Source organism: Rhodococcus sp. P4_F3_2 (genome assembly GCF_056401335.1).
This window is the reverse complement of the sequence record NZ_JBFUJN010000019.1, coordinates 115,344-170,924: the sequence shown is the minus strand read 5'-3', so window position 1 is coordinate 170,924 and position 55,581 is coordinate 115,344. Positions and strand designations below refer to the sequence as shown.

58 protein-coding genes, 1 other RNA gene and 1 pseudogene (2 of these 60 running past the window's edge) are annotated in these 55,581 nt (G+C 63.5%); 30 read left to right on the top strand and 30 right to left on the bottom strand.

Features of this window, described 5'->3' with window-relative positions; all coding sequences use genetic code 11:
• Positions 1-413 carry the 5' portion of a low molecular weight protein-tyrosine-phosphatase gene (locus AC1DWA_RS20740; protein ID WP_021334191.1) on the bottom strand. The gene continues 79 nt to the left of window position 1, outside the view, so only the first 413 of its 492 coding nucleotides appear in the window; its start codon is at positions 411-413; its stop codon lies beyond the left edge, outside the window.
• Positions 400-1,095: an HAD hydrolase-like protein gene (locus tag AC1DWA_RS20735; protein WP_019748958.1), complete on the bottom strand. Its 696-nt coding sequence runs from the start codon at positions 1,093-1,095 to the stop codon at positions 400-402. The genes AC1DWA_RS20740 and AC1DWA_RS20735 overlap by 14 nt, the downstream gene beginning before the upstream one ends.
• A gap of 56 nt (positions 1,096-1,151) precedes the next feature.
• On the opposite strand from AC1DWA_RS20735, the gene cobC reads away from it, so the two are divergent.
• From cobC to AC1DWA_RS20715, 4 genes are all read left to right on the top strand, one after another.
• Positions 1,152-2,186 carry an Rv2231c family pyridoxal phosphate-dependent protein CobC gene (cobC, locus tag AC1DWA_RS20730; protein ID WP_477846936.1) on the top strand — a complete coding sequence of 345 codons (1,035 nt, stop codon included), beginning with the start codon at positions 1,152-1,154 and terminating at the stop codon, positions 2,184-2,186.
• Positions 2,183-3,316 (top strand): Nif3-like dinuclear metal center hexameric protein, encoded by a 1,134-nt coding sequence (locus tag AC1DWA_RS20725; RefSeq protein ID WP_019748956.1) that lies wholly within the window; start codon positions 2,183-2,185, stop codon positions 3,314-3,316. Before cobC ends, AC1DWA_RS20725 begins: the two co-directional genes overlap by 4 nt.
• 108 nt (positions 3,317-3,424) lie before the next feature.
• Positions 3,425-4,162, top strand: coding sequence for a zinc ribbon domain-containing protein (locus tag AC1DWA_RS20720; RefSeq protein ID WP_020908144.1), 738 nt, complete (start codon positions 3,425-3,427; stop codon positions 4,160-4,162).
• Positions 4,159-5,283 (top strand): bifunctional RNase H/acid phosphatase, encoded by a 1,125-nt coding sequence (locus AC1DWA_RS20715; protein ID WP_019748954.1) that lies wholly within the window; start codon positions 4,159-4,161, stop codon positions 5,281-5,283. Before AC1DWA_RS20720 ends, AC1DWA_RS20715 begins: the two co-directional genes overlap by 4 nt.
• A gap of 29 nt (positions 5,284-5,312) precedes the next feature.
• On the opposite strand, the gene AC1DWA_RS20710 is transcribed toward AC1DWA_RS20715, so the two are convergent.
• The gene (locus AC1DWA_RS20710; protein ID WP_477916967.1) at positions 5,313-6,548 is read right to left on the bottom strand and encodes an SLC13 family permease; all 1,236 of its coding nucleotides are present in this window, start codon (positions 6,546-6,548) and stop codon (positions 5,313-5,315) included.
• A gap of 28 nt (positions 6,549-6,576) precedes the next feature.
• A complete protein-coding gene (locus tag AC1DWA_RS20705; protein ID WP_019748952.1) occupies positions 6,577-7,104 on the bottom strand; it encodes a DUF1697 domain-containing protein in 528 nt (175 codons plus the stop codon).
• A 54-nt stretch (positions 7,105-7,158) separates the two neighbouring features.
• Between AC1DWA_RS20705 and rnpB the strand changes: the two genes are divergently transcribed.
• The 3 genes from rnpB to AC1DWA_RS20690 all read left to right on the top strand — a co-directional run bounded on the left by rnpB (position 7,159) and on the right by AC1DWA_RS20690 (position 9,580).
• Positions 7,159-7,573: RNase P RNA component class A (rnpB, locus tag AC1DWA_RS20700), an RNA gene on the top strand.
• Between the two features lie 319 nt (positions 7,574-7,892).
• Positions 7,893-8,078, top strand: a complete 186-nt coding sequence (locus AC1DWA_RS20695; RefSeq protein ID WP_007735457.1) for a hypothetical protein — start codon at positions 7,893-7,895, stop codon at positions 8,076-8,078.
• 92 nt (positions 8,079-8,170) lie between these two features.
• Positions 8,171-9,580 carry an RNB domain-containing ribonuclease gene (locus tag AC1DWA_RS20690; protein WP_019748950.1) on the top strand — a complete coding sequence of 470 codons (1,410 nt, stop codon included), beginning with the start codon at positions 8,171-8,173 and terminating at the stop codon, positions 9,578-9,580.
• A 4-nt stretch (positions 9,581-9,584) separates the two neighbouring features.
• On the opposite strand, the gene pip is transcribed toward AC1DWA_RS20690, so the two are convergent.
• From pip to panB, 3 genes are read right to left on the bottom strand one after another with little or no spacing between them, the layout of a single operon-like run.
• Positions 9,585-10,568, bottom strand: coding sequence for a prolyl aminopeptidase (gene pip, locus AC1DWA_RS20685; protein WP_477846935.1), 984 nt, complete (start codon positions 10,566-10,568; stop codon positions 9,585-9,587).
• The gene (locus AC1DWA_RS20680) at positions 10,568-11,008 is read right to left on the bottom strand and encodes a hypothetical protein (protein ID WP_020969914.1); all 441 of its coding nucleotides are present in this window, start codon (positions 11,006-11,008) and stop codon (positions 10,568-10,570) included. Before AC1DWA_RS20680 ends, pip begins: the two co-directional genes overlap by 1 nt.
• Before the next feature lie 51 nt (positions 11,009-11,059).
• Positions 11,060-11,911, bottom strand: coding sequence for a 3-methyl-2-oxobutanoate hydroxymethyltransferase (gene panB, locus AC1DWA_RS20675; protein WP_003941624.1), 852 nt, complete (start codon positions 11,909-11,911; stop codon positions 11,060-11,062).
• Between the two features lie 207 nt (positions 11,912-12,118).
• On the opposite strand from panB, the gene AC1DWA_RS20670 reads away from it, so the two are divergent.
• From AC1DWA_RS20670 to AC1DWA_RS20660, 3 genes are all read left to right on the top strand, one after another.
• Positions 12,119-13,690: an alpha/beta hydrolase gene (locus tag AC1DWA_RS20670; protein ID WP_477846934.1), complete on the top strand. Its 1,572-nt coding sequence runs from the start codon at positions 12,119-12,121 to the stop codon at positions 13,688-13,690.
• A 107-nt stretch (positions 13,691-13,797) separates the two neighbouring features.
• Entirely contained in the window at positions 13,798-15,138 is a 1,341-nt protein-coding gene (locus AC1DWA_RS20665; RefSeq protein ID WP_003941637.1) for a glutamine synthetase family protein, read from the top strand.
• Positions 15,135-18,149: a bifunctional [glutamine synthetase] adenylyltransferase/[glutamine synthetase]-adenylyl-L-tyrosine phosphorylase gene (locus AC1DWA_RS20660; protein ID WP_019748946.1), complete on the top strand. Its 3,015-nt coding sequence runs from the start codon at positions 15,135-15,137 to the stop codon at positions 18,147-18,149. Before AC1DWA_RS20665 ends, AC1DWA_RS20660 begins: the two co-directional genes overlap by 4 nt.
• A 9-nt stretch (positions 18,150-18,158) precedes the next feature.
• Here the strand turns inward: AC1DWA_RS20660 and AC1DWA_RS20655 are convergent, their stop codons facing one another.
• Positions 18,159-19,010 carry a spermidine synthase gene (locus AC1DWA_RS20655; protein WP_477916965.1) on the bottom strand — a complete coding sequence of 284 codons (852 nt, stop codon included), beginning with the start codon at positions 19,008-19,010 and terminating at the stop codon, positions 18,159-18,161.
• 175 nt (positions 19,011-19,185) lie between these two features.
• On the opposite strand from AC1DWA_RS20655, the gene AC1DWA_RS20650 reads away from it, so the two are divergent.
• From AC1DWA_RS20650 to AC1DWA_RS20635, 4 genes are all read left to right on the top strand, one after another.
• Positions 19,186-20,313 (top strand): NDMA-dependent alcohol dehydrogenase, encoded by a 1,128-nt coding sequence (locus tag AC1DWA_RS20650; protein ID WP_020908136.1) that lies wholly within the window; start codon positions 19,186-19,188, stop codon positions 20,311-20,313.
• Between the two features lie 187 nt (positions 20,314-20,500).
• Complete coding sequence (locus AC1DWA_RS20645; RefSeq protein ID WP_477846932.1) at positions 20,501-21,322, top strand: alpha/beta fold hydrolase; 822 nt, start codon at positions 20,501-20,503, stop codon at positions 21,320-21,322.
• A 43-nt stretch (positions 21,323-21,365) separates the two neighbouring features.
• Positions 21,366-22,397: a cupin domain-containing protein gene (locus AC1DWA_RS20640; RefSeq protein ID WP_477846931.1), complete on the top strand. Its 1,032-nt coding sequence runs from the start codon at positions 21,366-21,368 to the stop codon at positions 22,395-22,397.
• An 18-nt stretch (positions 22,398-22,415) separates the two neighbouring features.
• Positions 22,416-22,937 (top strand): hypothetical protein, encoded by a 522-nt coding sequence (locus AC1DWA_RS20635; RefSeq protein ID WP_477846930.1) that lies wholly within the window; start codon positions 22,416-22,418, stop codon positions 22,935-22,937.
• Positions 22,938-22,985: 48 nt separating this feature from the next.
• Here the strand turns inward: AC1DWA_RS20635 and AC1DWA_RS20630 are convergent, their stop codons facing one another.
• Positions 22,986-23,672 carry a GntR family transcriptional regulator gene (locus AC1DWA_RS20630; protein ID WP_020969908.1) on the bottom strand — a complete coding sequence of 229 codons (687 nt, stop codon included), beginning with the start codon at positions 23,670-23,672 and terminating at the stop codon, positions 22,986-22,988.
• Between the two features lie 128 nt (positions 23,673-23,800).
• On the opposite strand from AC1DWA_RS20630, the gene AC1DWA_RS20625 reads away from it, so the two are divergent.
• The 3 genes from AC1DWA_RS20625 to AC1DWA_RS20615 are packed head-to-tail and all read left to right on the top strand — an operon-like array spanning position 23,801 to position 26,719.
• Positions 23,801-24,721, top strand: coding sequence for a sulfurtransferase (locus AC1DWA_RS20625; RefSeq protein ID WP_477916963.1), 921 nt, complete (start codon positions 23,801-23,803; stop codon positions 24,719-24,721).
• 43 nt (positions 24,722-24,764) lie between these two features.
• On the top strand, positions 24,765-25,610 hold the full coding sequence (gene thiM / locus AC1DWA_RS20620) for a hydroxyethylthiazole kinase (RefSeq protein WP_092763398.1): 846 nt from the start codon (positions 24,765-24,767) through the stop codon (positions 25,608-25,610).
• A complete protein-coding gene (locus tag AC1DWA_RS20615) occupies positions 25,610-26,719 on the top strand; it encodes an LLM class flavin-dependent oxidoreductase (protein ID WP_477846929.1) in 1,110 nt (369 codons plus the stop codon). The genes thiM and AC1DWA_RS20615 overlap by 1 nt, the downstream gene beginning before the upstream one ends.
• Here the strand turns inward: AC1DWA_RS20615 and AC1DWA_RS20610 are convergent.
• Both AC1DWA_RS20610 and AC1DWA_RS20605 read right to left on the bottom strand, forming a co-directional pair.
• Positions 26,712-27,062 (bottom strand): inorganic pyrophosphatase, encoded by a 351-nt coding sequence (locus tag AC1DWA_RS20610; protein ID WP_256064313.1) that lies wholly within the window; start codon positions 27,060-27,062, stop codon positions 26,712-26,714. The two genes, AC1DWA_RS20615 and AC1DWA_RS20610, sit on opposite strands and share 8 nt — an antisense overlap.
• A 2-nt stretch (positions 27,063-27,064) precedes the next feature.
• Entirely contained in the window at positions 27,065-27,844 is a 780-nt protein-coding gene (locus tag AC1DWA_RS20605; protein ID WP_244891358.1) for a helix-turn-helix domain-containing protein, read from the bottom strand.
• A gap of 56 nt (positions 27,845-27,900) precedes the next feature.
• On the opposite strand from AC1DWA_RS20605, the gene AC1DWA_RS20600 reads away from it, so the two are divergent.
• Entirely contained in the window at positions 27,901-28,293 is a 393-nt protein-coding gene (locus AC1DWA_RS20600) for a VOC family protein (RefSeq protein WP_020908126.1), read from the top strand.
• Positions 28,294-28,365: 72 nt separating this feature from the next.
• Here AC1DWA_RS20600 and AC1DWA_RS20595 read toward each other — a convergent pair whose 3' ends face one another.
• The 5 genes from AC1DWA_RS20595 to AC1DWA_RS20575 all read right to left on the bottom strand — a co-directional run bounded on the left by AC1DWA_RS20595 (position 28,366) and on the right by AC1DWA_RS20575 (position 31,754).
• Entirely contained in the window at positions 28,366-29,409 is a 1,044-nt protein-coding gene (locus tag AC1DWA_RS20595; RefSeq protein WP_019748933.1) for an alpha/beta hydrolase, read from the bottom strand.
• A gap of 150 nt (positions 29,410-29,559) precedes the next feature.
• On the bottom strand, positions 29,560-29,898 hold the full coding sequence (locus AC1DWA_RS20590; protein ID WP_070797519.1) for a DUF3349 domain-containing protein: 339 nt from the start codon (positions 29,896-29,898) through the stop codon (positions 29,560-29,562).
• Between the two features lie 11 nt (positions 29,899-29,909).
• On the bottom strand, positions 29,910-30,236 hold the full coding sequence (locus AC1DWA_RS20585) for a DUF3349 domain-containing protein (RefSeq protein ID WP_020908123.1): 327 nt from the start codon (positions 30,234-30,236) through the stop codon (positions 29,910-29,912).
• Positions 30,237-30,270: 34 nt separating this feature from the next.
• Positions 30,271-30,552, bottom strand: coding sequence for a hypothetical protein (locus AC1DWA_RS20580; RefSeq protein ID WP_003941641.1), 282 nt, complete (start codon positions 30,550-30,552; stop codon positions 30,271-30,273).
• A gap of 14 nt (positions 30,553-30,566) precedes the next feature.
• Complete coding sequence (locus AC1DWA_RS20575) at positions 30,567-31,754, bottom strand: inorganic phosphate transporter (RefSeq protein ID WP_003941590.1); 1,188 nt, start codon at positions 31,752-31,754, stop codon at positions 30,567-30,569.
• 183 nt (positions 31,755-31,937) lie between these two features.
• Between AC1DWA_RS20575 and AC1DWA_RS20570 the strand changes: the two genes are divergently transcribed.
• The 4 genes and pseudogenes from AC1DWA_RS20570 to AC1DWA_RS20555 form a co-directional block, all read left to right on the top strand.
• Positions 31,938-32,246: a PNPOx family protein gene (locus AC1DWA_RS20570; RefSeq protein ID WP_477846928.1), complete on the top strand. Its 309-nt coding sequence runs from the start codon at positions 31,938-31,940 to the stop codon at positions 32,244-32,246.
• Between the two features lie 96 nt (positions 32,247-32,342).
• Positions 32,343-32,801, top strand: a complete 459-nt coding sequence (locus AC1DWA_RS20565) for a DUF5994 family protein (protein ID WP_003941615.1) — start codon at positions 32,343-32,345, stop codon at positions 32,799-32,801.
• A gap of 320 nt (positions 32,802-33,121) precedes the next feature.
• The gene (locus AC1DWA_RS20560) at positions 33,122-33,394 is read left to right on the top strand and encodes a hypothetical protein (RefSeq protein ID WP_477846927.1); all 273 of its coding nucleotides are present in this window, start codon (positions 33,122-33,124) and stop codon (positions 33,392-33,394) included.
• Positions 33,395-33,570: 176 nt separating this feature from the next.
• Positions 33,571-33,853, top strand: a pseudogene (locus tag AC1DWA_RS20555) (ATP-binding protein); the annotation flags it as partial.
• 86 nt (positions 33,854-33,939) lie between these two features.
• On the opposite strand, the gene AC1DWA_RS20550 reads toward AC1DWA_RS20555, so the two are convergent.
• Positions 33,940-34,881, bottom strand: coding sequence for an alpha/beta fold hydrolase (locus tag AC1DWA_RS20550; protein WP_477846926.1), 942 nt, complete (start codon positions 34,879-34,881; stop codon positions 33,940-33,942).
• A 110-nt stretch (positions 34,882-34,991) separates the two neighbouring features.
• On the opposite strand from AC1DWA_RS20550, the gene AC1DWA_RS20545 reads away from it, so the two are divergent.
• Both AC1DWA_RS20545 and AC1DWA_RS20540 read left to right on the top strand, forming a co-directional pair.
• Complete coding sequence (locus AC1DWA_RS20545; RefSeq protein WP_477846925.1) at positions 34,992-35,957, top strand: helix-turn-helix transcriptional regulator; 966 nt, start codon at positions 34,992-34,994, stop codon at positions 35,955-35,957.
• Between the two features lie 122 nt (positions 35,958-36,079).
• Positions 36,080-36,697, top strand: coding sequence for a YdeI/OmpD-associated family protein (locus tag AC1DWA_RS20540; protein WP_080910093.1), 618 nt, complete (start codon positions 36,080-36,082; stop codon positions 36,695-36,697).
• 91 nt (positions 36,698-36,788) lie between these two features.
• On the opposite strand, the gene glnA is transcribed toward AC1DWA_RS20540, so the two are convergent.
• Positions 36,789-38,225 (bottom strand): type I glutamate--ammonia ligase, encoded by a 1,437-nt coding sequence (glnA, locus tag AC1DWA_RS20535; RefSeq protein WP_003941609.1) that lies wholly within the window; start codon positions 38,223-38,225, stop codon positions 36,789-36,791.
• Positions 38,226-38,438: 213 nt separating this feature from the next.
• Here glnA and AC1DWA_RS20530 point away from each other — a divergent pair, with 213 nt between their 5' ends.
• The gene (locus tag AC1DWA_RS20530) at positions 38,439-38,912 is read left to right on the top strand and encodes an RDD family protein (protein WP_019748923.1); all 474 of its coding nucleotides are present in this window, start codon (positions 38,439-38,441) and stop codon (positions 38,910-38,912) included.
• A gap of 71 nt (positions 38,913-38,983) precedes the next feature.
• Here the strand turns inward: AC1DWA_RS20530 and AC1DWA_RS20525 are convergent, their stop codons facing one another.
• From AC1DWA_RS20525 to sucB, 5 genes are all read right to left on the bottom strand, one after another.
• Positions 38,984-39,739, bottom strand: a complete 756-nt coding sequence (locus AC1DWA_RS20525; RefSeq protein ID WP_477846924.1) for a DUF4191 domain-containing protein — start codon at positions 39,737-39,739, stop codon at positions 38,984-38,986.
• 76 nt (positions 39,740-39,815) lie between these two features.
• On the bottom strand, positions 39,816-40,826 hold the full coding sequence (gene lipA / locus AC1DWA_RS20520) for a lipoyl synthase (protein WP_003941610.1): 1,011 nt from the start codon (positions 40,824-40,826) through the stop codon (positions 39,816-39,818).
• A 51-nt stretch (positions 40,827-40,877) separates the two neighbouring features.
• A complete protein-coding gene (gene lipB, locus AC1DWA_RS20515; RefSeq protein ID WP_020969894.1) occupies positions 40,878-41,639 on the bottom strand; it encodes a lipoyl(octanoyl) transferase LipB in 762 nt (253 codons plus the stop codon).
• Between the two features lie 29 nt (positions 41,640-41,668).
• Positions 41,669-42,556: a TIGR01777 family oxidoreductase gene (locus AC1DWA_RS20510; RefSeq protein ID WP_477846923.1), complete on the bottom strand. Its 888-nt coding sequence runs from the start codon at positions 42,554-42,556 to the stop codon at positions 41,669-41,671.
• A gap of 119 nt (positions 42,557-42,675) precedes the next feature.
• The gene (sucB, locus tag AC1DWA_RS20505) at positions 42,676-44,439 is read right to left on the bottom strand and encodes a 2-oxoglutarate dehydrogenase, E2 component, dihydrolipoamide succinyltransferase (protein WP_477846922.1); all 1,764 of its coding nucleotides are present in this window, start codon (positions 44,437-44,439) and stop codon (positions 42,676-42,678) included.
• 364 nt (positions 44,440-44,803) lie between these two features.
• Here sucB and AC1DWA_RS20500 point away from each other — a divergent pair, with 364 nt between their 5' ends.
• On the top strand, positions 44,804-45,097 hold the full coding sequence (locus AC1DWA_RS20500) for an oxidoreductase (RefSeq protein WP_477916961.1): 294 nt from the start codon (positions 44,804-44,806) through the stop codon (positions 45,095-45,097).
• 20 nt (positions 45,098-45,117) lie between these two features.
• Here the strand turns inward: AC1DWA_RS20500 and AC1DWA_RS20495 are convergent, their stop codons facing one another.
• Positions 45,118-46,635: a leucyl aminopeptidase gene (locus AC1DWA_RS20495; protein ID WP_020908114.1), complete on the bottom strand. Its 1,518-nt coding sequence runs from the start codon at positions 46,633-46,635 to the stop codon at positions 45,118-45,120.
• 159 nt (positions 46,636-46,794) lie between these two features.
• Here AC1DWA_RS20495 and gcvT point away from each other — a divergent pair, with 159 nt between their 5' ends.
• Both gcvT and AC1DWA_RS20485 read left to right on the top strand, forming a co-directional pair.
• Complete coding sequence (gene gcvT / locus AC1DWA_RS20490; RefSeq protein ID WP_477846921.1) at positions 46,795-47,895, top strand: glycine cleavage system aminomethyltransferase GcvT; 1,101 nt, start codon at positions 46,795-46,797, stop codon at positions 47,893-47,895.
• Between the two features lie 32 nt (positions 47,896-47,927).
• Entirely contained in the window at positions 47,928-49,031 is a 1,104-nt protein-coding gene (locus AC1DWA_RS20485; protein ID WP_477846920.1) for a branched-chain amino acid aminotransferase, read from the top strand.
• On the opposite strand, the gene AC1DWA_RS20480 is transcribed toward AC1DWA_RS20485, so the two are convergent.
• From AC1DWA_RS20480 to AC1DWA_RS20455, 6 genes are all read right to left on the bottom strand, one after another.
• The gene (locus AC1DWA_RS20480) at positions 49,025-49,846 is read right to left on the bottom strand and encodes a dienelactone hydrolase family protein (protein WP_477847091.1); all 822 of its coding nucleotides are present in this window, start codon (positions 49,844-49,846) and stop codon (positions 49,025-49,027) included. The genes AC1DWA_RS20485 and AC1DWA_RS20480 overlap by 7 nt on opposite strands.
• 127 nt (positions 49,847-49,973) lie before the next feature.
• Positions 49,974-50,948, bottom strand: coding sequence for a GlxA family transcriptional regulator (locus tag AC1DWA_RS20475; RefSeq protein ID WP_269577804.1), 975 nt, complete (start codon positions 50,946-50,948; stop codon positions 49,974-49,976).
• Between the two features lie 9 nt (positions 50,949-50,957).
• Positions 50,958-51,725: an adenosylcobinamide-GDP ribazoletransferase gene (locus tag AC1DWA_RS20470; RefSeq protein WP_081098374.1), complete on the bottom strand. Its 768-nt coding sequence runs from the start codon at positions 51,723-51,725 to the stop codon at positions 50,958-50,960.
• Positions 51,726-51,727: 2 nt separating this feature from the next.
• Positions 51,728-52,873 carry a nicotinate-nucleotide--dimethylbenzimidazole phosphoribosyltransferase gene (gene cobT / locus AC1DWA_RS20465; RefSeq protein ID WP_477847089.1) on the bottom strand — a complete coding sequence of 382 codons (1,146 nt, stop codon included), beginning with the start codon at positions 52,871-52,873 and terminating at the stop codon, positions 51,728-51,730.
• A 23-nt stretch (positions 52,874-52,896) separates the two neighbouring features.
• Positions 52,897-53,484, bottom strand: coding sequence for a bifunctional adenosylcobinamide kinase/adenosylcobinamide-phosphate guanylyltransferase (cobU, locus tag AC1DWA_RS20460; protein WP_060938899.1), 588 nt, complete (start codon positions 53,482-53,484; stop codon positions 52,897-52,899).
• 2 nt (positions 53,485-53,486) lie between these two features.
• The gene (locus AC1DWA_RS20455) at positions 53,487-54,143 is read right to left on the bottom strand and encodes a DUF3043 domain-containing protein (RefSeq protein WP_007730051.1); all 657 of its coding nucleotides are present in this window, start codon (positions 54,141-54,143) and stop codon (positions 53,487-53,489) included.
• A 134-nt stretch (positions 54,144-54,277) separates the two neighbouring features.
• Here AC1DWA_RS20455 and AC1DWA_RS20450 point away from each other — a divergent pair, with 134 nt between their 5' ends.
• Both AC1DWA_RS20450 and AC1DWA_RS20445 read left to right on the top strand, forming a co-directional pair.
• Positions 54,278-55,345 (top strand): glycerate kinase family protein, encoded by a 1,068-nt coding sequence (locus AC1DWA_RS20450; RefSeq protein ID WP_477846919.1) that lies wholly within the window; start codon positions 54,278-54,280, stop codon positions 55,343-55,345.
• Positions 55,346-55,494: 149 nt separating this feature from the next.
• A protein-coding gene (locus AC1DWA_RS20445) for a HesB/IscA family protein (RefSeq protein ID WP_007730053.1) crosses the window boundary here: on the top strand, positions 55,495-55,581 show its beginning. 264 nt of this gene lie beyond the right edge of the window; 87 of the gene's 351 nt are visible here — the first part of the coding sequence; the start codon lies at positions 55,495-55,497; the stop codon falls past the right edge of the window.

Here is a 55,581-nt window from a genome sequence, read left to right as displayed (position 1 = left end):
TGATCCCCGTAGTACGGGTCCGGAACCGATTCTCCGTCCGCCTCGGGGTCGAACGATCGCAGTAGGCGCCGACGCTCGGTGGGCACGCCGAGATGAGCAAGCTCACGTTCGTGCCCGGTGTCGAGGGCGACGACAAGATCGGCGGCGAGATGATCTGCATTGACCTGCGCGGCGCTGTGGCCCGTCGGATATCCGGCCGCTCGGAGCACGACGTTGGTCCGCTCGTCGGCCTCGCTACCGGTGTGAAACCCCTCGGTACCGGCGCTGCTGACACGCACGCGGTCGGCGAGGCCTTCACGGCCCAGATGCGCGAGCAAGATCTTTTCGGCCATCGGTGACCGGCAGATATTGCCGGTGCACACAAACGTCACGTGGAGTGGTTCAGTCACGTGGAGTGGTTCAGAGGCGGCCATCGAGAAGTCCTCCCAGTTCGGATGCCGACGATACGGAGCGAAACGCTTGCCGCGCTTCCTCGGCGGAACCGTAGCCCCATTCGACGACGACGGTGGGGATGCCGTACTTCGCGGCGCCGAGCACGTCGTGATCACGATCGCCGATCATGAGCACGTCGGGGGTTCCGCCGTCGGCGGCGAGGACGGGAGTGATCCCGAGTGAGGTCAGCGAGTGCGCGATCACATCGGGTTTCGCCCGACGAGTTCCGTCGTCACTTGCGCCGCCGATGAACTCGAAGTGCTCGGCCAGGCCGAAATGCTCGAGAATGCGAATGGCGAATCGCTCCGACTTCGAGGTGGCGACGGCCAGTCGGGTGCCGCTCGCGCGAGCCTTACCCAGGACGACGTCCATACCCTCGTACACCGAGTTCTCCTGCCACCCGGTCGCGTCGTAACGCTCGATGTACGCGGCGATCGCCCGATCCACGTCCGCCGGGGCCATACCGAGTGACCTGAAGGTATCGACCATCGGCGGGCCGATCACCGATGCCAACATCGCTTCCGTCGGCTCCGGATGGCCGACAGTTGCCAACGCATGTCGGAAGCCGCCGTGAATGCCGGGAGCGGAATCGGTGATGGTTCCGTCCAGATCGAACAGAACTACAGGAAAACGGTCGAGGGGTGGTGTCGTCACGGCACTCATTGTCCCGGACGGCAGGGGTGATGTCCGCGCACGGTGCTCGACCGTAGGCTGACCGGGTGAGTACCGGAACGGTTGACCTGGAGAGCTTGCGACATCACGGCGATGTCGAAGTGGAGCCCGGGTTACTCGATTTTGCCGTCAACGTTCAAGGCTCGGGCCCACCGGAGTGGTTGCGGGATCGGCTGGCCGCAGGGCTGTCGACGCTCGGTTCGTACCCGTCGGCTGCAGCGGAACTGAAAGCCCGCGAAACCGTCGCGCAGCGGCACGGGCGCCGGCCCGAAGAGGTGTTGTTGCTCTCGGGCGGTGCCGAGGGATTCGCGATGCTGCCGCGCCTGGGACCTCGTTCGGCCGCGCTGATCCATCCGTCGTTCACCGAGCCGGAACTGGCGCTGCGAGAGGCCGGTGTACCGGTGACGCAGGTGATTCTGGAGCCGCCTTTCGAGCTTCGGGCCGCGAAGGTACCAGAATCCGCGGACCTCGTCGTTCTGGGCAATCCGACCAATCCGACGTCCGTGCTTCACCCCAAGGCCGATGTGTTGGAGTTGCGTCGGCCGGGCCGGATCCTGGTGGTGGACGAGGCATTCGGCGACGCGATCCCCGGCGAAGCGGAGAGCATCGCAGGTGTCGAGTCGGCGGATGTACTGGTGCTTCGGAGCCTGACCAAGACGTGGGCACTGGCGGGATTGCGGTGTGGGTACGCGATCGGCTCTCCGGATCTTCTCGCTCGACTGGCTCAGGGCCGAGCCCACTGGCCATTGGGCAGTCTGCAGATCGAGGCCATCACGGCGTGCTGCGAACCGTTCGCGGTCGAGCAGTCGAGGATCAAAGCCGAATCGATTGCCGCAGACCGCCAAGACATGTCCCGGCGACTGACCGAGATCGGGATTGCCGTGCACGAACCCGCTGCGGGGCCGTTCGTGCTCATCGACGTCCGCGACGGCGCCTCGATGCGAGAGCACCTGCGTGCCCGCGGTATCGCCGTCCGCCGGTGCGACACCTTTCCCGGACTCGGGCCCGATCAGTTGCGCGTTGCCGTCCGTCCAGCCGAGCAGGTCTCGGTACTGATCGAAGCGATGAAGGAGATCTTGTGAGCGGCCCAATTCTTGCGGACGTCATAGCCGTGCTGGAATCTGCTTATCCGCCCGCCCTGGCGGAATCGTGGGATTCGGTCGGTCTGGTCTGCGGCGATCCTGCGGACGCGGTGACGAGAGTGGTTTTCGCGGTGGATCCGACCGAGGCAGTGGTCGACGACGCCATCGCCTCCGGTGCCGACCTTCTGGTCGTTCACCATCCACTTCTGCTGCGTGGGGTGGACACCGTCGGTGCTCACACACCCAAAGGTGCGTTGGTCCACAAGCTCATCAAGGCGGGGTGCGCACTGTTCTCGGCGCACACCAATGCGGACTCCGCCGACCCTGGAGTGTCCGACGCGTTGGCGCAGGCTCTGGGCCTGACCGTGCTGCGCCCGATCGAACCCAAGCCGACGCAGCCGCTCGACAAGTGGGTCGTCATGGTTCCGGTGGAGAATGCATCGGCCGTGCAGGATGCACTTTTCGAGGCCGGGGCTGGGCGGATCGGTGACTACAGCCAGTGCAGTTGGACGGTCACCGGTACGGGTCAGTTCTTGCCAGCCGACGGTGCGAATCCGACGATCGGGACTGTCGGCGCTGTGGAGCAGGTTCGCGAGGATCGTGTGGAAGTGATTGCCCCACGCGGAAAGCGAAGTGCGGTGCTGGGCGCATTGCGTGCCGCCCATCCGTACGAGGAACCAGCCTTCGATGTCTTCGAACTCGCAGCGTTCCCCAGTTCGCTCGGTCTGGGGCGGGTGGGTGAGCTCGAGCACCCCGAAACATTGCGAGAGTTCACGGCGCGAGTGGCGCGCTCACTGCCCTCGACCGAGTGGGGTGTTCGCGCTGCCGGAGATCCGGACGCGACCGTTCGTACCGTGGCGGTGTGCGGCGGTTCCGGCGACTCGTATCTGGACGTGGTGGCGGCGCTGGGCGCCGACGTCTACGTCACTGCGGACCTGCGGCATCATCCCGCGGACGAGCATCTTCGTGCCGGTGGCCCGGCACTGGTCGATGTCGCCCATTGGGCTAGTGAATACCCGTGGTGTGCGCAGGCGAAATCGGTGCTCGACGCCGCGTTTGCCGACAATCCGGGGTGGGAAAGCCGGGTTTCGACAATTCGCACCGATCCGTGGTGTTTGAGTGCGCATTAGTGCAGCGCTCTGCAAGGTACGGTTGCACGAACAATTCAAGAGCAGTTCTTCGAGAGCCGTCCTTCGCGAGCACTGCCGACATCGGACTTACAGCAGGAGTTATACAGCGTGAACGTCGAACCACAGGTGCAATCCAAGCTTCTCGACCTCGCCGGGGTGGATGCTGAGCTCACTCGGATCACCCACCGACGCGGAGCGCTTCCCGAGCAGAAGGAAGTCGAACGTCTCGAGGCCGAGCGAATCAGCCGTAAAGATGCGTCCGTAGCCGTCGAAATCCAGATCGACGACATCGATCGCGACATCCGCAAGCTCGAAGGCGAGGTCGACGCGGTTCGTCAGCGCGAGGATCGTGACCGCACTCTGTTGCAGAGTGGGTCGGTCGGGGCGAAGCAGCTCACCGAACTCGAACACGAACTCGGCAGCCTGGTCAGGCGTCAGGGGCTCCTCGAGGACGAGTTGCTCGAAGTGATGGAGCAGCGTGAGGCGTTGCAGGCCGATCACGATCATGCCGGTGCCCAGCTGTCCCAGGCCGAAGAAGAGCTGATCGACGCCAAGCGTCGCCGCGACGACGCCGTCGCCGATCTGGACAAGGCGCAAGAGCGTTGCGCCGCCGATCGTGAACGACTTGTCGGTGAATTCCCCGCCGATTTCCTTGCTGTCTACGAGAAGCAGCGCACCCTGGGCGGACCGGGCGCGGCGCTTCTGCAGGCACGCCGATGTGGCGCTTGCCGGATCGAGATCGACCGCGGCGAGATCTCCCGAATCGCCGCGACACCGGCCGACGTCGTCGTTCGTTGCCCAGAGTGCAATGCAATCATGGTGCGTACCAAGGAGTCCGGTCTGTGACTCCCACGCAGGTCATCGTCGAGGCCGACGGTGGATCACGCGGCAACCCTGGCCCGGCCGGCTACGGCGCCGTGGTCTTCGACTCCACCCGCTCGGTGTTGGCCGAACGCAAGGAAAGCATCGGAATTGCGACCAACAACGTCGCCGAGTACCGCGGGCTGATCGCAGGGTTGACCGCTGCCGGTGAACTCGGAGCGTCGACGGTCGACGTCCGTATGGACTCCAAGCTGGTCGTCGAGCAGATGTCCGGGCGCTGGAAGGTCAAGCACCCGGACATGATTCCGCTGCAGCGACGCGCAGCCGAGTTGGCGACGCAGTTCTCGCGAGTGACCTACACGTGGATTCCGCGCGGCGAGAATTCTCATGCCGATCGTCTTGCCAACGAGGCGATGGACGCTGCTGCCGGCATCGAAACCGCGACCCCCGCACCAGCTGCACCCGCCGCGCCGTCAGAAGAGACGTCGGAACCGCAGATCGCCGGCTCTCCGGGATGGATCGCCACCACCGGCAAGCCGACACGAATGTTGTTGCTACGTCACGGACAGACAGCGATGTCGGTCGATCGCCGCTACTCCGGACGCGGCAATCCTGAGCTCACGGAATTGGGCCGCGCGCAGGCCGCCGGCGCGGCTGCACGCTTCGGGAACCGCGGCGGTATCGACGCCATCGTCTGCTCACCCCTCGGTAGAACCCGTGAGACGGCAGAGGCATCGGCCCGCGTGCTCGGTCTTCCCGTCGTCGAGCACAAAGGTTTGATCGAAACCGATTTCGGCGACTGGGACGGACTCACCTTCCGCGAGGCAGCCGAGCGCGATCCGGACCTGCATCGCGAATGGCTCTCGGACACTTCGGTGCGCCCACCCGGCGGCGAGAGTTTCGACGAGGTACGAGAACGAGTCGTCGCCGCGCGTGACGACCTGATCTCGACCTACGGCGGCGCGACGCTGTTGGTCGTTTCTCACGTCACCCCGATCAAGACGTTGGTGCAGCTGGCCCTCGATGCCGGGCCGTCCTTGCTGTACCGGTTGCATCTGGATCTGGCGTCGCTGAGTATTACCGAGTTCTATCCAGACGGGGGAGCCTCGGTCCGGCTGGTCAACGACACGTCACATCTTCGCTGAAAGAGCCCCGACGGCTGATCAGCCTCTGATCAGATCACCAGCCACAGGGCACTCACGGCGGCGAGCAGCGTCAGTGGCGTCGTGATGACCCCGAGCAGAGTGAACGTCGCCAGCGTGGGCGGTGCGCCCGCGCTGGTGGCAACTCGTCGCCAGAGCATTGTCGCGAGAGAGCCCACGTAGGTGAGGTTGGGCCCGAGGTTGACGCCGATCAACATCGCGAGCACCAGGCCTGGAGGTGCTCCCGTCCCGAGCGCCGCGATCATCAGCAAGGTTGCCGGCAGGTTATTGACGAGGTTGGACGCGAGCGCGGCGACCACGGCGACGAATAGCAGTGATCCGTAGCTGGTGTCGCCTGGCAGGATCTGCGCAATCCATTCTCCCACCGGCCCGTTCGCGACTCCGGCGACGATGATCCCGAGAACCAGGACGAACGCGCAGAACCAGAGGTCGGCAGCGTAGAGCATCTTGGCGGCGGTCGTACGGTGCCGAGCCAGAGCGATCGCTCCCAGAACACTCGCACCCACCACAGCGATCCAGGCGGGCTCGATCCCGAAGAAACCCGACACCGCGAAACCGACAAGCGTCAGTCCGATCACCGCCAGCGGCAGACTCGGCGCAGGCGAGGAAGTTTTACTTGCCGGTGGCTCTGTGTTTTCCGAGCGGACGAGTTCGGAACGGARGAACAGTCGGAAGATCAGATATTCGACAGCGATCGTCACGACCCACGGCAACGCCATCAACGCGGTGAAGTGCAAGAACGTCAAACCTGTTGCAGCAAAAGCGATGAGGTTGGTCAGGTTCGACACCGGCAGGAGCGTCGACGCCGAGTTCGACAGGTGCGCACTGGCATACGAATGGGGCCGCGGACTTGCTCCGATGGATCGTGCGGCCGCGATCACTGCGGGTGTCAGAAGTACGACGGTGGCGTCGAGGCTCAGGACCGCCGTGGTCAGGGCAGCCGCGCCGAATACGTAAATCAGCAACCGGTGCGGATCGGCGAGGGATTTTTGCTGCAGGATCTGGCTGACCCAGCGAAAGACGCCGAGAGCGTCCGCGGCATGAGCGAGAACCAGCACGGCAACCAGGAAGACGACGGTGGGTGCCATGCTCGTCAGTTCTTCGCGGGCTTCGTCGAGAGTGACGACACCGGTCAGGAGAACGACGACAGCTGCCGGCCCGGCGATGACGATCTCGGGAAGCCCACGTGGACGCACTATCGCGAAGACGAGGACGACGGCGACGAGCAGGATCGGTAGAAGAGTCACGCGCTGGTGCTCCGTGTCGGGGCAAGCGTCATTTGAGCAGTTTGTAGAGCGTGTTCAGGTTTCGGGTTGTGGTGAACGCCTTGAACTTCGGTTTTCCGGTGTTCCGGCCGAACGCGCTCTTGACGGTCTGCCCCTTCTCGACCTCCCAGTACAGGACTCCGTCGCCGGCCACCACGCGTTCGACCGAGGCATCGAGTTGCGCTGCCGCAGCACTCAATTCCTCGAGGATTTCCGGCTCGGAGGCAACCATCGCGTAAGCATGCCAACCCTCGCGTTCTCGGTCGAACGGGTAGTTGTCCACGATCGCTTGCAGTGTCGGAATGTCGAGGACGAATACCCAAGCCTCGTAGCCGAACTCGCGGGCGAGGGCGGATTCGATCTGTTTCTTCAGCGACGAGATGTCGGTGCTCGGACTGTCGAACAGAACGTTGCCCGAGGCCAGGACGGTTTTCACGCCTTGGAATCCGAGGTCGCCGAAGACTCTCGCGAGGTCCGCCATCTTGATGTTGATGCCGCCCACGTTGATACCGCGTAGCAGGGCCACGTACCGAGTCATAAGGTGACCATAGTGCCGGCCACCGACAGGCGCCCGGTAGCATACGGGGGCGGACGAGTTGGCCGGGCGGCCGCGGCTTCTGGAACCAGCGTGTACCACGCACAGGCCTGGGGCCGAGGAAAGTCCGGACTCCACAGAGCAGGGCGGTTGTTAACGGCAACCCGAGGCAACTCGCGGGACAGTGCCACAGAAAACAGACCGCCTGCCTTTCGAGGCAGGTAAGGGTGAAACGGTGCGGTAAGAGCGCACCAGCACCTCGGGTGACCGGGGTGGCTAGGTAAACCCCGCCCGGAGCAAGGTTGAAGGTCGCATCGCTCGCGGTGCGGCTGCGCAGGTGTTCGAGGGCTGCTCGCCCGAGCCTGCGGGTGAACCGCTCGAGGCACCCGGCGACGGTGTGCCCAGATGGATGGTCGCCACTCGGCACTTCGGTGCCGCAGGACAGGATCCGGCTTACACGCCGACTCGTCCGCCCGCGATCTGCACAGTGAGAAAAGAAGACCCCCACCGGATCGGTGGGGGTCTTCTTTTGTTCGAAAAGCTGTCAGACAGGCTTGATGACCAGCAGCGTAGCCCAGTACGTTGCCGCGTCATGGCCCATGAGCGGGAGGAGGTAATCGTAAAGAATTGCGGACATGCGCACTCCATTTTCTGTTCGTAGCTTGTGTTGGGCATTCAAGCAGAACTCACCGTTCGAATGTCCGGTTCTCACCTGCCAGGCCAAGTAGAAAGAATATCAGTCTCACAGCGATCTACAAGCTTCTATCTCACTCTGATGTCACACTGTGGATATGACTGATGAAGATCGACTCTGGTACTTCGACGTGTCCGACGGTTCCGTCACGCAGGGAAAGGGCGCGTCCTCGTTGACGAGGATGGGGCCGTACCCTGATCGGGACTCTGCCGAGCATGCATTGAAGATCGCTGCCGAACGCAACAAAGCCGCCGATCGGGCAGACGAAGACTGGAACAACTGAGACTTGGAACAACTGGGACTCGAACAACTGGGACCGGTACAGCAGCTACACCGGCCCGAACCGATCATGGAGGATGCGTGCCCGCAAGTCGAATGATGGTGCAGGGAATCGACTTCGGAGTGGTTCGGGCGGAGTTCGACTTGCCGGGAGCATTCTCGGCCGCGGCGCAGGCCGAGGCCGAGAATGCCGTGGATCGTTTCGGTGCCGGGCGTGTCGACGAAACGGGTATCGCCTTCGTGACCATCGACCCTCCCGGATCGATGGACCTCGACCAGGCAGTGCACATCGAGAAGACCTCGACCGGGTACGTCGTGCACTACGCGATCGCCGACGTCGCGGCGGTGGTGACGCCGGGCGGTGCGCTCGACGTCGAAACCCGCAAGCGTGGCCAAACCTTCTATCTCCCGGACGGTTCCGTTCCGCTGCATCCTCGGGCGTTGTCGGAGGGATCGGCGAGTCTGCTGCCGGACGTGGTTCGCCCCGCCGCGCTGTGGCGTATCGAGTTGGACGCCCAGGCCGAGCCCACGTCATGGCAGGTGAGACGCGCTCTGGTGAAATCGGTGGCGCGTCTGGATTATTCGACCGTGCAACGTGACGCCGACGCGGGCACCTTGCATCCGTCGATCGCCGCACTACCGGAATTCGGACGATTGCGCAGTGCCTCGGCGGTTGCCAGGGGCGCCATCGAGCTGAAACTGCCCGAGCAGTCAGTGGTTCGGGATCAGCCAGAGGACGAGTCCTCGGCTCGCTGGCGGATCGAGCTCGAGCCACGCACCGAAGCGGACGACTGGAACGCAGAAGTGTCGCTGCTGACCGGGATGTGTGCCGGCCGCATGATGATCGACGCAGGTATCGGGCTGCTTCGCACGCTGCCGCCGGCCGAGGAGTCCGCGGTTCGCACCCTGCGGAGAACTGCAGTGGCGCTGGGTATCACGTGGCCGGAGGGTCGAAGCGTCGGGCAGATTCTTGCCGGACTCGATTCCAACGAGCCGTCGACGATGGCGCTGATGTCGGTTGCGCCGTCGTTGCTGCGCGGCGCAGACTACGCGGCCTTCGACGGCCAGCTACCGGAGTTGACGGTGCATGCGGGGATCGGAGCGCCCTACGCTCATGTGACGGCTCCACTGCGCCGGCTGTCCGATCGCTTCAGCACCGAGGTGTGTCTGGCGATCACAGCTGGTACGCCGGTACCGGAATGGGTGCGCACCGCCCTTCCCGAGTTGCCCGACATCATGAGTGGGTCCGACTCACTGGCGAACAAGGTCGACCGCGCGTGCATCGATCTCACCGAGTCCACGCTGCTCGACGGCCGGGTCGGCGAGGTCTTCGACGCGGTGGTGATGCGCGCCAAGGACGGAAAGCGCTCGGCGGAAGTGTTTGTCCCGTCGGTCGCAGTGATTGCGAAATGTGTCGGAACGCCCGATGACGGTGAGCGCGCAAAGGTGCGACTCACCGCCGTCGATACTGTCAAACGGACGGTGGAATTCACGTTCCCGGCGTAGGGCGCTACCGGTACGAATCGGTGGCTTCCACCAAGTGATGTGCGATGCCGGGCTCCATCGCGGAGTGTCCCGCGTCGTCGACGATCACGAGCTTGGATTCGGGCCACGCCTTGTGCAGCGCCCAGGCGCTGGTGGCGGGGCAGACGACGTCGTAGCGGCCCTGGACGATCGTCCCCGGAATGCCGTGCAGTGCGGAGCTTTTGCGTAGGAGCTGGCCCTCGTCGAAGAATCCGCCGTTGACGAAGTAGTGGTTCTCGATACGAGCGAAGGCCAAGGCGAACCTGGTCTCGGAGTTCTGTTCGATCTTGTCCGCCTGGGGGTACAGGTAGCTCGTCGATCCTTCCCAAGCCGACCAGGCGATCGCTGCCCGGGCCGCGACGTCGGGGTCTTCGGAATGGAGCAGTTGGTGATAGACCGCGACGAGGTCTTCGCCGCGCTGCGCCTCGGGTACCGGTTCGAGGAATTTGTCCCAGCGCTCCGGGAAGATGTTTCCCGCGCCGCCGTTGTAGTACCAGTCGATCTCGCTACGACGCAGGAGAAAGATCCCGCGCAGAACCAGTTCCGTGACGCGCGTGGGAAACGTTTCGGCGTAGGCGATGGAAAGCGTGGAACCCCAGGACCCCCCGAATACCATCCACTTGTCGATCGAGAGATGTTCGCGCAGGGCTTCGATGTCGGCCAGCAGCTTGTCCGTGGTGTTCACCGACAGGTCGGCGCCGTCGGCAACGTGCGGGGTGGATCGCCCGCAGCCGCGCTGGTCGAGTAGAACGATGCGATATGCGGCCGGATCGAAGAACTGGCGTACCGCCGGTTGTGCACCGCCACCGGGGCCACCGTGCAGGAACACCACAGGCTTGCCGTCCGGATTTCCGCTGACTTCCCAGTACATGCTCTGGCCGTCACCGACGTCGAGGAAGCCGGTGACAAAGGGTTCGATCGGGGGATAGAGACTCCGCAGAGCCGACGGCGGTGCTGACGCTTCGCTCATCAGAAGCCCACCAGCCCGGAGGCGAGATCGGGAATCTCGAGTGCGGAAATCGCGCCGCCCCGGACGTCCGGGCACGCGGCCGAGGTTGCCGCGTCGATGCTTTCGCGGTTCTGGGCGAGATCGAGCAGGTTGATGCCGTTCTGCGTCGCCCACGTGATGACGATCGTGTTCAGTCCGCCCTTGCCGAGCGTCGGGGTGACGGTCCGCCAGTTCTGCAGCTGCCCTTCCATATCCGAACACAACTGCTGGACCTGAGCGTCGGTGAACGTCGAACCGGACGCGGAGGTTGTTGCCGGCGCCGTCTTGGTGGAACTCGCGGGCGTAGTGCTGCTGGGCGCGGGAGAGTTGGTGGACCCTCCCGCGCATCCGCTCAGCACCGTGACGAGAGCTGCCGCGCCGACTACAGCTGCGGCAGTAGAACTTCGACGGTTACCGATCATTGAACGCACCCCTGGCTGGTTGAGAGACAGGCGGCGTTCGCCGGTCTCGGATCAGAAACTGTGTTCTGCGGCCGGGAAAGCGCCAGTGCGAACTTCTGATGCATAGGCGGCGGCTGCGGAACGCAGTTCGTCACCGACGTTACCGAAACGCTTGACGAACTTGGCTGTCTTACCGCTCGTGTAACCCGCCATGTCCTGCCAGACGAGTACCTGAGCGTCGCATTCGGAACCGGCCCCGATGCCGACGGTGGGGATGGTGAGTTTGCGGCTGACCTGGCCCGCGATCTCGGCCGGAACCATTTCCATGACGACGGAGAACGCCCCGGCTTCCTGGACTGCAATGGCGTCCGCCACAAGCTGCTCGGCCGCGTCGCCGCGACCCTGGACGCGGAATCCGCCGAGCGAGTTCACGCTCTGCGGGGTGAATCCGACGTGAGCCATGACGGGGATGCCGGCCGAGGTGATAGCCGCGATCTGCTTGCTCATCCGCTCGCCGCCCTCGAGTTTGACGGCGTGCGCGAGGCCTTCCTTCATGAACCGTGTCGCAGTCGCAAGGGCCTGCTCGGCGGAACCCTCGTAGGTGCCGAAGGGGAGGTCGGCGACGACGAGTGCGTGCGGGGCGCCGCGAACCACGCCACGCACGAGCGGGAGCAGTTCGTCGACGGTGATCGGCACGGTGGTGTCGTAGCCGTAGACGACGTTGGCGGCAGAGTCGCCGACGAGCAGCACCGGGATGCCTGCGTCTTCGAAGATGCGTGCCGTGGAGTAGTCGTAAGCGGTGAGCATCGACCAGCGTTCGCCGTTCTGCTTCATCTCGGCGAGGTGGTGAATGCGCGTCTTACGCTTCGGTGCATCGGTAGAGCTTGCAGTGGGTACAGAACCATAGAGAGGTGTTTCGGACATCGTTGTCCCTTTCTGGCCTCGAGGCCCTGAGCGTTGATCGCCTTCGGGTCCCCGGGTGTGGGTGATGACGTGTTCAGTCTGCCACCGGACATCGCCGACACGAATAGTTGACGGGGTGCAATGGGTCACATCACCGCGTGCCTGTCAGTTAGGTGCCGAACCGAGGCGAACCGCTGGCTACCGAGGTTTCCTGGCACCATCAATGGCATGTCGAAGTTCGTTCGCCTCTCCGGTGCCCTCGCCGGAAGCGCAGCAGTGCTCGTGTTGGTTGTCGGTTGCACCAGTTCGGAAGGCACGCCCGAATCAGTGGAACCTGCTGGTTCTGCCGCGTCCGCGGTGCCGTCCGGCCTCGAGAAATTCTACGAGCAGACGCTCGACTGGGGTTCGTGCGACCAAACTGTCGAAGAAGGAACTGCCCCGCTGGGGCGTGGGGTCGACTGCGCCGAGGTGAGCGTTCCCGTCGACTACGCGAATCCGAACGGCGACACCGCGAAGGTGGTGATCTCGCGTTCGAAGGCAACTGGCGACCGCATCGGCTCACTGTTGCTGAACCCCGGCGGGCCGGGTGGGTCCGGGCTGTCGATGGCGACATCGGGTTCGGGCACCGAACTGCAGGAACGTTTCGACATGATCGGCTTCGATCCGCGGGGGATCGGGGCATCGACCCCGCAGGTTCGGTGTTTGACGCCGGAGGAGACCGACGCGGAGCGTGCGGAGGTCAACGTCGACATGACGCCGGAGGGCATCGCTCTCGCCGAGGCGGACAGCAAGGACTACGCCGCCAAGTGCGCTGAGCGGACCGGTACGGAGTTCCTCGCTCATGTCGGTACCTACGAGGTGGTGCGAGATATGGACGTCATTCGGGGCGTTCTCGGCGATCCGAAGATGAACTACCTCGGGTTCTCGTACGGGACCCGGCTCGGATCCACGTACGCGGAAACCTTTCCGCAGAACGTCCGAGCGATGGTCCTCGACGGCGCGCTCGACCCCGAGCAGGATCCGGTCGACGAAGTGGTCTTGCAGGGGCAGGGCTTCCAAGGCGCGTTCGACGCCTTTGTCGCCGACTGTGTCTCGCGAACGGATTGCCCGCTGGGTGATGATCCGGCGCAGGCGCAGGCACGCTTTCAGGCACTCGTCGATCCGTTGATCGAGAAGCCGGCACAGACCACCGATCCGCGCGGGCTGAGTTATTCAGACGCGATCACGGGCGTGCAGCAGGCTCTGTATTCGCCACAGTTGTGGACGCCGCTGCGTGGGGGTCTGTCGAGTCTGGCCGACGGACGCGGCGACTCGCTGCTCAATCTCGCCGACATGTACGAAGGCCGTGAGGATGACGGCAGCTACTCCAACATCAACGACGCGTTCAACGCCATTCGCTGCGTGGACGATCCGGCAACCACCGACCGCGCCGAGGCCGGCGAATCCGACACTCGGTACCGCGAGGCGGCGCCGTTCCTCGACGACGGCCGCGGGACGGGTCAAGCGCCGCTCGACCTGTGCGCGTTCTGGCCCGTTCCGGCTACCGGCAGCCCTCACGCGCTCGACCCCCAGGCGCTCGCCGATGCCGGCCTGCCTCAGTTGGTCGTCGTCTCCACGACGCAGGATCCGGCAACGCCGTATCAGGCCGGAGTGGATCTCGCCAAGCAGTTGGGCGCTGCCCTGATCACGTTCGACGGAACCCAACACACGGTGGTTCTGGACGGAAACTCCTGCGTCGACGATGCCGTCGTCGACTACTTCGTTTACTTGAAGGCACCGGAAGAGGGTCTGACATGTTAACCGGCGCGACGCCGTACGCTGCGCCTATTCGATGGTGACCAATCACTCTGTTGACCGGGACCACTGATGTAACACAGATTTAACGTGGCTTGCTTAGTCTCGCGTGCATGGATCGCCAAAAAGAATTCGTGCTTCGTACCCTGGAAGAGCGCGACATTCGGTTTGTCCGCTTGTGGTTCACCGATGTTCTCGGGTACCTCAAATCGGTGGCGATCGCCCCCGCCGAACTCGAAGGCGCCTTCGAGGAGGGAATCGGATTCGACGGTTCCGCCATCGAGGGATTCTCACGAGTCTCCGAAGCCGACACCGTCGCTCGGCCCGACGCCTCGACATTCCAGATCCTGCCGTGGGCCCACAAGGACGGTGCGCAACATTCCGCGCGCATGTTCTGCGACATCACGATGCCCGACGGTTCGCCGTCGTGGGCCGATCCGCGCCACGTACTGCGTCGCCAGTTGAGCAAGGCCAGCGACTTGGGCTTCAGCTGCTACGTCCACCCGGAAATCGAGTTCTTCCTTCTGGAGAACGGCCCGATCGACGGCACTCCGCCGATCCCGGCCGACTCGGGCGGATACTTCGACCAGGCCGTGCACGATTCGGCTCCGAATTTCCGCCGCCACGCCATCGACGCACTCGAGTCGATGGGCATCTCGGTCGAGTTCAGCCACCACGAGGCCGCGCCGGGTCAGCAGGAGATCGATCTGCGCTACGCCGACGCACTCTCGATGGCCGACAACGTCATGACGTTCCGATACGTCGTGAAGGAGGTCGCGATCGGTGAAGGCGTCCGGGCGAGCTTCATGCCCAAGCCGTTCAGTGATCAGGCCGGCTCCGCGATGCACACCCACATGAGCCTGTTCGAGGGCGACACGAACGCCTTCCACAATCCTGACGATCCGATGCAGCTCTCCGAGACCGGCAAGGCGTTCATCGCCGGCATCCTCGAGCACGCCAACGAGATCAGTGCGGTCACGAACCAGTGGGTCAACTCGTACAAGCGACTCGTCCACGGGGGAGAGGCACCCACTGCTGCGTCGTGGGGCCCGTCCAACCGATCGGCTCTCATTCGCGTCCCGATGTACACGCCCAACAAGGCGTCCTCGCGCCGCGTCGAGATCCGAAGCCCAGACTCGGCCTGCAACCCGTACCTGACTTTCGCGGTCCTGCTTGCTGCCGGTCTTCGCGGCATCGAGAAGGGCTACACCTTGCCGCCCGAGGCAGAAGACGACGTGTGGTCGTTGACCTCCGCCGAGCGCCGCGCCATGGGTTACAAGGAACTGCCGAGCAACTTGGACAGCGCTCTGCGCGAGATGGAGAAATCGGAACTGGTGGCCGAAGCACTCGGCGAACACGTCTTCGATTTCTTCCTGCGCAACAAGCGTCGTGAGTGGGAGGAATACCGCAGCCACGTGACGCCGTTCGAGCTCAAGACCTACCTCGGTCTGTGACGGTGAAACCGCCCGCTGCGAGATCAGCAGTTCCAGGACCGGGTCGACTCGGGCTGGTCGAGCCCACCGCTGCCGACGAGTTGCGTCAGCTCGGTTGGGTCGACGCCGAGAGCATCGAACTCTTGTGGTCGCTTTCGCGTGCCGCGAATGCCGACCTCGCTCTGCGCACCCTTGTGCGGATCAAGGACGGGCTCGACGACGGGTGGCGCGAACTCGATCAGGCATTGCGCAAGGACAAAAGCCTGCGAGGCCGCTTGTTCGCACTCGTGGGTGCGTCGTCGGCCTTCGGCGATCACCTGGCCGCGGATCCGATCGGCTGGAAATTGCTCGACGGAACCGCTCTGCCGACCAAGGACGAGGCCACCGCAGCGTTGCTCGAGGCCGTGGGCGCCACCCTCGACGAGGGCGCTACCGAAGGCTCACTGACCTACCGCGCAACCCTGACCGGGCCGGAAGCTGTCGTTGCTCTGCGCAAGAGCTACAAGGACCAGCTGATGCTGCTGGCTGCGGCTGATCTTGCGGCGACCGTCGAGAACGAACCAGTAGTGCCCTATCAGACTGTGGGTCACCAGCTTTCCGATCTCGCGGACGCTGCCCTGACCGCCGCACTGGCGGTGGCTATCGCAACGGTGTGCCCCGAGGGCAGTTGTCCGATCCGGCTCGCCGTGATCGCCATGGGCAAATGTGGTGCGCGCGAGCTGAACTACGTCTCCGACGTGGACGTCGTGTTCGTCGCCGAACCGGCCGATGCGACGGCCAGCCGCGTTGCCGGCGAGATGATGCGTATCGGTACTTCCGCATTCTTCGAGGTCGATGCTGCGCTGCGCCCCGAAGGCAAGCGCGGAGAACTGGTTCGCTCCCTCGAATCCCACATCACGTACTACAAGCGCTGGGCCAAGACCTGGGAGTTCCAGGCACTGCTCAAGGCTCGTCCGATGACCGGCGACATGGAGCTCGGTCGCCAGTACTCCGAGGCGATGAGCCCGATGGTGTGGATCGCCTCCGAGCGCGAGGACTTCGTCCCCGAAGTCCAGGCCATGCGTCGACGCGTCGAGGAAATGGTTCCCCCCGAACTGCGTGAGCGTGAACTCAAACTCGGCCGCGGAAGTTTGCGCGACGTCGAATTTGCCGTCCAACTCCTGCAATTGGTGCACGGGCGCGCCGACAGTTCGTTGCATGTCCAGAGCACGGTCGATGCACTGACCGCATTGGCGGCGGGTGGATACGTCGGCCGCGACGACGCCGCCAACCTGACTGCGTCGTACGAATTCCTGCGCCTGCTCGAGCACCGTCTGCAGTTGCAGAAGCTCAAGCGCACACACACCCTGCCGCCGCCGGACGACGAGGAAGCGCTGCGTTGGCTGGCCCGCGCCGCGCACATGCGGCCAGACGGTCGGCTGGATTCCCTGGGAGTCCTGCGCGCCGAGATCAAGCGGAATTCGCATCGGATTCGCCGCCTGCACGCCAAGTTGTTCTACCGCCCGCTTCTCGAATCGGTGGCGCGGATGGACAAGGAAGCGCTGGTCCTGGGACCAGAAGCCGCGGTTCGGCAGTTGGCCGCTCTGGGTTACACGGCACCCGAGCATGCTCTCGGGCATCTGACTGCACTGACGAGTGGCGCTTCACGCAAGGGTCGCATTCAAGCGCTCCTGTTGCCGACTCTGCTCGAATCACTCGCGGACACACCGGATCCCGATGCAGGTCTGCTCGCTTACCGCAGGCTCTCGGACGCGCTCGTCGACCAGACGTGGTTCCTGCGCCTGCTCCGCGACGAGGCTGCGGTGGCCGAGCGTCTGATGACCGTGCTGGGCTCGTCGGCGTACCTACCCGACCTGCTCATCAAAGCTCCCGACGTGATTCGCTTGTTCGCGGATTCGCCGAGTGGACCGCGCCTTGTCGAGCCGAAGCCCGAGGACGTCGCTCGCGGAATACTCACCGCCTCCGGCCGACACAGTGATCCCAATCGTGCTGTTGCCGCGGCCCGCTCGCTGCGGCGACACGAACTTGCGCGCATCGCTTCGGCCGACATCCTCGGCATGCTCGATGTTCCCGCCGTCTGCAAGGCGCTGTCCTCGGTGTGGGCCGCGGTGCTCAATGCATCGCTCTCCGCGGTGATCAAGGCCAGCGTCACTGAACTCGGGACCGAGGCGCCGGCCAGTTTCTCCGTCATCGGCATGGGCCGACTCGGCGGCGGCGAACTCGGCTATGGATCCGATGCGGACGTGCTGTTCGTGTGCGAACCCCGCGAGGGCGTCGACGAGACCGTTGCGGTCAAGTGGGCCAACAGCATTGCCGACAAGGTGCGCAAGCTTCTCGGGGCACCGAGCACGGATCCTCCGCTCGAAGTCGACACCGGATTGCGTCCGGAAGGCCGCAACGGACCGATGGTTCGCACGCTCGAGTCGTACGACGCGTACTACGCGAAGTGGGCTCAGGCGTGGGAGATTCAAGCGCTGCTTCGTGCGCACCCGGTTGCCGGTGATCCTGAACTGGGACTGCGGTTCCTGCACATGATCGACAAGACGCGCTACCCCGAAGGCGGCGTCAGTGACGCGGCGGTGCGCGAGATCCGGCGCATCAAGGCGCGCGTCGATTCCGAAAGGCTTCCTCGCGGAGCCGATCCGGCGACGCACACCAAACTGGGTCGCGGTGGCTTGGCCGACATCGAGTGGACTGTGCAATTGCTGCAGCTGCGCCACGCGGACAAGATCGAGTCGCTGCACAACACATCGACGCTCGAGACTCTCGACGCCATCGGCGCCGCGGAACTGCTCAGCGAAGGTGACGTCGAACTGCTGCGTGACGCCTGGATCACCGCGACGAAGGCACGCAACTGCCTCGTTCTTGTGCGGGGCAAGCCGACGGATCAGCTTCCCGGCCCGGGCCGTGTTCTCGCGGCGGTGGCGCAGGTTGCCGGATACGGCGACGACGCAGGGGAATTCCTCGACAACTACCTGCGCATCACACGACGGGCAAAAGCTGTGGTGGAGAGGGTCTTCGGCGGGGAGTAGCGTTTTCGCTCAGTCCTGCCGAACCGGCGCGTTCGCGGCGAACTTGCGGACTTCGGCGTCCTGCCAAACGTGGGCGGGAACGCCGCCGCCGAGTAGCTCGCGCGCGAGCGCGGGTTGCCCGCCGATCGGTACGTCGCTGCCCGCGATGATCATGTTGCCGTAGCGACGGCCCTTGAGCATCGCGGGATCGGCGATGATCGCCATGTGTTCGAACTGCGCACCGATCGTTGCGGCTTCACTGCGCGCGCCCTGAAGATCCGGGGTGTCTCCGCAGTTGACGATGTAGATACCGCCCGGTGCCAGCACGCGTCGTACGTGGGTGGTGAATTGCGCTGTTGTCAGCGGAGTCGGAGTTGTGTTGCCGGCAAAGACATCTCGAATCACGACGTCTCGGGTGGACTCGGTGAGAGTTTCGGTGACGGCGCGGGCTTCACCGACACGAATGCGCAGCAGCGGTGCGCGCGGTAGGTCGAACCAATCGCGCACCAGTTCGGCCAGGGCGCCGTCGATTTCGACAACCACCTGACGCGCGTCGGGGTAGGTGGCGGCGAAGTACCTGGCCATTGAGCAGGCTCCGCCGCCGAGATGCAGAACCCGCAGACGCTCGGWCTTGTCACGTTCGGAATCGACCAGATGCGCGATCCACCGCATGTACTCGAAATCGAGCACCGTCGGATCTGCGACGTTCACGTGGGAACTGGGCACTCCGTTGATCTGGATGATCCAGCTGTCGTCGGAGTACTGGTCGCGGACAAGTTCGCACGTCCCGGTATCGATCGGAAAAGTACCGGCGACGGGACCGGACTCGCCTCGCTCGGGAGTACTGCTGCGAGTTCTTGTCTTGCGAGTTCCCTTGGCCACTGTGTTGATACTAGCCGTGCGCGTTTCCGGTAACGCCGAGTACCAAAAAGGCGCACGGACCGGCGGTATTCTCGAGTAGTTTCAGGCACACTCGTAGGTGGAGTGTGATCGGTGACACAAATGCCGGCGCGTTCTTTCGTCGTCCGTGCATCACGAAGAATTTCGAGGAGTGCAGGTGAAGGTCAAGGCAGCGGTAGTCAAGGCGCCAGGTCAGGCATGGGAGATCGAAGAGGTCGAGCTGGGGGACCCGGTCTCGGGTGAGGTACAGGTCCGACTCGCCGCATCGGGGCTGTGCCATTCGGACGAACATTTGCGTACGGGCGCCAGCCCGCTGCCCTTCTACCCGGCCTTGGGCGGGCACGAAGGCGCCGGAGTGGTGACGAAGGTCGGCCCGGGTGTCGCGAGCGTCGAAGAAGGCGACCACGTGGTTCTCGCCTTCATCCCGGCGTGCGGACGTTGTCCGTCTTGCGCGAAGGGTCTGCAGAACATCTGCGACGAGGGAGCCGGCCTGTTGACCGGGCAGGCGATCTCCGACAAGACGTACCGCGTCACCCTCAACGACGAGCCGGTCATCCAGATGTGCCTGCTCGGAACATTTTCGCCGTACGTGACCGTCAACGAGGCGTCGGTGATCAAGATCGAGAAGGACATCCCGCTCGACAAGGCGGCCTTGCTCGGCTGCGGTGTTGCCACCGGTTGGGGATCGGCCACCGCGATCGGTGGGGCCAAGGTCGGTGACACGGTGGTGGTCGTCGGCGTCGGCGGCGTCGGAATCAACTCGGTGCAGGGTGCGGCGTCAGCCGGAGCACGATTTGTGATCGCGATCGATCCCGTCGAGTTCAAGCGCGACAAGGCAAAGGAATTCGGCGCCACACACACGTTTGCCTCCCTCGAGGAAGCGCTACCGGTGATCGGCGAGATCACCTGGGGCAAGATGGCCGACGTCACCGTGATCACCGTGGGCGAGATTCACGGCGACATCATTCAGCCCGCGCTCAGCGCGACGGGCAAGGGCGGGCAGGTCGTGGTCGTCGGAATGGGGCACTACGCGGATTCGCAGGTGACGCTCAGCCTCTTCGAGCTGACCCTTCTACAGAAGCGTTTGCAGGGAGCCATCTTCGGCGGGGTAGGACCACGGTCCCAGATTCCCAAGTTGCTCGATCACTACCGAAGCGGCGCACTCAAACTCGACGAGTTGGTGACCAAGACCTACAAGCTCGAGGAGATCAACGAGGGTTACGCCGACATGCTCGAGGGAAAGAACCTGCGCGGAATGATCGTGTACACGGAGGACGATTACTGATCGTTCCCCTCTGCCTGAAGGGTCCGGCCCGACACCACACTTCGTGGTGCCCGGCCGGAGTCTTCTGCCCCATGCAGATTTCTGTCGATCGATGAGTCGACTGCCGCCGTATTGGGCACTCGCAGAGTGAGGAAACCGGGCACCGCGTCCAGACCTCAGTCCACGACTCGACAGAGAAGAGCAGAACATGCCCTACATCACCACTTCCGACGGAACCGAGATCTACTACACCGAGCACGGCGTCGGCCGGCCGATCGTCCTCAGCCACGGGTGGCCGCTGAGTTCCGACGCGTGGCAGGTCGAGATGAAGCTGTTCGCCGACGCCGGATACCGGACCATCGCGCACGATCGTCGAGGGCACGGTCGCTCGTCGAAGACGTACACCGGCAACGACATGGATACATATGCCAAGGACCTGGCTGAGCTGATCGACACACTCGACCTGAAAGACCTGATTCTGGTGGGCCATTCGACCGGCGGCGGGGAAGTGGTCCGTTACGCGGCGCAGCACGGCAAAGCGCGCGTGGACAAGGTGATCACCGCCGGCGCCGTTCCGCCGATCATGGTCAAGTCGGACGGCAACCCCGAAGGCACACCGATCGAGGTGTTCGACGGCATTCGTGAGGGAGTTCTGCGAGATCGATCGCAGTTCTACAAGGATCTCAGCGAGAGCTTCTACGGCGCGAACCGCGAAGGGGCCGACGTCTCGCAAGGGGCGAAGGACGACTTCTGGCGACAGGGGATGTTGGTCAACCTCGCCGCGGCCTACGACTGCGTCAAGGCATTCTCGGAGACCGATCAGACCTCCGATCTCGAAGCCATCGACGTTCCGTTCCTCATCGCTCAGGGCGACGACGATCAGATCGTGCCGATCGGCGCAGCGGCGGAGAAGGCGATCAAGCTGGTGAAGAAGGGCACGCTGAAGGTATATCCGGGCGCACCGCACGGAATTTACGGCTCGTATCAGCAGACCCTGGACCGGGACATTCTTGCCTTCATCGAGGACTGACGTCAGCGATTCGGAAGGATAAGAGTCGAAAGGATCAAAGGCCATGTCCACACACGTTGCCTCGCTGCGCGATGGTCCCAGTGTCTTCGAGAACGAACTCGGATCGATCTCGCACCTCGACACGAGTTCGTTGCCGATCCTGTCCGGTCTGTCGATCAAACGAATTGTTCTCGGCCCCGGCGCGATCCGCGAACCACAATGGAACGTCAACGCGAACCAGATCGCCTACGTCACCAGCGGAACCGTGCTCGTCTCGATGTTGGGCAATGCCGACGAGTTCGCCAGTTTCGTGGTGCGAACGGGGCAGATGTATCACGTCGAATCCGGCGCGATTTATCACATCGAGAATGTCGGAGAGGAGGAGGCGGAGATCATCGCTGCCCTGCGTAATTCACTCCCGCAGCACTTTTCGTTGCAGAGTAGCGTCAGCGCAATGTCGAACGCGGTGCTCGGCAATACCTACGACCTCGCCGCGTCAGCCTTCGACGTCTTCGGTAGGGCCGATGCGTCCCAGATAGTTCGGCGGGACGGCGCCGCCGTCGTTCCCGATACCGCCGGCTTTCCCAACGCGCATCTCTTCGATCTCGACGGCCAGATCGCGCCCCTCGCATACCCGTACGGACAGGCGAAAGTGGCACGCAAGCAGTATTGGGCGGCGCTGGAGGATCTTTCGATGTACTCGTTGACTATTCGCGAGAGTGGAATGCGTGAGCCACACTGGCATCCCGTCACTGCCGAAATGGGATACGTGCATCGTGGTCACGGGCGGATGACGGTCCTCGATCCGGACGGTTCGCTCGACACCTACCTACTAGAGCCCGGTCAGGTGTATTTCGTTCCGCGTGCCTACCCCCATCACATCGAGGTTCTAGGTGACGAGGACATCAACTTCCTCATCTTCTTCGACCAGCCGACGCCGGGCGACATAGGCTACCGTGCAACGGCTTCCGCGTTCTCGCGCGGCGTTCTCTCGGCCTCGTTCGGTGTTCCGGAACGCGATCTGCCGCAATTTCCTTTCACGCCGGTCGATCCGCTCATCGTCTCGCGCAACAATCCGATCGACCGCCAGCACTGACCGGCAAGGATGCCCATCATGACCGACTCGCTGATCGTGACCGATCACGGTACGACGCTCGACTTCACGTACGAAGATGCTCTGCACTATCACGGGCCGCAGGCACCGGGAGGCGTGGCGCATGCCTACAAAGTCCTCGAGCGCGCACTCGGTGTGCTCGGCGGGGAAGGCTCTGTCGAGCGTCGCGAGTTGGTCGTCACCACTGCACACGGCGGACCAGGAGTGCGCGACGCGTTCGAGTTGGTCACGCGCGCAGTGACCGAAGGGCGGTACACCGTCGACAGTTCCCTGGCCCGGCCTGAACGAGGAAATACGCTCGAACTGTATGTCTTTCGGGTCGGCTATCGCGGCGCGAGCGCCACGCTGACTGTTCGGGAGGGATTTGTCGTCGACGAGTTGATCACTCTCTCCCGCAAGACTGACCGGACAGCCGAAGACGAGTCACGCCTGACAGTGCTCAAGCAGGAGATGGCGGACCGAGTGATGTCGAGCCCGGCCGAGAGCGTGTACGACGTCGAGATCGGCACGCTCCCCGCCTGACTGACGGCGGCATAGGCGTCGGTGTGCAGAACTCTGGGATGTCTGGAGTCAGCGGCTGGCGAACATCCTTATCCGCTGGTCGCGACTGCGCTCGAGATGGTTGCGCATGTGGCCACGCGCGGACGATTCGTCCCTGGCGCGGATGGCGTTCAGGATCTCTTGATGTTCCGAATTGAGCAGGTCCGGTTCGCCGTAGTTCGACGGCGGGCCGCTGTCGTAGATTCGCAATTGGGTGGTGAGGCGGATCAGCAGTGAGGTGATCGTGGAATTGTGGGCGGCCTGCCAGAGGGCCTCGTGAAACTTGAAGTTCCCGGAACGCACCTCGGTGCCTTCGGTTGCAGTGCAGCAGAACTCGTGTAATCCGTCCAGGCGAGCAAGGTCGAGATCGCTGTGGCGTAGTGCCGCGGCGCCTGCCGCTTCCGATTCGAGGGCTACCCGCGCCGCGTAGATCTCGATGACGTCCTCGGGTGTGCCGGAACGGACACGAAAACCGCGAGCGGCTCGTTCGAGTAGTCCGTCGTGTGCGAGCCAGTTGAGTGCTTCCCGGATCGGGGTGCGGGATGCGCCGTACGATTCGCACAATTGAGTCTCGTGCAGCGGAGCGCCCTGGGGGAACTTGCCTGCCAGGATGTCGGCTCGCAGGCGCAGGTACTGCCGCGAGGTCTGATCGGACCGGCCGAGCGCAGCCTCCGGCACCAGCAGATCGGTGGTGCTCGTATCGGCGTCGAGATCCATGTGTCCCCATTCCTGTGCATGCAAGTAGAGCGCGTTCGATTATGCCATCGACGACGAGTGAGTACTTGCGTATACGCTAGTACTCATTTAGGTTCGTGCTTGTTCGTTTCCGAGGGAGAGGGTCCGAAGTGGCTGGAGAGACCGCGTCGCCGCTGGTGAGTGCCGTTGAACTCGACGCGATGCTGCGTGAGGGAGGCGTCGCCGTGCTCGACGCGACGGTTCATTTTCCTCCCGCGCGATTTGACGGCGACTACCGCCCGGAATCCGGGTACGGCGGCTGGGTCTCCTCGCACATCCCGGGTTCGCGACATGTCGACCTCATGGACGTCTTCTCCGAAAGGGAAGCGGCGCTGCATTTCACACGCCCGTCAACGGAGCAGTTGGTTTCCGATCTCCACTCCAGTGGTATCGAGCCGGGCGCGACAATCGTGATCTACGACCAGGGATCGACCACCTGGGCATCACGGCTCTGGTGGGTGTTTCGCAACGCCGGCATCGAAGCAAGAGTTCTCGACGGTGGCCTCGCCGAATGGACTCGACGCGGCTTCGCGCTCGCGAGCGGCGACGACGAAACCCACACGTCGGCGTCGACGCGTTGGAGCGTGACGGATCTGGGTCTGTGGGTCGATTTACCTCGCGTTGCGTCGCTGTCCAGCGGACGCGAAGCCGGAACGCTGGTGTGCGCTCTCGCGCCTGAGCAGTACGAGGGAACCGAGAAGACGCGATACTCGCGACGCGGACACATTCCGTCAAGCGTGAATCTGTCCGCGAAGAGTCTTCTCGACTCCGACTCCCGGATGCTTCCGGTCGAGAAAGTCTTGWCGAAATCGGCCGACGTTCTACCAACCGCCACCGGCCCTGTCGTGATCTATTGCGGTGGCGGAGTTTCGGCGTGTTTGACCGCACTTGCGCTGATCCGCAGCGGCCACGCGGACGTCAAAGTCTACGACGGTTCGTTGGAGGAATGGACTGCAGATCCGGTTTTGCCGATGGTTGTCGGCAGTGAGCCCGGTGGCGCGAATCCGGATGTGCGATGTCCGCGGTCCTGAATCGCCGCAGTCCCCAAATACCTCCCGTCCTGAAGGAATTCTTATGTCTGACACTGTCTCTGTCGAAACCGTCGCGTCGGCGATCGACGCACTCCGCGATCAGGTACCGCTCGTCCAGTCGCTGACGAACATCGTTTCGGCGAACTTCTTGACCAATGTTCTGCTCGCTGCCGGCGCAAGCAACGCTCACATCGACAACGTTCATGAAGCGGGTGGGTTCGCTGCCGTCGCCGGGGGAGTGCTCGTCAACCTCGGAACGCCGGACGACGGGACAGCCGAAGCCTTCCTGATTGCCGCAGAAGCGGCCCGAACTGCCGGTACGCCATGGGTTTTGGATCCAGTCGGTGTCGGCGGACTACCCTGGCGGAGCGGTATCGCTGTGGATCTGCTGCGCTTTCACCCCAGCGCCATCCGCGGGAACGCATCGGAGATCATCGCTCTGGCCGGACTCGGCGGTGACACCCGCGGCGTCGACAGTGCCTCCGACTCCGCCGACGCAGTGCCCGCCGCTCTGTCACTTCTGAAGCATGCGGATGCCGTGTCGGCATCGGGCCCGGTCGACTACATCGTCGGCCGCGATCGTGGCGGCGACGTTCGGGGCATCCGAGTCTCCGGTGGCAGCGCTCTGTTGCCGCGCGTGACCAGTACCGGTTGCTCTCTGGGCGGCCTGGTCGCTGCCTACCTCGCCGTGACGCCGACCGCGCTTGACGGATTGGTTGCCGCGCATACGCATGTTGCCGTGGCATCGGAGATCGCCGAGGAAAATGCCTCAGGTCCTGGTTCTTTCGCGGTCGCGTACCTCGACGCGCTCTACACCGTGAATGCGGACACCATCCGCTCACGTGCCCGAATCGAATCGTTCGACCTGCCGGCYGGAGTGCAGAACTGATGGGCGTCAAGACATTCTGGTATCTCACCCAGGCCGACGGGGACTACCCGTGGAGCCCCGGTGGGCTGTTCCCCGTGGACGGGGCCAGGCAGATCGAGCTCGCGAAGACCATCGACGACGGCGGATTCGAAGGTGCGCTTGTTGCCACCTGGCCGAACGATCCGTTCATTTCGGCGACGTGGGCGGCAGCGCACACCACGCGCATGAAGTTCCTCGTCGCCGTCTACGCGAACATGACGCCGGCGCGACTGCTGGCGGAGAAGGCATTGACTTTCGACGCCTTCAGCGGTGGCCGACTGTTGATCAACTCGGTCAACGGACGCGAGAACATCCTGACCAAGTACGACATGAACGTGCCCCACGACGACCGTTACGAGTTGGGGGAGCAGTACTGGGCGGACTTCCGCCGCATCTACGCCGAAGGCACGGAGTCGAACTTTCCCAACACACCACTGCGTATCGATGCGCCCGCTGGGCATCAGGTTCCGCTGTGGGGTACCGGTGATTCGCCTGCAGGCCTGGCGAATTCAGGCAAGGTGCTCGACACCTATCTGGCGATGTTGCGCGAGACTTCGTTCATCGAAGACAAATTCTCTGCCGCACGGGCGGCGGCGGAGGCAGCCGGGCGCGAGTTCACTGACTTCGGTGCGCTGACCGGTGTGATCGTTCGCCCCACCACGGCGCAGGCGCACGACCGGTTCCGTTCGTTGTTCGAGAAGACGGGCGTCGAGCAGATCGCTCATGTCTTGGACAACGCAGTGCGTCGTCGTACTCAGGGGAAGCAAGACCTCAAGACTTTCACCGCTCGCGACGCGCAGCGGCAGGGCTGGGCGGACAAGATTGCTTCCGGCCGACTTCCGGAACCGGAGGAGTTGTACGTCGGTGACGGGCTGTACGCGGGTATCACAGCGTGGTCGCCTCTCGACATCTTCGGCACCGGGTCATCGGCGGTGTACTACGTCGGCGATCCGGATTCGATCACGGACTCGGTACGCACGCTTCGCGGCCGAACCGGTTTGACTGCACTGATCCTGGCAGGTTGGCCGCTGATCGAGGAAGCGAAGTGGGTTGCGGAGCATCTTGTTCCGCGATTCGACGAACTCAGCTGACTTCGCGCCGCAAGACAGTGGTACCGAGACCCAAAGTGTCGCGGAGAAATGCTGCGGCAGTGCCGATTTCATCGGCAGTGCATTCCAGAAGGATCTTGACTTCCACGTCCTTCTTGTCGATGTCGGCAATAACGGCCATGGCAACAACGCCGTTGCCGACGGCAGAGCCTCGGAACAGATCGATCCCGTCGCCGTCCGCGCTGACGGTCCCGTCGAGATAGCCGTAATCGAGCGGATAAATCGCAGCGGGGTAACGCGGGTGTGCCGACCCTCGGGGGCGATCGATCACGACAGTTGACGTGGTAGCCAGGTGATCGAGGGCGGAGAACAGGTCTTCGCTCATCGTTATCGGTGCTCGCGCAGTAGCTGAGTCGGTGTCAGGCCTGTCAGCGCTCGCGTATCGCGCGCGAGGTGGGCTTGGTCGGCGTAGCCGGCGCGACCGGCCAGCGACGACAGCGTGAGATTTGCATCGCGGCTGAGAGTCAACACGTCCTGGATACGTTGCACTTTCTGAATCATTTTGGGGGACAGCCCGATCGACGACGTGATCGAGCGTCGAAAATGACGTTCGGAAACACCGAGGTCTGCGGCGATCTCTCGTATCGGAGTCGAAGGGGAGGAGATGAGCGCGGAGTAACCACGCTCGATTCCGTGGTCGGGTTCCAGTCCGCGCCACAACTGGCCCAGTAGGTGAGCGTCGACTGCCTCGTGGCTAAGGGCGTCGGCAAGTACCCGCGCTTGTCTGGAAGTGAGGATGTCGTCGAAGGCGATCTTCGAATCCTGCACCGCGTCGGCCGCTGTGCCGAGCAGGCTCCGCAGAGCCGGCGGATTGATCCGGATGCCCCACATGGTTGTACCGGCGGCGACCGAAACCAGATCGGCACCGGTTGCGGGTCCGACGAGCCACGACTTTCCGGTGCTGTCGACGATGAAGTCTGCGCAGAGATCGGGAAGAATCCGCTTTGCTTCCGTGGGCGCATGGGGGTCGGTAGTGCTTTTCCACGTGCAACTGAAGAGGCCGGCCGAACCGGTGATCCGAGTCTCGACATAGGTGTGGCCGTTTTGTTCAAGACTCGACGCTACCGTCCGACTACCGTCAAGAGCGAGGGTGTCAGTGCCGGTCATCAGATCATCGTCACACACTCGCCGATCACTTCTCGATCCGAAACAGGAGAAATACCGTGTCCGTCTCTCTGAGACTCGATCTCGTCGGAATCGTCACCAACGATCTCGCGCGTTCCCTCGCGTTCTACCGAACCCTCGGGCTCGACATTCCGGAAACACCCGCTGACGCTCCACACGTGGAGTTCACTTTCGACAGTGGGCTTCGGCTGGCCTGGGACGCGCTGTCCACCATCGCGAGCTTCGATCCTGACTTCGTCGTCGGGGAAGGTCGACACCCCGTCGCTTTGGCCTTCGATTTCGGGACACCCGCTGCAGTCGACGAGGCGTATCAGCGCATCACAGCCGACTTCCCCGGTCATAAAGAGCCATTTGATGCCGTGTGGGGCCAGCGTTACGCCGTTCTTCTCGATCCCGACGGCAATACCGTGGATCTCTTTGCCGCGCTCTGATTTCGAACGACGCAGGCCCCGACCGAAATTCGGTCGGGGCCTGCGATTGTCGGTGATCGAGTCGTTGTCAGTTCACCAAGCGTTGAGGGTGTCGAGGATCTGGCCTCGGGCTTTCCACAGTTCCGCGCCCCAGTACGGCCACGAGTGAGTGCCGTTGGCCGGGAAGCTGTACGTTGCCGGAATTCCCAGGGAGTTCATGCGCAGCTGGAATGCCCGTGAGTTCATCAGGGCAAGGGCTTCGAGGCCGATGGCGCTACCGGTATTCACGAAGTCGACGGGACGACGAGGTTGATCGAACTGCCCGGGTAGGCCGCTCGCGGCGGAGATGTACAGAGAGAGCCCAGCCAGCTCGGGTGCAAACACGAAGGGGTCGTTGCGGAGCCAAGCGGGGTTCCATGGCGGTCCCCACATGGCATCGACATTGAAGGACCCTGCGCTGACCATGGCCACGCGGATTGCTTCACGCATGCCTGGAGCTGAGATGTTGAGGTATCCCGAGAGCGATCCGGCGAACTTGAACTGATCGCGGTGATAGGCGGCGAGCGTCAGTGCCGCGCTGCCACCCATGGACAATCCGAGCACACCGTTGTTGGTTCGGGAGACGCCGCGCGATTCCAGATAGGCGGGAAGTTCCTGGGTGAGGAAGGTTTCCCATTTGTACGTGACCGGCTGGCGATTCAAATTGCTGTTCGCATACCAGTCGGAGTAAAAGCTGGACTGCCCGCCGACCGGCATGACCAGGGTGACGTTGTCGCCGCGATACTGCTCGAGAGCGTTGGTCTCGAAACTCCATGCGTTTCGGTCGTCGCGTGCTCGTAGACCGTCGAGAAGATAGAGCGCCGCGTTGCCGCCGCGCGAAGCCCACTGGATCTGAACCTTGATCGGCCCCATCGAGGAGTCGACGAACACTTCCTCGTATCCACCGGCCGGGGCGGTGCGCGCGGGCGCTGCGGTCGCTACCGATCCGCTGATCAGGCCTGCGGTCAGGGGAAGTGCGAGTGCTGTCGCTGCGAGGCCGAGGATCCGACGCTTGATTCGTTTCGAAATGCGGTTTCTCGAAATATCCGGGTTCGAAATATCTGGGTTCTTCGCCAAATCTGTGTGAGCCTCGTGCATGTATTACTCCCGCCCCAAAGGTGCTTGCACACCGAAATCCGACCGAGCCCCCCGAGGCACGGAATTCCTGATGACACTAAGTGGTCTGTATTGACGTCGACGGCTCCGTTACCGTTTCGTTATCAAACTGGTCTGATTCAGGTAGTGCCGTCATGCGTCGTCGACCGGAGGTTGCGCGTCGATTTGCCACCCTCCACGAATCAGGTGTTCACGTACCCGGGCGACGTCCGATTCGTGCGGAATATCGTCGGTGACCTTGGTGATGAGGACGCCGATGTCGATCGGATCGACCGGAACCGGAAAGTCGATCGGATCGACCGGAACCGGAAAGTCAGCGACGAGATCGTCGGCAAGAACGGCGATCTCGTCGTCGGACAGCTGTCGCCGGAGCAGGGCCATCAAAGGGACGTAGTCCTGCTCCGGCACGCCGTTCGGATACCCGGCACGCAGCCAGCCGAGTATCGAAGCCAGAAGTGGTGGAAGACTCAACGAATCGAGCTTCAGTCGTTGTCGAGATCAGCGAGGGGCCACCCGGCGGCGGCCAGGACGGAGGCAACGCGCGCGATGTCCTCGTCCGAGGGAGTCTGGCTCGTGAGATCGGCGATCTGAGCGCTGATCTCGTCGCTCGAGATCACCTGGTCGCTGTTGACGTCGCTCAGTTCTGCGAGTGCAGCGCCGATGGCAATGTCTCGAATTTGCGCGTCCGAGAGCTTGCGTCGTAGCAATGCGACCAGCGGAATGCGGTCCTTGGGCGGTATGCCTTCGGGGTAGCCGGCGCGAAGCCATTCCAGAATGGACTGAGGAAGGGATGGAGTCGGTGCAGTCACGGTGATGTCTTTCCGCTCGTGAGGGCGCAAGGGATCAGAAGATCTCGATGCCGAATGTGTGGCTGAGGAAGCCCTGCATGATGAAGAGGATTCCGGTGACGATTGCGATGAGCACTACCGCGAAGCACACCACTGCGCCTGCCACGGCCAACGGACTGCGAGCCGCGACGGCAGTGCTCCCGCCGCCACTGCCACGTTGCCCGGCATCGAGGGACTTCAGGCCGATTGCGAAGATCGCCGGAAGTCCGGCGCCAAGCAAGAGGCCGACAAGTACGACCTGCCAGAGCGAGTCGACGGTGTTTTTCAAGATATCCATGTCGATTCCCTCTTTCAGGCTTTGACGTCGGTGGTGACGCGGGCGTCCGGACCGGGGACCTCTGCAGGCACCAGGCCGCCGTCCCACTCGGCGTTGACGTTGCTCGGATCGATGGGCTCCTTGCGGGAGCGCAGATACATCCAACCGGCCAATGCGATGAGCACAGCGAAGACGACCAGGACACCGGGCAGGCCGCCGACGATGTTGGCCAGTCCCCAGCACAGAGCGCCGACGATCGCAGCGGACGGGAGAGTGATCAACCAGGCGACCGCCATGCGTCCGGCGACGCCCCAACGAACCTCGGCGCCCTTGCGTCCCAGACCGGTTCCCATGATGGAACCCGTCGCCACATGGGTGGTCGAGAGTGGAAGACCGAGGTGGCTGGAGGTGAGAATGATGGCAGCAGAAGATGCTTCGGCCGCCATGCCCTGCGGCGCGGCGATCTCGACCAGGCCCTTGCCGAGTGTGCGGATGACTCGCCACCCGCCGAGGTAGGTTCCGGCAGCGATCGCGAGTGCGCAGGTGAGCTTGACCCAGAACGGCATGTCCGCGTCGGCGGAGATGGTTCCATGGGCGACCAAGGCGAGGAAGATGACGCCCATTGTCTTCTGAGCGTCGTTGGTGCCGTGGGCGAGGGAAACGAGTGAAGCCGAACCGATCTGGCCGAGTCGGAAACCCTTGTCCTTGGTTTCCTCACCGACGTTGGAGGTGATGCGGTAGATGAGCCAGGTTCCGGCCGCTGCAACCAAGCCGGCTACGACGGGAGCGAGAACTGCGGGGATGACAACCTTGCTGAGCACGCCGCTCCAGGCGACACCGCTCATTCCGAGGGACGCGATGGCGGCGCCGATCAGGCCGCCGAACAGTGCGTGTGAGGAACTCGAGGGGATGCCGAGCAACCACGTTGCCAGGTTCCAGATGATGCCGCCGACAAGGCCGGCGAAGACGATGGTGAGCAGCGCTTGGCCACCCACATTTCCGAGGTTCACCACGCCCTTGGCCACGGTGGCAGCAACCTCTACCGAGAGGAAAGCTCCGACCAGGTTCAAGGAAGCAGACAGAGCGACTGCCACCTTGGGCTTGAGGGCGCCGGTTGCAATCGACGTGGCCATAGCGTTGCCAGTGTCATGAAAACCGTTGGTGAAGTCGAACCCCAGAGCGGTTACGACGACGACGAGGAGAACGATGAGTTCCGCATTCACGAGAAGTCATGTTCCAACACCTGCGGGCCACAAATCGACCTGAGACGTGGTCGTTCCGCGACATTTCCATCACTCGGCACCTGTTGTTCATCTTCGTCCGGATAATTGTCCGTTTCGAAACGCGCGAGGCATAGAAAATTCATTCGTGTGCATGGTCGTGGAGTTTGTGGAGGCATACGCCAATTGCCGGACGGACGTATCGGGTTCTGGACTTCCTCGAAATCGGGTAAGGCCAAGCGGCTGCGGAACAACCCACGCGTCACCGTCGTGCCGTGCAACAACCACGGAAAGGTTGCCGACGGCTCTTCGCCGGTTGCCGGGACCGCTCACTTGGTGAGCGGCGGACCTGAATTCGACGAGATCCGCAGCAAAGTGAAAGCGAAATACAGTGTGATGGTGCCTATTTCGAAATCCTTCAACACCCTCGGTCACATCGGTAATGGTCCGTTCCCGTACGGCGACAACGGCGTGATCATTTCCGTCGATGCGTAGTCGGGATTGCGCAGCGGAGTAGCCTGAAAGTATGGAACCCACGACCGGGCGCCTCTGCCTGACGGTTCCACGAATCCTCCGTTAAGGAGCCTCGTCATGGCGCACATCAGCACTCTCGACTATGCAATGGAAGCGCCGCAGCGCCATGTCGGGCAACCTTTCCCGTCGCCGACGCGGACTCCGCGGTTCCTGCTTCGTGGTCAAGGCGCCGTCAAGGCATCGGTAGACGGCGCGTGGTTCCCATGGACCACCAACGTCACGGCGGAGCTTCACGATCTGATATCCGCACTTTCGCTGAGGTTGGGGCCGATCGCGCGGGTTGCGTTCGACTGGAACACGATCAGCAGCGCGCAGCGTCGTATCGACGAGGTCGACGGACTGGAAGTGCGGGGTCCGTACCCTGGCCAGCCTCACGATTTGATGTATCTCGACGACATCTATGGTCGTCAACTCGTTCTGATGATGATTCCGCCGTACACGGATCCGGACCGTGCGTACGAGATCATGCGGCGGTTGGTTGATCCTGGCCGCAGCGAAACCTATCGGGTGCAGTGAGATCTTTTCTAGCGTGCGGGGTCGAATCTTTCGATTCCTGAACATGCGTCCAGTTTGTCTGGTTTGATGGTTCTCGTAACCACAATCTCAGGCGCATTCCTTCAGGTCAGCGCTTGGGCGCGGCAGCTTGACTCCCTGCCGTGTCGTCGGTCCGGCATGTCCACCACCCTCCCACTGTGCGTGAGCGCCGGATCGAATGAAGCCCCGCCCTCCCCACGGGGGTGGGGCTTCTACTTTGTTCGGGCTGAGCGGGGTTCGCATCGCCGAATCCGCCGGGTCGTTCGGAAGTTCGGGACGCCCTGGTCCGTAGCATCGCCACTGTGAACATTTCTCTACTCGGTGCGGCGGGGCTTCAGGACTGCGCCGACAGTGGAATGGACTGCATGGACGGATTCGGGGCGTTCGTTCTTCTGTACGGCGGCGGATTCATTCTCGCCTTGATATGGATTTCCCTGTGCCTTGTCGGAACGGCCGATGTGGTTTCCGTGTCCGGGCGAATCGGTCTGTGGCGAGCAGTCGCCTTCTTTTTCGGGATTTGGCTTGTGCCCATCGCCGGGTTGAGTGCATGGCTTGTTTTCCGACGCTCTCGTTAACTCGCGAAAGTGGAGTCGGAGAGGTAGACGCGCTTCCGGAGCCCGGTAACTTGTTGGATCCGAGGCGATTTGAAATGTGGCGAGAGGCTCTTGTCGATGCAGCAGGCGACAACGTCCATCCAGGCCATGCCGGAACTGGTTGGGCCTGGGCCAACTGGCAGTGGGTGGTCGGGACCGCCCGCTACGGCCGAGTGGATCTGCTCGGCATCGACGAACTCGGTTACATGGAACTCGACAAACGAGGCGCCGAGCTGCTTTTTCAGGTGTTGACCGAACGGGAGGAAAAGAACTCCGTCGCCATCGCCTCCAACGCGTCGTTCTCCGGCTGGACGACAATGTTCACCGACCCACGACCTTGCGCCGCCATCGTGGATCGGCTCACCTTGCGGCGGCAACATCATCGAAACCGCCACCGACTCTTACCGACTCGTCCACATCCGAGCTCAGCAATCCGCTTGATACACACACAAGGTGGGTCCGGATCACGCCCTATCGGACTTGAATGAGACTGACATTTTCACTGAGACCCGCACCTAGCCTTGAAACTATGTGGCATCCTGCCGCTCCAGCCAGTTCAAGATCGCTTGGTTGGTCTCTTCGGGTCTTTCTTGCTGGATCCAGTGACCGCAGTCGAGATTGACTACTTCCACATTGGGCACGAACTCTGTCAGGTTCTCAGCTCTCGCGATCGCGTCACGGTCGCCGTAGATCATAAGTGCGGGCTGTTGGATAATCGGGTCCACCTCCGCCAGCAAATGCCAGTTGCGGTCAAGGTTCCTGTACCAGTTCACACTGCCCGTGAATCCTGTCGATTCGAAGGCGGAGACGAAAACGGCCAATTCGCTATCGCTCATCAGAGGCTTACCGAGTGGTGTCTCTGCTCTGGCGAGATCGATCAGTGCCATACCCGGCTGAGACTCCCTGAGGGGTTCGTTCTTCCGGTACAGGTTGCGGAGGAACCGGAAGGTGTTGTCTTCGAACACCGCGTCCGCGACGCCCGGCTGTCGATTGAAATGGACGAAGTAGAAATCACCGCCGAGCACGGCTTCCATGAACTCAATCCAGGGCTGCTCTCCGCGATCCTGGTAGGGCAGGCTCAGGTTGATCACTTTGTTTACCCGGTCCGGGTGCAACAGGGTCAGGCCCCACACGACAAAGGCACCCCAATCGTGACCGACAAAGGTGGCATCTTCGTAGCCGTAGTGATCGAGAAGTGCGATGAGATCACCCGCCAAATGTTCAATGTCATAGTCCGTCACTTCGGTCGGACGTGATGAATTGCCGTAGCCGCGTTGGTTGGGGACGATGACGTGGTAGCCCGCCTCGACAAGGGCGGGCACCTGGTATCGCCAGGAATAGGCGTGCTCTGGCCATCCGTGACACAACACGATGGGTTTCCCGGCATTGTGTCGCCCTGCCTCGAAGACTTCGAGTTCCACGCCGTTGACTTGGATGAGGACGGGCCTGGGGAAGTCGGATGGATTCACGGATGCTCCTTTGAGTTGAGTACCGATCTCGTGTCTGGATCGACCGGTTGCTCCGACGTTAGGGAGCATCGTGGACACATAAAGTCCTAGATCGCTGGCAATCTGAAGAAATGCGGAACGATCCCACAGGCCGAGCACTGCAATTGCTCTCGCTCCTTCAGACCCATCGCTTCTGGCACTGTGCCGAACTTGCCGCACGACTCGATGTCACGCAGCGGACGGTGCGCCGCGACATCGATCGCCTACGCGACCTCGGTTATCCGGTCGATTCCACGTCCGGAAAGTACGGGGGCTACCGACTTGCAACGGGGGCACACGTGCCGCCCCTGATCCTCGACGATGACGAGTCCGTGGCGGTAGCCGTCGGACTGCGCTACGCCGCCGAGGCCGCCATCGGAGGCATCGAAGAAACATCGCTGCGCGCGCTGACCAAGATCGAAGCACTCCTGCCCCATCGACTACGCCGACGTGTGTCGGCACTGCATTCGAGCGTCAGTTCCATGCGGCGGGCAGATGACGACATCGTCGACCCCGAAGCACTCAGTGTGCTCGCTGCGGCATGTCGCGACCACGAGCACGTTCGTTTCGACTACCGGCGAGGTGACGGCGAGAGCAGCAGACGGCTCGTCGAGCCGCACCGCCTTGTCACGGCGGGACGTCGTTGGTACCTCGTAGCATGGGACCACCATCGTGCGGATTGGCGAACATTTCGACTGGACCGGCTCTCGGAGCCCTGGCTGGCAGGCAGTCATTTCACGCCACGCGAGATCCCGGGCGGTGACGCGGCAGCCTTCGTCGCGAGATCAGTCGACTCGCCACCCCGTCACCACGATGCAAAACTCGCCATCGAAGCTACGTTCGCCGACCTCGAGGGCGTACTCAGATGGATAGACCACACACCGATCGAGGTGGCAGCGGACCGCTGCCTTGTCGAGATCCGCAGCGAAGATCTCGGCAGGCTCGCCATGACGGTTGCGCGCATTGCGCTCACCGCCCCAGTGGTCGTCATCGAACCAACCGAGCTTGCCGACACCGTCAGTCGGCTCGCCCTTCACCTCAGGGTCTCGCCACCATGACAGTCAGAAGAGGATTGTGCGACAGAACCATTCATGTCCAGGTTGCCGCGGGGACGTGTTCCCCGCGCAGGCCCCTCGTCTATCGAGACACGTATCCGTTCCCCTGTGAGCTTGGAGAGTAAGTGACCAATTCGAAATCATCGCCGGCTTCCATCCACCCCCCGACGTGGAAGTTCGACTACCCGATCATCCACGCCGAGACTCGGGAACAGTGGCGAACTTGGCTGACGGACAATCACACGTCAGGCCGAGGTGTGTGGTTGTGCTCCTGGCGCACCACCACCAGCCGACCACGCTGCCCCTACCCTCAGGCCGTTGAGGAAGCCATCTGCTTTGGTTGGATCGATTCCACCAACACCATCCTCGACGAAGAGCGCAATTTGCAACTGTTCACGCCTCGTAGACGCAAGAGTTCCTGGACCCGTCTCAACCGCGAACGCGCAGCTGATATGGAAGCGCGTGGCCTTATGACCGCTGCTGGTCGCGGTGCAATTGCTGCCGCGAAATCCACTGGTTGGTGGACGATTCTCGACCAAGTCGAAGACCTCGAGGAACCATCTGACTTGCAGGCGGCGCTGGACCTGGACCCGCAAGCTCGAAGCAACTGGGACAGTTTTCCGCCCAGCGCCCGCAAACAGATGCTGTGGTGGATAGTCTGTGCCGCTCGAGACGCAACACGGGCAGGTCGAATCGCCCATATCGTCAACAATGCGGCCATCGGCGAACGTGCTCGCGGCTGATCCGTGATTCGACCGCGTCCGGTATGAAGGCCGGTCGACGCGGGACGGGTGGACTCGGTACTCGCAGGTCTGACTTACGTCAGGATGCGGATCACACGTCGTAGTAGAGCTCGAACTCGTACGGGTGCGGACGCAGGTTGACCGGAGCGATTTCCTGCTCGCGCTTGAGCGAGATCCAGGTCTCGATCAGGTCGGTGGTGAAGACGCCACCCTCGGTCAGGTACTCGTGATCGGCTTCGAGGCGGTTGATGACCGTCTCGAGGCTGGTCGGAGCCTGCGGGATGTTGCGAGCCTCCTCCGGGGGAAGCTCGTAGAGGTCCTTGTCGACCGGAGCCATCGGCTCGATCTTGTTCTTGATGCCGTCCAGGCCGGCCATCATCTGTGCAGCGAAGTTGAGGTACGGGTTACCCGAGGAGTCGGGTGCGCGGAACTCGAGACGCTTTGCCTTCGGGTTGTTGCCCGTGATCGGGATACGGACAGCGGCCGAGCGGTTGCGCTGGCTGTACACGAGGTTGATGGGGGCTTCGTAGCCCGGCACCAGACGGTGGTACGAGTTGATCGTGGGGTTGGTGAAGGCCAACAGCGACGGAGCGTGGTGCAGGATGCCGCCGATGTAGTGGCGAGCCATGTCCGAGAGGCCGGCGTAGCCGGACTCGTCGTGGAAGAGGGGCTTGCCGTCCTTCCACAGGGACTGGTGGACGTGCATGCCCGAGCCGTTGTCACCGAAGAGCGGCTTCGGCATGAAGGTCGCGGACTTGCCGTGCTGCCAGCAGGTGTTCTTGACGATGTACTTGAACAGCTGCAGGTCGTCAGCAGCTGCGAGCAGCGTGTTGAACTTGTAGTTGATCTCCTGCTGTCCGCCGGTACCGACCTCGTGGTGGCCGCGCTCGAGCTCGAAGCCCGCGTTGGTCAGGTTGGTGGAGATTTCGTCGCGCAGGTCTACGTAGTGGTCGTACGGAGCGACGGGGAAGTAGCCGCCCTTGGCGCGAACCTTGTAGCCGAGGTTCGGGGAGCCGTCGGCGTTGGTCTCTGCGCCGGTGTTCCAGGAACCGGAGATGGAATCCAGCTCGTAGAACGCGGAGTTCATGCCGGAGTCGTAGCGAACCGAGTCGAAGATGTAGAACTCGGCCTCGGCGCCGAAGAATGCGGTGTCCGCGATGCCGGTGCTGACCAAGTACTCCTCGGCCTTGCGGGCAACGTTGCGCGGGTCGCGGCTGTAGGACTCACGGGTGAACGGGTCGTGCACGAAGAAGTTGATGTTGAGGGTCTTCGCCTTGCGGAAGGGGTCGATCTGCGCCGTGGTGACGTCGGGAAGCAACATCATGTCGGACTCGTGGATCGACTGGAATCCGCGGACCGAAGATCCGTCGAATGCGAGGCCGTCCTCGAACACGTCCTGGTTGAAAGCAGACGCCGGGATCGAGAAGTGCTGCTGGACGCCGGGCAGGTCGCTGAACCGAATGTCGACGTACTCGATGTTCTCGTCCGCGATGTACTTGATGACCTCTTCGGCCGTGGTGAACGCCACGCTTGTGCTCCTTAAGTCGCTTCAGCCAAGTGATGTCGGTTGAATCCGTCGAGGCAGACGGTAGGGAGCTGGTGTTGCCCGCTCGTCAACCCTTTGTTTCGGCAGTGTTACGCGTCGCAGCATCCTGGGGATTTCCGAAGTCCATGTGACCGGCCACACAGTTAAAACCCGGCAAATCTGGACTACGGTGCTGCGACGCCTATCCTGGACAGCATGGCACGTATCACCGGAACTTGGCTCTCTGGGCCGCAAGCAGCTTTGCCGAAGAGCACGGACGGCCGTGAGCAGTCGTACCGTGGCGAGTTCCTCGGTTTCCCTCAGGAGGGGCCGGGTTCGCTGGTCGGTTCGGGCCGTCGTATCGCCGCACTGTTGGTGGATTGGGTCATGGCCGTGGGAGTGGCCTCGCTCATCACCGGAGACTTCTTCGACGGTATGACCTCGACTGTCACGCTGATGGTGTGGTTCGCCGTCGGTGTCGTCACCGTGGCTCTGTTCAACTTCACCCCGGGGCAGTTCGTCCTCGGACTTCAGGTTGCGCGAATCGAAGGCCCGATCCGAGTGGGCTTCGTTCGCGCGTTGGGGCGTCAGGCGCTGCTGGTGTTCGTCATTCCCGCGACCATCACCGACATCGACGGTCGCGGTATGCAGGACCGCGCGACCGGCACTTTGCTCGTGAAGTCGCGCTGACACAAACTTCTCGAACGAAGAAAGACCCGGGTCCGTATGGGCCCGGGTCTTTCGTTTGCTGTGGGGGAGTGTCAGCGACGACGAATGGTTCGCTGCATTCCCTTCATCTTCGCGCCTCCGGGCATCGGGCCCTTGGGAAGCGCTGCTCCGCCGCCGCGTGCGCTGAGCGCAGCGAGGCGACCTTCGATGTTGTCCATGCGCTTGGTGTCGATGTTGCGGGGCAACTTGTTCAAGTAGCGCTGGAGCTGCGAGAGCGGAACCTGGCCCTCGTCGTTTCCGATGATGATGTCGTAGATCGGGGTGTCGCCGATGAGGCGGGCAGTCTTCTTCTTCTCCTGCGCGAGGAGGCCCTTGACGCGTTGCGGCGAACCCTCGGCGACGAGGATGACACCCGGCCGTCCGACGACGCGGTGAACGGCGTCGAGTTGGGTGGTGCCGGCGACGGCGTTCGTGACGCGCCACGCGCCCTGCATGTTGTCGAGGGCCCACGCAGCGGCACCGGCCTGACCTTCAGCTTTCTTGTACACCGATTTCTGGACGCGGCGACCGAAGATGATGAAAGCACCGAGGAGACCGAGAACGATGCCGATCGGCAGCAGGAACCACTGAAGGCCCCAGATGAGACCGACCAGGAAGAAGACCAGAGCCGCACCGACGAGGGTGCCGATCATCAGCGGCAGGAGGAGCTTGTCGTCCTTGCGCTGCATCTGGAATGCCTGCCAGAGCTGAGTTCTACGTTCCTTGGAAGCCTGCCTGCGGGCAGCCTTCGCTGCAGCCTTTGCCTCTTTGGTGGGTTTGCCCTTACCGGATTTGCTGCCGTTCGCCATGTACCCAGGATACGTCCATTGCTGTGCGCCTTTACTAACCGCCCGCGGTTAATAAAGGCGCACAGCAAAAAGTGGATCAGCGATTCAGGCGCGCCATGAGTGAGCTGGCTTCCTGGGAAGCGTCTCCGCCCTCGGTCAGATGACGCTGCGCCTCGGGCAGTTCACGGCCGTGATGTGCCATGGCCTGCGCATACAGGCGGCCGGCGCGGTATGACGAGCGAACCAACGGACCGGCCATGACGCCGGCGAAGCCCATCTCTTCTGCAGCCTTGGAGTGTGCGACGAACTCCTCGGGCTTGACCCACCGCTCGACGGGGTGGTGCCGGGGCGAGGGGCGCAAGTACTGGGTGATGGTGAGGATGTCGCAACCGGCGGCGTGGAGATCTGCCATCGCCTCGGTGACCTCTTCAGGGGTTTCGCCCATACCGAGGATCAGGTTGGACTTGGTGACCAGTCCGTAGTCGCGTGCTGCGGTGATGACGTCGAGGCTGCGCTGGTACCGGAATGCCGGACGGATCCGCTTGAAGATGCGGGGGACGGTCTCGAGGTTGTGTGCGAGTACCTCGGGGCGTGAGGCGAAGACCTCGTCGAGCAGTTCCGGCTTGCCGTTGAAGTCCGGAACCAGGTTCTCGACGCCGGTGCCCGGGTTGAGTTCGTGGATCTTGCGGACGGTCTCGGCGTAGAGCCAGGCGCCGCCGTCGGGGAGGTCGTCGCGGGCGACGCCGGTGATCGTGGAGTACCGAAGCCCCATGGCCTGAACGCTTTCCGCGACGCGACGGGGCTCGTCGCGGTCGAGGGCCTCGGGCTTGCCGGTGTCGATCTGGCAGAAGTCGCAGCGGCGTGTGCACTGCTCGCCGCCGATCAGGAACGTGGCTTCGCGGTCTTCCCAGCACTCGTAGATGTTGGGGCAGCCTGCTTCCTCGCAGACGGTGTGCAAACCTTCACGCTTGACCAGGCCCTTGAGCTCCGTGTACTCGGGGCCCATCTTTGCACGGGTCTTGATCCAGTTGGGTTTGCGTTCGATGGGCGTCTCCGCGTTTCGGATCTCGAGACGGAGCAGCTTACGTCCTTCTGGGGCGATAGTCACGACAGTGATCCTACGCCCGGTGATTACTGCAACGGGGTTCGGGCGAGCCCGTCAGCTGTACTGAACAGTAGTAAAAGTCGGAGTAGGCGAGGCGCTTTCGAAGGTGACGCGCTCGACGTTCCGTTCGGTGACGGGCATGGTTCCGTCGAGAGCAGCGATCACTGCCTCGGTCACAGCGGGAGTGACTTCGTCCACGGTGACGTCGCGACCGAGTTCATCCGACAGCGTCGTCACCCCGGCGTCACGGATGCCGCAGGGAATGATGTTGTCGAATCCGGTCAGGACCGAATTGCAGTTCAGGGAGAAGCCGTGCAGTGCCACGCCCCGTTGGACGCGCACGCCGATGGCGGAAACCTTGCGCTCGGGCTTCCATTGCCCGTTTGCGAGTTCGGCAGGCAGCCAGACGCCGGAGCGGCCGTCGATGCGCCCGCAGTTCAGCCCGAGATCCGTGCACACCGTGATCAGTGCTTCCTCGATGCGTCGGACATACCGCACCACGTCGATGGGCTCGGCCAGTTTCACGATCGGATATCCGACCAGCTGGCCGGGGCCGTGCCAGGTGATCTTCCCGCCGCGGTCGACGTCGATGACAGGTGTGCCGTCGACGGGACGGTCTTCGGGTTCCGTGCGTCGACCTGCCGTGTATACCGGCGGGTGTTCGAGGAGCAGTAGCGTGTCCGGTCCGATGTCGTCTGCCCGCGCTGCCGCGAGCTCACGCTGACGGTCCCACGCGGCGTTGTAGTCGATCAAACCGAGTTGCTCGACGGCGATCGGCAGTTTCGAGAACCGGGCGGAAACGTCAGCGCTGCTCATGGACGTAGAGATTACGCCCGACTTCGGAATCATCCGAGTGCGGCCGCCAGCGCTTCGCCGATCGTGTTGTGGCGGAAGGAGAATCCCGCCTTTTCCAAGGCCGCGGGAATGGCGCGCTGGCCACCGAGGATGCCGCTCTTGGCGAATTCTCCGATCAACGCTTCGAGTGCGAACCCGGGAACGATCCAGGGAGCCGGTCGGTGGACCGCACGGGACATGGCGTCATTGAACTGGGCGTTGGTGACAGGGGCCGGACCGGTCAGGTTGACGGGACCGGAGAGTTCGGAATTCTTGAGCGCGAACTTGATCGCGTCGCACTCGTCCTCGAGTGAGATCCACGGAAAGTACTGGCGACCGTTGCCCAGTCGCCCGCCGAGACCGAACGAATAAATGCGCCGAAGCCGACCGAGCATGCCGCCGTGGGGTGAAATCACGACGCCCGAGCGCAGATTGACCACGCGGGCTCCCGCCTTGCGTGCGGGCTCGGTGGCAATTTCCCAATCGCGACACGTCGTGGCGAGAAAGTCGGTGCCCGCCGGCGAATCCTCGTCGACGATCTTGTCGCTGGTGTCGCCGTAGTAGCCGACGGCGCTCGCGTTGGCGAGTACGGGAACCTTCTGACTTGCGACAGCTTCGGCCAGGACATCGGTCGCGACGATCCGGCTGTCACGGATCGCCTGCTTGTAGGAACCCGACCACCGTTTGTCGCCGATGCCGACGCCGCAGAGGTTCACGACGGCGTCAGCGCCCTGTAGGACGGAGAGGTCCAGGCGGTCCTGGTCTGGGTCCCAACGCGATTCGTCGGGTCCAGCGGTCGAGCGTCGCACGAGACGTACGACGTCGTGGTTGTCGGAGCGCAACGATGACACCAAGGCCGTTCCGATCAAACCGGACGAGCCGGCGATGACTACTCGCATTCGGAAGCCTCCTTCGATTCAGCCTGCTTCGATATCCGACCGTGTATATCCGACCGTACTGAAAAAGCCGGGGCGCCACCTCCTGATGGAGATGACGCCCCGGCCGGCCGAGCAGTTGCTTACAGGCCCAGATCAGCTTCGAACGAGGCTTCTTCCAACCGCTGCTTCACAGTGGTGAGGAATCGGCCGGCGTCGGCGCCGTCGACCAGACGGTGATCGTAGGTCAGCGGCAAGTAGATCATCGAGCGAACGCCGATGGACTCGTTGCCGTTCTCGTCGGTGACCACCATCGGGCGCTTGACGATCGCACCGGTTCCGAGCATGGCCGCCTGCGGCGGTACCAGGATCGGGGTGTCGAACAGCGCGCCCTGGCTGCCGATGTTGGTGATGGTGAAGGTTCCACCCGAGAGCTCGTCCGGCTTCAGGCCACCCGAGCGTGCACGCTTCGCGATGTCGGCGATGGCGCGAGCCAAACCGGCAAGGCCGAGATCGCCGGCGTTGTGGATGACGGGGGAGAGCAAGCCCTGATCGGTGTCCACTGCGATGCCGAGGTGCTCAGCGTCGTAGTAGGTGATCTGCTTGGCAGCCTCGTCGTAGCTGGCGTTGATGTTCGGGTGCGACTTCAGTGCCTCGACGACTGCCTTGGCGAAGAACGGAAGGAACGTCAGGTTGACGCCTTCGCGCTCGATGAAGCCGGCCTTGGCGCGGGCCCGCAGGGCGACGATCTTGGTGACATCCACCTCGAAGGTCTGCGTAAGCTGAGCGGTGTTCTGCAGCGACTCACGCGTCTTGGTGGCCGTGATCTGCCGAATACGGTTGGCCTTCTGCGTGGTTCCGCGCAGGTGTGCCAGTTCCGGTCGGACGCCTGCGGCTGCGGTGGCGGCCGGTGCGGCCGCGGGTGCTGCAGCAGGAGCAGCGGCGGCGGGAGCCTTCTTGGCCTCCGCAGCGGCGAGCACATCCTGCTTGCGGATGCGGCCGCCGACGCCGGTGCCGGTGACGGTCGCGAGGTCGACGCCGTTGTCCGTGGCGAGCTTGCGCACGAGCGGGGTGACGTACGGGCTGCTGTCGCCGGAAGCTGCGGGTGCGGCCGCCGGTGCGGGAGCTGCAGCAGGCTTCGGAGCGGGTGCGGCTGGTGCGGCAGCAGGCTTGGGTGCCTCGGCCTTGGGTGCTTCGGCCTTGGGTGCCTCAGCCTTCGGTGCTTCAGCCTTGGGTGCCGGCGGAGCGGCCGGTGCTGCGGGAGCGGCCTTGGGTGCCGGAGCCGCGGCGGGTGCGCCGGATCCGACGACGGCCAGCTGGCCACCGATCTCGACGGTGTCGTCTTCCTGCGCATTGATCTCGAGCAGGATTCCGGCGACGGGGGACGGGATTTCGGTGTCGACCTTGTCGGTCGAGACTTCGAGCAGCGCCTCGTCGACGGCAACCTCGTCGCCGACGGCCTTGAGCCAGCGGGTGACGGTGCCTTCGGTGACGGACTCGCCGAGGGCGGGCATCGTCACGGAGGTGCCTTCAGCGGAACCGCCGGAAGCAGCGGGTGCCTCGGCGGCGGGAGCTTCTTCGGCGGGAGCTTCGGCAGCCGGGGCTTCCTCGGCGGGAGCTTCCTCTGCGGCGGGGGCGGGTGCCTCTGCCTCGGGTGCTGCGGCTTCGCCGGCTTCACCGATCTGGGCGAGCTCGCCACCGATTTCCACGGTGTCGTCTTCCTGCGCGACGATCTTGGTCAGGACGCCGGCGACGGGAGACGGAATCTCGGTGTCGACCTTGTCCGTGGAGACTTCGAGCAAGGGTTCGTCGACTTCGACCGTGTCTCCTTCCTGCTTGAGCCACCGTGTGACAGTTCCCTCGGTGACGCTCTCACCTAGGGCTGGCATCTGGACGGAGAAGGCCATGTCTTTTGACTCCTCGACAGTTGTGTTCGGGTTGTTGAATTTTGTCGACTTGTGGTCGTAATGCATTGTGCTCGAGTGGCGCGCGACGTGCGGCTACTTGTAGCTATTTTGCCGATGTCGACGCGCGGGCGCGGCGTCACCGTCGTTCATCTTTCCATTGATACGCCGGGCGTGTCCGATGAGGGGGATGCCGTCCGTTTCGGGTGTGTCGGCTACTGGCGAGTAGGTATGCGTTGGGGGTCCGGCTGTAACGTCGTAAGCGGACCAAACGGTATGTCGTGCGCAGGCATAACGGACATCGCCTGGCAAACTTGACATATCGCCGGGGTGTATCCGCGGCGTCGGTACCGAGGAGGGTACGACCGTGGGACTGTTCGATCGTTTCAAGCGTCCGCCGAGTGCGGCTCAGGCCGCAGCGCAGAGTGATGCGGATCATCTGGCGAATTGGGCGCACTCGCACGAAGGCGTCGAGGCATATGTGGAACCGCAGACGACGGTGACCGAGGTGACCGTTGTCCTCGTCGCGAAGGACGGGGAGTGGACTCGTCGTCGTGTCGGCGGCGAACGTGGTGCCCGCAAATTGGGACAAGACCTGAAGATTCCGGTCTACGACGTCCGAAAAACGGGATATCCGCCTTTATTAACCTCCCGCGGTTAATAAAGGCGCACAGCAAGTGGTCAGCCGTTGACCGCGATGTCCTCCAGGACCGAGATCATCGTGCGAACCGGAACGCCGGTGCCGCCCTTGCCGGTGTAACCCCACGGCCCTGACGTGTTGTACGCAGGACCTGCGACGTCGATGTGCGCCCACTGGACACCCTCGGGAACGAATTCCTTGAGGTAGTGAGCGGCGACCAGCATGCCGCCCCAGCGGTGCGGGGTGACATTGGCCATGTCGGCGACCTTGGAGTCGAGATCTCCGCGCAGTTCCTCGGGCAGCGGCATGGCCCAACCGTTCTCGCCGACGCTCTGCGAGATGGAGGCGACGCGGTCACGGAACTCGTCCGTGCCCATGACGCCGGGGGTGCGGTTGCCGAGCGCCACCATCTGCGCACCGGTGAGGGTTGCGGTGTCGATCATGTAGTCGGGGTTGTCCTCACCCGCGCGAACCATCGCGTCGGCCAGGATCAAACGGCCCTCGGCGTCGGTGTTGACGACCTCGATGGTGATTCCGCCGTACTGGGTCAGCACGTCGCCGGGACGCTGCGCGGTTGCGGACGGCATGTTCTCGGCCATCGGGACGTATGCGACGACGTTGACGGGCAGACCGAGCTTGGCGGCGAGCACGACGGTGGAGATGACGGCTGCGGCGCCGCCCATGTCCGAGGTCATGTTCTCCATCCCGGCGGCAGGCTTGATGGAGATTCCGCCGGTGTCGAAGGTGATGCCCTTGCCCACCAGTGCGACCTTGCGGGCTCCACGCTTCTTCGACGCGTATTCGAGGCGGACGAGACGCGGCTGGCGTGACGATCCCTTGCCGACGCCGATGATTCCGCCGTAGCCACCCTTCTCGAGTGCCTTCTCGTCGAGCACCTGGACGGTGAGCCCGGCCTCGACGCCCAGTGCCTTGGCGCGCGCGGCGAACTCGGCGGGGTAGAGGTGGCTCGGGGGAGTGTTGACGAACTCGCGTGCGGTGGCGACGGCCTCGGCGATCGCTGCCGACCGTGCCAGCGTTGCCTTGGTCTCCTTGGTGCGCGGCGATGGCACCAGAAGTTCGACGCGGGCCAGTGGCTGCGAATCAGGACCGGGAGCCGTCATGGACGACTTGAATTCGGTGAAGCTGTACGCGCCCAACGCAAATCCCTCGGCGGCTGCGCCGAGATCGAGGATCGAGAGCGTGGTTGCGACGGTGTCGATGCCGGACAGTGAGCGCGCTGCAGCGCCCGCGGACTTGCGGATCTGCTCACTGTCGAGCTTGTCGGCGGAGCCGAGTCCGACGGCGAGGACGCTGGTGACCGACAGCGCGCTCGGTGCCGGGACGCGGGTGAGCTGCTCGGGCTTGCCGGTGGCGCCGACGGCGATGAGGCTGTCGAGGATCTCGGCGAGCACGTCTTCGGCGACGATGCCTTCGCTGAGTGCGATCTCGGGGCCGTCCGGACCCGACGTCAGACCGACGACCAATATCTCTGCGCGCTTGGCGACTGTGCCGGCGAGAACGAGGTCGGGTCCCAACGATCGGGCTGTGCGAGTGCTCAAGGTGTCTCCTGTGAGGTGAGTGTGCGATGCGTCCGGTTCTGGCGGATGCCTGAGTCGATGTTAGGCCCTTTGCCGTTTGCGGACGGGGCGATCGTCGCGGCCGGGTGAGCTCTCGCTGCGGACATGTTTCGATTGGCGAAGTCCGATAGGTTGTGGGCCATGACCGACGAACAACTGTTGCAGGGCCCGATCCACCCCGTCCACGTCGAACTCGGCGCGACGTTCGCGCCGTTCGGGGGATGGCAGATGCCGGTTTCGTACGCCGGCGTCGTGGCCGAACACACCTCTGTGCGTGAGAATGTCGGACTCTTCGACGTCAGTCACCTCGGCAAGGCCGTCGTGCGTGGCGCGGGCGCCGCAGAATTCGTGAACTCCGCACTGACCAACGATCTGAACAAGATCGGGCCGGGTAAGGCTCAGTACACGTTGTGCTGCAACGAGTCCGGTGGTGTCATCGACGACCTCATCGCGTACTACGTCAGCGACGACGAGATCTTCCTCGTCCCGAACGCGGCCAATACCGCGGACGTCGTTGCGGCTCTTGTCGCCCTCGCACCGGACGGAATCACCGTCGAGGATCAGCATCGTGCCTACGGTGTGCTGGCTGTGCAGGGTCCGAAATCGGTCGCGGTTCTGACGGCGCTGGGACTTCCCACCGAGATCGAGTACATGGCGTACGAAGATGCGGAATGGAACGGCGTGCCTGTTCGTGTGTGCCGCAGCGGTTACACCGGTGAGGTCGGCTACGAACTCCTGCCGCGGTGGGAGGACAGCGAGCCGTTGTTCCGTGCGCTTCTCGAGGCAGTGCGCGCCGAGGGTGGGCAGGCCGCCGGACTCGGCGCTCGTGACACTCTTCGTACCGAGATGGGTTATCCGCTGCACGGGCATGAGCTTTCGCTCGAGATTTCTCCGCTCGAAGCGCGCTGCGGATGGGCGATCGGTTGGAAGAAGCCGACATTCTGGGGCAAAGAGACCTTGGCCGACGAGAAGGCTGCCGGCCCGGCTCGCAAACTCTGGGGGATCAAGGCTCTCGATCGCGGCGTGCTTCGTGCCGGCCTCGGTGTTCTGCGTGACGGCGAGGCAATCGGCGAGACCACCTCGGGGACGTTTTCGCCTTCGCTCAAAGTGGGAATTGCGTTGGCGCTCCTCGATTCCGGTGCCAATGTCTCGGCCGGCGACGAGATCGAAGTCGACGTCCGTGGTCGTGCTCTTCGGTGCGTCGTGGTGTCTCCTCCGTTCGTGGAGACCAACACCAAGTAGAGAGCTTTTTCACGTTCGATAGGATTGCGCCCATGACAGGTGCCGCCGATTTCGTTCGTGTTCAGAGCTCGTCCCCGAAGTCCGACGCCGAGCGCCGTGACATTTTGGCGGCGCCCGGCTTCGGGCGGCACTTCACCGACCACATGGTCTCGATCGACTACACCGCGGGCAAGGGCTGGCACGACGCCCAGGTGTTGCCGTACGGAAACATCGAGCTCGATCCGGCCGCAATGGTTTTGCATTACGGACAGGCCATCTTCGAGGGCCTCAAGGCATACCGTCAGCCGGGTGGCGAGATCAGCTCGTTCCGCGTCGAGGCCAACGCCGAGCGTTTCGCAGCATCTGCGCGCCGTCTGGCCATGCCGGAGCTCCCGTCGCAGATGTTCATCGATTCCATCACCGAACTGATCGACGTCGATCTCGACTGGGTTCCCGCAGCCGGTGGCGAGGACGCGCTCTACCTCCGTCCGTTCATGTTCTCCACCGAAGCCGGACTCGGTGTCCGTCCCGCCCACGAGTACCGCTACCTGCTGATCGCCTCACCCGCCGGTGCGTACTTCCCGCGCGGCGTCAAGCCGGTCAGTGTGTGGCTGTCCACCGAATACGTTCGCGCGGCCCCTGGCGGTACCGGCGCGGCCAAGTTCGCCGGCAACTACGCCGCTTCGCTCCTCGCCCAGGCGCAAGCTGCCGACGAGGGTTGCGACCAGGTGGTCTGGCTCGACGCCATCGAGCGCACGTACGTCGAGGAAATGGGTGGAATGAACCTGTTCTTCGTCTTCGGCTCCGGCCCCGACGCTCGCCTCGTGACGCCGTCGCTGTCCGGTTCGTTGCTGCCGGGCATCACGCGCAACTCGTTGCTCGCCCTTGCCGCCGATTCCGGTTTCGCCGTCGAGGAGCGCAAGATCAGCACCGACGAATGGCGCACCAAGTGCAAGAGCGGTGAAATCACCGAGGTCTTCGCTTGCGGCACAGCAGCAGTCATCACCCCCGTCGGACGCGTCAAGTCCGCCGAGGGCGAGTTCACCATCGCCGACGGCGAGCCGGGTGAAGTGACGATGGCACTGCGCGACACCCTCACGGGCATTCAGCGCGGCACCTTCGCCGACACCCACGGCTGGATGACCAAGCTTCACTGATCGCTGGTTCGTTCCGCGAGCAACCGCTCGCGGAAGAACTGCAGAATCTCGTCTCGAGCGACGGTGGTGGGCGATCCCGCCTCGTCGACGAGATGAGCCGTCACCACGCTGTGTGGATTGGCAATGACGTGTTCGAAGAACGGTGACGTTGTCGCGTTGGCCGCTTCGTCGGGCAGTACCTTTCCGACGAAGCGCTCGCCCATGGCCTTCGAGTAGGCCGCGAATCGCTGTGCGCGGCAGAACGGGTCACCTTGAAACCGGTATGCAAGCACCGTGAGGTCTTCGGCCTCGAGTCTCGAGCGCACGGCTTCGAGTTCTTCGGGCCCGCTGTCGGTTTCGTCCGGTCGGTCGAGCGGTAACGACGGTTGGGCGAGAACCGGCGCGATGACCGAGGGTTCGAGCATCATCGACAACGCGAAGTTGCCGGTGAAGCACATCCCGATCACGCCAACGCCAGGACCGCCGCACTCCTCATGCGCCGAAGCGGCGAGTGCACGCAGCCAACGGACCGCCGGACTCGGTTCGTCGACAGCGAGGGCGCGGAACTCCGCACTGACGCAGGCTCTCTTGAACACCGTCAGCCCCTCGTCCACTGTGGGGACCGCTCCGTCGCGCCCGAACAGTGACGGAACGAAGACAGTGAAACCGGCGTCGCGCACCCAGCGGGCGAATCGCGCTACATGGGGGCTGATGCCTGGCATTTCCGGCATGACGATTACTGCGGGACCGGTGCCGGCCACGTACACGGACTTCGACACTGCGCCGATCGTGATCGTTCGACGGTCGAAGTCTTCGAGTGGATCATCTTTTGTCATACTTCGGTTCGGCACGATGAGCCCTCCCAAGTAGTCGAAGTAATTCCTCTGCACAGTCTTTCGGTGCGGGATCAACTACAGAAGAGGGCGGTTCGCCACGTTTTCGGGCGGGCTCGCCACGCACGGTCTATCCGGCGCCGCCGTTGCGGAATCGCTTTCGATAGTCGGCCGGGCTGATGCCGACGCGGTCGGTGAACAGGCGACGGAAGGTTCCAGGATCCTGATAGCCGATGTGCCCCAGGATCTTTCCGAGAGACCAGTCGGTCGATTCCAACAACCGTTTCGCTTTTCGGATCCGTGCACGCTGCAGATAACTGCGCGGCGATTCCCCGGTCTCGTCCTTGAACTTCCGAAGCATGGTTCGGGTGCTGAGGTGAAAAGCATCCGACAGCAGATCCAAGTCGTATGGCTCCGCCATCCGTTCGACCAACCAACTTCCGACGTCGTCGGCGAACTGTGTGTGATTGACGGGCAGCATCGAGTCGACGATGTACGGAGATTGACTGGTTCGATTTTCCGGCGCCAGAGTAATTCTTGCAGTCGTTCGCGCAATCTTGTCGCCGAGATGCTCGCGCACGAGTGCTGTTGCGAGGTCGAGCGCGGCAGTGAACGCCGCAGTGGTGGTGACGCCGTCGTCCTGGACGATCAACGAGTCGGTTCGAACCGTCGCACCGGGGTAACGACTCGCGAGGTCCGCACCGTACAGCCACGACGTCGTACATCGGCGTCCGTCGAGCAGTCCCGCTTCGCCCAGCAGATACGCGCCGACGCAGACCGACGACACCCGAACGCCGCGCGCCTCGCACGCACGGATCAACTCGATTTCTCTGTCCCACAGCGACAAACGCGTCGTAGGGTCTTCGGACGGCACGAGGTCGAACCCCGGCACAACCAGGTGATCGATGTCGTGATGCCCCTCCTGCACCCCGAGCGAAAATCCACCTGCCGCAACTACGGGCGTGCCCGACGCTGCGATGACCGATACCTCGAAGGGGTCGGCGGACGCTCCATCAGCGACCCGATTCGCGATCAGGAGAAGGTCGGTGAAAACGAAGATCTCGGCCGCCAGGCAACCTTCGTACGCAAGGACACCTACTCGCACGACGTCGGATCACAGTCCGAGAGTGAGTCCGACGGCCGTCAGCGTCACAGTGAGTTCGAGTGCGAATCCGAGAACGTCTCCGTTGAGTCCGCCGAATCTACGGACGCAGTGACGCACGCACAGCACACTTGTCATCAGCGCCGACGCGGTCACGAGAGGGCCGAGCCACCACCGGTCGGTGGCAAAGCCGGAAGCGGCGATCAGCGGAACCGACCACACGATTGCGGCCCACAGCGGTTGTGAATCGGCGACGAGCGCACCGAATCCGCTCGGGCTCGACGCGAGAACACCTCGGCGGCAGGCAAAAACGACGGCCACACGACCCGCAGCGACAGATACGAGAACGGCGATCCACTGCGTGGGGGAGTCGGCAACAGCGAGGACGCCGAAGGAGACCGATTGCAGCCCAAGGAAGATGAACAGTGCCGCGACCCCGAACGGTCCGGCACCGCCGCTGTGCATGACCTCGCGGGCGCGCTCCGGTGGACCGTAACAACCCAGTCCGTCGACGGAGTCTGCCAGTCCGTCCACGTGCATCCCGCGTGTTCCGAGAGCGAGCGCACCGACCGTCAGCAAGCCTGCGAGATAGGGATTCAGGCCGATACTGGTTGTGCCCCAGAGCAGAAACGTCGCGGCAATGCCGAGTGCGATCCCGGTGAGCGGAGCTGCCGCGATGGCGCGACGACCGGCAGTTCGGTCGATGTCGGAGGGCCCACGAACCGGAAGGACCGTCAGCCACGAGAAGGCCAGAGGCACTCCGGACAGCGGGCCCGCCATGCTCACTCCGCCGTATCGGTCTTGGTCAGGTCGATCGACTCGGGTTCGTCGGCAGGTGCGCTGCCCTGAGTGCTGACACCGGCTTCGGAGAATGTCGCCATCTTGCCCAGGATTCCCACTGCGCCCTGAAGAATCGGGAGCGCTGTGACTGCACCTGAACCTTCACCGAGACGCATGTCGAACTCGACGATCGGGTCGAGACCCATGCGTGTCAACGCGATGGTGTGCGCGGGTTCTGTGGAGCGGTGTCCGGCGACCCACCATTCACGTGCGCCGAAAGCCAGTTCGTCGGCAACCATGGCGGCTGCGGTGACCACTACGCCGTCGAGGATCACCGGCGTACGACGCGAAGCTGCCTGGGCCAGAAAGCCGGCCATCGCGGCGAGGTCGGCACCCGAAGACGTGCGCAGCAGCGCGACTGTGTCGCGAACGTGCGGACGGGCGCGACGGAGAGCGTCGCGAATCGCTGCGGTCTTGCGGATCCACCCGGCGTCGTCGATACCGGTACCTCGACCCACGACCGCGACGGGTTCACTGTCCGTCAGGGCTGCGATGAGTACGGTTGCGGGCGTCGTGTTGCCGATGCCCATGTCGCCGGCGATGAGAAGATCTGCGCCCCCGTCGATTTCCTCGTCCGCGATCGCTCGGCCGGCGGCGATGGCCTGAAGGGTTTCCTCGTTCGACATGGCGTCTTCGCGGTCGATGGACCCGGAAGACCTGCGCACCTTGTGGTTCGAGACGGACGGATCGGTATCGCCGTCCACTGCGATGTCGACGACGCGTACCGTGGCGCCGGCAACCTCGGCGAGGACGTTGACTGCCGCGCCGCCCCCGAGGAAGTTGGCGACCATCTGTGCGGTCACTTCCGGCGGATAGGCGGAGACGCCGTTGCGGGCGATTCCGTGATCACCCGCGAAGACGACGACGCGAGGCCGAGCGAAAGCGTGTGGGGGACAAACTCCTTGGCAGGCTGATGCCCAGCCGGCGAGAGCCTCCAGTCGGCCCAGCGAACCTGCCGGCTTGGTCAGATCACGCTGACGCGCATCGGCCTGCGCACGCACCTCGCGGTCGGGCGGGGTGACGGGTTCGAAGTCGGCGCTACTGACTGGCGCGACGTCAGGGTTGGCATCTGGATTCGCCCCTGAAATGGCCCCTGGATTGGCCTCGGTACTCACATCGTGCCTTCCGGTTGTGCAGCAGTATCTTTCAAGATGAGCGGTAACCCTGCAACCACTAGTACGACACGATCGCACACCGCGGCGATACGAGCGTTGAGAGTGCCGATCTCGTCGCGGAACAATCGTCCCGACCGTGTCTCGGGGATGACGGCCAAACCCACTTCGGGGCTGACCAGCACCAGGTGTCCGCGGTAGTTCTCGACACTGGCGACCAGGCTGTCCGCAGCGGGAGTGACGGTGCCGCGCGGAGCGTCCCACGCGCCTTGCCGATCGAGTTCAGTGGTCAGCCACGTTCCCAGATCGTCGACCAACGTCGCTGTGTGTGAATCGCTTTCGAGCTGCGCCGCGAGGTCCCCCGCAGCTGCGGTTTCGACAGTCGACCAATGAGAAGGCCGTCTGTTGCGGTGCTGGTCGATCCGGCTTTCCCAGTCTGCGTCGGTGACATCACGTCTGGCTGTCGCCAGGTACCGGATCGGTGCCGAACTTTCGGGTAAGTGGCCTGCACAAACCAAATCCTCGGCGTGCGCGGACTTACCAGACCGCGCGCCGCCGAGGACCAAAGTTCTATACGTATTCGTCACGCTCAGATTGCGTCGCCCGGCCCCACACGAGGCTTCGGTGCGCGCAGCTTACGGATCTGCGACGCGCGAACGAACGCGTACCAGCCGAGCTTGAATCCGCCGTCGGTGCTGTCGGGGAAGCGCTCGGCGACGCGGTTGTTGATCATGCGACCGAGCCAGATGCCTTCACCGACCATGAAGAGCATCATCACGAGCATTGCCAGCGTGACGATCTGCTGGAGCGCGGGCGTGACGAACATCGTCATGATGAGGATCAATGCGAGCGGCATGAACAGCCCGACGAGGTTGCGGCGAGCGTCGATGAAATCACGGACGTAGGCGCGAACCGGTCCCTTGTCGCGGGGGAGCAGGTACTTGTCCTCGCCGGCGAGCATGCGGGCGCGGCGGTCTGCCGACGATGCGCGACGCTCGGCGGCTTCGGCCTTGCGGTCCTCCTTGGAGCCGCGGGTCGCCTTACGGCGGGCGCGGGCTTCCTTCGCGGTCAGCGGGGCAGGGGCAACGGGGCCACGCCTCTTCGCCTCGGCGTCACGACGCTTGGGTGTGGGGCGGCCCTTGCCCACCTGCTCGATGGGCGCCTCTTCGGAGGCCGAGGATGCCTCAGTGCCCTCGACGTCACGTTTGTCGGAGTTGTCTGAGTCACCGCGGCGTAGCAATTTCACACCTCCAGGCTATTGGATAAGTGCACGGTCTGGGAAACCGACCTCGGTCTTTCTGAAAAACCCGATCGCCCGAGGCACTGAAACGCGCGAGATCGTGAAACATCGGGGTCATTCGGGACTCTTAGACTTCCGCTATGCGGGTAATAGTTGCTCCAGATTCGTTTGGTGAGACGTTGACGGCCGTCGAGGCGGCTGAGTCCATTTCTGCCGGTTGGCGACGTGGCCGACCCGAAGACGACGTCGTCACCGCGCCACAATCCGACGGTGGGCCGGGTTTCGTCGACGTCTTGGCCACGGCCGGGGGCGACCTCCGGACCGCACGGGTGCCCGGGCCACTGACCGCGGGGGTCGACGCCGCGTGGCTGTTGGATTCGGACACGGCGTACCTCGAGTCCGCCGAGGCTGTCGGGCTCGGTCTGCTCGGAGGTTCGCCGACACGGGACAGCGCACTCGCCGCGCACAGTCGCGGTGTCGGAGAACTGATCGCTGTCGCGCTCGAGGCAGGCGTGAAGACGATTGTCGTCGGACTCGGTGGGAGTTGCTGCACCGACGGGGGACGTGGACTGGTGGAGGCGCTGGGCGGCTTGGAGGCTGCAAGGGCGGCTACGGCGGGCATTGCGTTGGTCGCGGCGACCGACGTCGAACACGTACTTCTCGGCGAGCACGGTGCGGCCGCGGTGTTCGGCCCGCAAAAGGGCGCCGACGCCGATGCCGTCTCTGTCCTCGAAGCGAGAAACGCGAGATGGGCCGAACAGTTGGAGTCCGCCACCGGAAAACGAGTCTCGGATTTTCCGGGTGCCGGCGCCGCGGGTGGTATCGGTGCTGCGCTGTTCGCCCTCGGTGCACAGCGGCGATCGGGGGCCGACGTCGTTGCCGATCGCACCGGCCAGGCGGCGCTATTGGCTTCCGCTGACCTGGTGATCACGGGTGAAGGCAAGTTCGACCACCAATCTCTGCGCGGCAAACTCGTCACGACGCTTGCTTCGGCCGGGGCGGCGCACGGAGTTCCGACGCTCGTCTTTGCCGGTCAGGTGACGCTCGACGCGGCGGACTTTGCGTCCACCTCGATAGTCGCGACGAAATCGGTGACGGAGTTCGCCGGGTCGGTGGAACGTGCGATGGAGGAAGCGTCGGCGTGTCTCGAGGGACTCGCCGAACACACGGCACGGGAGTGGAACATCTGGCGCGGCGCCCGGAGCTGAGGATCCACAAGCGTCGACGCGCCGTTGCCGTGTCGGGAAGACCGGATAGGATGAAGACGAATCGCACCCGGTAAGGACTGGCGGGAATAAGTCGGCAGCGGCGTACCGTTGAAGCGTTCACGGGTTGGTACGAACATTAGGGAGAGCCCATGACTGTGCAGAACGAGACCGCCACCCACGGCGTCAAGATGACCGAGGCCGCATCCGCCAAGGCGAAGGCGCTCTTCGATCAGGAA

Bases quoted from the DNA above. Each gene is read 5' to 3' on its own strand.
- lipB (WP_020969894.1), bottom strand. From the start codon at position 41,639: ATGAGCAGCGCTGACGTTTCCGCCCGGTTCTCGAAACTGCCGATCGCC.
- AC1DWA_RS20645 (WP_477846932.1), top strand. From the start codon at position 20,501: ATGCCCTACATCACCACTTCCGACGGAACCGAGATCTACTACACCGAG.
- AC1DWA_RS20610 (WP_256064313.1), bottom strand. From the start codon at position 27,062: ATGAGCGAAGACCTGTTCTCCGCCCTCGATCACCTGGCTACCACGTCA.
- AC1DWA_RS20640 (WP_477846931.1), top strand. From the start codon at position 21,366: ATGTCCACACACGTTGCCTCGCTGCGCGATGGTCCCAGTGTCTTCGAG.
- gcvT (WP_477846921.1), top strand. From the start codon at position 46,795: ATGACCGACGAACAACTGTTGCAGGGCCCGATCCACCCCGTCCACGTC.
- AC1DWA_RS20480 (WP_477847091.1), bottom strand. From the start codon at position 49,846: ATGACAAAAGATGATCCACTCGAAGACTTCGACCGTCGAACGATCACG.
- AC1DWA_RS20565 (WP_003941615.1), top strand. From the start codon at position 32,343: ATGGCGCACATCAGCACTCTCGACTATGCAATGGAAGCGCCGCAGCGC.
- AC1DWA_RS20530 (WP_019748923.1), top strand. From the start codon at position 38,439: ATGGCACGTATCACCGGAACTTGGCTCTCTGGGCCGCAAGCAGCTTTG.
- AC1DWA_RS20695 (WP_007735457.1), top strand. From the start codon at position 7,893: ATGACTGATGAAGATCGACTCTGGTACTTCGACGTGTCCGACGGTTCC.
- AC1DWA_RS20705 (WP_019748952.1), bottom strand. From the start codon at position 7,104: ATGACTCGGTACGTGGCCCTGCTACGCGGTATCAACGTGGGCGGCATC.
- AC1DWA_RS20670 (WP_477846934.1), top strand. From the start codon at position 12,119: ATGTCGAAGTTCGTTCGCCTCTCCGGTGCCCTCGCCGGAAGCGCAGCA.
- pip (WP_477846935.1), bottom strand. From the start codon at position 10,568: ATGAGCGAAGCGTCAGCACCGCCGTCGGCTCTGCGGAGTCTCTATCCC.
- AC1DWA_RS20605 (WP_244891358.1), bottom strand. From the start codon at position 27,844: ATGACCGGCACTGACACCCTCGCTCTTGACGGTAGTCGGACGGTAGCG.
- AC1DWA_RS20485 (WP_477846920.1), top strand. From the start codon at position 47,928: ATGACAGGTGCCGCCGATTTCGTTCGTGTTCAGAGCTCGTCCCCGAAG.
- AC1DWA_RS20450 (WP_477846919.1), top strand. From the start codon at position 54,278: ATGCGGGTAATAGTTGCTCCAGATTCGTTTGGTGAGACGTTGACGGCC.
- AC1DWA_RS20735 (WP_019748958.1), bottom strand. From the start codon at position 1,095: ATGAGTGCCGTGACGACACCACCCCTCGACCGTTTTCCTGTAGTTCTG.
- AC1DWA_RS20470 (WP_081098374.1), bottom strand. From the start codon at position 51,725: ATGGCGGGCCCGCTGTCCGGAGTGCCTCTGGCCTTCTCGTGGCTGACG.
- AC1DWA_RS20690 (WP_019748950.1), top strand. From the start codon at position 8,171: ATGATGGTGCAGGGAATCGACTTCGGAGTGGTTCGGGCGGAGTTCGAC.
- panB (WP_003941624.1), bottom strand. From the start codon at position 11,911: ATGTCCGAAACACCTCTCTATGGTTCTGTACCCACTGCAAGCTCTACC.
- AC1DWA_RS20545 (WP_477846925.1), top strand. From the start codon at position 34,992: ATGCGGAACGATCCCACAGGCCGAGCACTGCAATTGCTCTCGCTCCTT.
- AC1DWA_RS20580 (WP_003941641.1), bottom strand. From the start codon at position 30,552: ATGGATATCTTGAAAAACACCGTCGACTCGCTCTGGCAGGTCGTACTT.
- AC1DWA_RS20635 (WP_477846930.1), top strand. From the start codon at position 22,416: ATGACCGACTCGCTGATCGTGACCGATCACGGTACGACGCTCGACTTC.
- AC1DWA_RS20630 (WP_020969908.1), bottom strand. From the start codon at position 23,672: ATGGATCTCGACGCCGATACGAGCACCACCGATCTGCTGGTGCCGGAG.
- AC1DWA_RS20680 (WP_020969914.1), bottom strand. From the start codon at position 11,008: ATGATCGGTAACCGTCGAAGTTCTACTGCCGCAGCTGTAGTCGGCGCG.
- AC1DWA_RS20615 (WP_477846929.1), top strand. From the start codon at position 25,610: ATGGGCGTCAAGACATTCTGGTATCTCACCCAGGCCGACGGGGACTAC.
- AC1DWA_RS20525 (WP_477846924.1), bottom strand. From the start codon at position 39,739: ATGGCGAACGGCAGCAAATCCGGTAAGGGCAAACCCACCAAAGAGGCA.
- AC1DWA_RS20595 (WP_019748933.1), bottom strand. From the start codon at position 29,409: ATGCACGAGGCTCACACAGATTTGGCGAAGAACCCAGATATTTCGAAC.
- AC1DWA_RS20510 (WP_477846923.1), bottom strand. From the start codon at position 42,556: ATGCGAGTAGTCATCGCCGGCTCGTCCGGTTTGATCGGAACGGCCTTG.
- AC1DWA_RS20665 (WP_003941637.1), top strand. From the start codon at position 13,798: ATGGATCGCCAAAAAGAATTCGTGCTTCGTACCCTGGAAGAGCGCGAC.
- sucB (WP_477846922.1), bottom strand. From the start codon at position 44,439: ATGGCCTTCTCCGTCCAGATGCCAGCCCTAGGTGAGAGCGTCACCGAG.